Source organism: Altererythrobacter rubellus, from assembly GCF_030284385.1.
GTDB lineage: Bacteria > Pseudomonadota > Alphaproteobacteria > Sphingomonadales > Sphingomonadaceae > Erythrobacter > Erythrobacter rubellus.
Window position 1 is genome coordinate 1,638,149 of the sequence record NZ_CP127221.1, and the last position, 56,381, is coordinate 1,694,529.

The window sequence follows — 56,381 nt, forward strand, 5'->3', positions numbered from 1 at the left end:
CCAGCGCCTGTGCCAGCTTTAGCGGCGTCTGCCCGCCAAATTGCACGATCACACCTGCCAGAGTGCCCTTGGACATTTCGACGCGCATGATCTCCAGCACATCTTCTGCGGTCAGCGGCTCGAAATACAGGCGATCGGACGTGTCATAATCAGTCGACACCGTTTCCGGATTGCAATTGACCATGATGGTTTCATAACCCTGCTCGGCCAACGCAAAACAGGCGTGCACACAGCAATAATCGAACTCGATCCCCTGTCCGATCCGGTTCGGGCCTCCGCCCAGGATCACGACCTTCTTGCGCTCTGACGGATCAGCTTCACATTCCGGCTCGCCGAATGTCGGTACCTCATAGGTAGAATACATATACGGCGTGATGGCTTCGAATTCCGCTGCGCAGCTGTCGATCCGCTTGAAAACAGGCCGCACGCCCAGCTTTTCGCGCAGCGCGCGCACTTCGGCTTCGCTGGTCGCACCCGCCATCGCCTGCAAGGCATCGTGCAGCAGGCCGGAACGTCTCGCCTGTGTTTCGCCCAGACTGCCTGCAACGCCGACTGAACGCACAGCCAATGTTGCCAGGCGCTTGTCAGAAAAGCCCATCGACTTAAGCTTGCGCAGCCCCGCCGCATCGCGCGGCAAGCCATCTTCGGAAATCTGCTTTTCAGCAGCGATAATCTCTTCGATCTGGCGCAGGAACCACGGGTCATAGCTCGTGATTGTGTGGATCTCTTCGACGCACATGCCTTCGCGGAATGCTTGCCCGACATTTAGCAACCGGTCCGGCGTACGTTTGCTGAGCGCCGCGGTCAGCACTTCGCGCGATACACCTTCCAGCGCGAGTACGCGGTTGAACCCATCGAGATCGGTTTCCAGCCCGCGCAGCGCCTTCTGCATCGATTCCTGGAAGTTACGCCCAATCGCCATGACTTCGCCGACCGATTTCATCGCGGTCGCAAGCTCGTTCTCCGTGCCCTTGAATTTCTCGAACGCAAAGCGCGGGATCTTGGTCACAACATAGTCGATAGTCGGCTCGAACGATGCCGGGGTTGCGCCGGTAATCTCGTTGGTAATCTCGTCGAGCGTGTAACCAACCGCCAGCTTTGCCGCGACGCGCGCAATCGGAAAACCGGTTGCCTTGGAAGCAAGCGCAGACGAACGCGACACGCGCGGGTTCATCTCGATCACAATCAGGCGGCCATCTTTGGGATTGACCGCAAACTGGACGTTGGAGCCGCCGGTTTCGACGCCAATCTCGCGCAGCACGTTCAGAGACGCGGTGCGCATGATCTGGTATTCCTTGTCGGTCAGCGTCAGCGCGGGTGCGACAGTGATCGAATCCCCGGTGTGCACGCCCATCGGATCGACATTCTCGATACTGCAGATGATGATGCAGTTGTCATGCTTGTCGCGGACAACCTCCATCTCATATTCTTTCCACCCTAGCAGCGATTCCTCGATCAGAACTTCTGTGGTTGGCGATGCATCCAGCCCTTCGCGAACGATGCGTTCAAATTCGGTCTTGTTATAGGCAATGCCGCCGCCGGTGCCGCCCAGAGTAAAACTGGGGCGGATGATCGCGGGCAATTTGGTTCGCTCGAGAACTTTCAGAGCATCGTCCAATGAATGCGCGATCCCGCTGCGTGCGCTTTCCAAGCCGATCTTGTCCATCGCGTCTCGGAATTTCAGCCGGTCTTCGGCCTTGTCGATGGCTTCGGCATCGGCGCCGATCATCTGGACGCCGTATTTCTCCAGCACGCCCATCTTGTTGAGCGAGAGCGCGCAGTTCAGCGCGGTTTGCCCACCCATCGTTGGCAGCACAGCGTCTGGCCGCTCCTTGGCGATGATCTTCTCGACGATTTCGGGCGTGATCGGCTCGATATAGGTCGCGTCGGCAAATTCGGGATCGGTCATGATCGTCGCCGGGTTCGAGTTCACCAGAATGACGCGATAGCCCTCTTCCTTCAGCGCCTTGATCGCCTGCGTACCGGAGTAATCAAACTCGCACGCCTGGCCGATGATGATCGGGCCTGCGCCAATAACGAGGATCGAGGAGATGTCAGTGCGTTTGGGCATCAACTAGCCTTTATTTCGAGGGAAACTGGCTCAGGCGAGTTTCCGAAGTTCACTACGAGACAACACAAAGAGGGCTCGATTTCCTCCGTAATAGGAACGGCATAAGCCAGACCATGACGGTTCAATTCAATCTCGAATGCTTCCAGGCCACATTGGCTAATAACTTCGCCCACTTTCAAACTAAGGTTCTCGAGTTCATCGAAATCTGACTGAGCATAACGAATGTCAGGAGCGCCGATCACTATGTGAGGCATTGGCGCCTCTTCTTCAGCCTCAAATAAAGAGACCGAAATAGCCCAGCTTGCGAGAACCGAAGAAGCACCAAAAGCAAACCAGATAAGTTTGGTTCGCCTCACCCCAACATCCCCACGAATTTCTCGAACAGGTAGAAGCTGTCTTGCGGGCCGGGTGAGGCCTCGGGGTGGTATTGGACGCCGAAGGCTTGCTTGCCCTTGATCGAAATGCCGCAATTGCTGCCATCGAACAGGCTGACATGCGTCTGCTCGACATTGTCAGGCAGGCTGTCGGCATCCACCGCAAAGCCGTGATTCATGCTGGTGATTTCAACCAGCGTTTCGCTGTGCCCCCAGCTTTCGCCCACACGCTGAACCGGATGGTTCGCGCCGCGGTGCCCCTGATGCATCTTAACCGTCTTCGCGCCCGCTGCCAGCGCAAGCATCTGGTGCCCCAGGCAAATGCCGAACAGCGGAATGTCACGTTCCAGTAGAGCCTTGATCACCGGCACCGCATACTCGCCCGTCGCCGCCGGATCGCCCGGACCGTTCGACAGGAACACGCCCGCAGGCTCCAGCGCCAGCACATCCTCCAGCGAGGTCTTGGCAGGAACCACGGTTACATTCGCCCCGGCGCGCACAAGATTGCGGAAGATATTGTCTTTTGCGCCGTAATCTATCGCAACGACGTGCGGGCGATCTGCGCCCTCGCCTTCGCCATAGCCGTGGCCGAGCTGCCAGTACGAACCGCTCCAGTCTTCGCGGGCTTCGCGCGTGACAACCTTGGCGAGGTCCATCCCCTCTAGCCCCGCCCAGCCTTGTGCCTTCGCAACCAAAGCCGGGATGTCGAATCTCCCCTCAGGCGAATGCGCGATTACTGCATTGGGCGCGCCGCTCATCCGGATACGTCGGGTCAATGCGCGGGTATCGACGCACGATAGGCCGATCTTTCGATTCGCCGCCATCCACTCGCTGAAGCCTTCGATGCTGCGGAAATTGCTCGGCTGCGTCACATCTTCGCGCACCACGCAGCCCACTGCGCCTTCAACCTTGCTTTCAATGTCTTCAGGGTTCGCGCCGACATTGCCGATATGCGGGAATGTGAAGGTTACGATCTGCGCCGCGTAGCTCGGATCGGTCATCACTTCCTGATAGCCGGTCATCGCGGTGTTGAAGCACACCTCGCCCAATGCATCGCCGCTCGCGCCGAACCCCTTTCCCCAGATTACCGTGCCATCGGCCAATACCAATACGCCGGTAGCTCCAGTGGGTTGCGCAGGCGTAGAGGCAGAAGCCATTCGGGCTCTCCAAATTCAAGGGTTTTCCGGCGATGTCGCTAAGACCCATCCGCTAAGCTTGCGTAACGGGTCCGTCAACCTATCTGTGCAGGGTATTTTGCGCTATCGGCGCTTGCATACGAATCCATCCACAAGAAAGACAATCAAATGCCCGAAGCGAAACTGCGCGATGACATCAAGGCCGCCACGATCACTGCCATGAAGGCAGGTGAGAAGGATCGCACCGCCGCGCTTCGCCTGATCGCCGCCAAGATCAAGGATCGCGATATCGAAGCGCGTACCGGCAAGGCGCCGGATAATGACGACGATCTGGTCATCGAAGTGCTGCAGAAGATGGCCAAGCAGCGCAAGGAATCAATCCAGATGTACGACGATGGCGGGCGCAAGGAACTGGCGGATCAGGAACGCGCTGAACTGGCAGTGATCGAGGAATTTCTGCCCGCGATGATGGACGAGGCCGCTACCAAGGCCGCAATCGAAGCGGTGAAGGCCGACGTCGGCGCCGAATCGATCAAGGATATGGGCCGCGTCATGGGCGAGCTGAAGAAGCGCCACGGCGCCGAACTCGACATGGGGCTCGCCAGCGGAATGGTAAAAACCGCGCTTTCTTGAGATTGGCACAGGCTGGTCCACAGCCGACGCTTGAACATGGCGCGCATCCCGCGCATTGGTAACCTATGTCGATAACCCCGCAATGGAAGGATGAATTGCGCGCACGTGTGACGCTGTCTTCCGTCATCATGCGGACGACCAAGCTGCAACGTGCGGGGCGTGAGTGGAAGGCTTGCTGCCCGTTCCACAATGAGAAGACGCCCAGCTTCACGGTCAATGATCAGAAGGGTTTCTACCACTGCTTCGGCTGCGGCGCGCATGGCGATGTAATTTCATGGATGACCGACCAGCGTGGGCTGCCCTTTATTGACGCGATCAAGGAACTGGCTGCGCAGGCAGGTATGGAGGTTCCGGCCCCCGATCCTGTGGCCGCGAAACGCGCGGAGAAGCGGGCCGGCCTGGTCGATGTGACCGAAGCGGCACAGAAGTGGTTTGCCGCTAATCTGTATGGGCCGGACGGGGAGAGCGCTCGCGAATATCTGCGCTCAAGAGGTTTCAGCCGCCGCATCGTCGAAGAATTCGGCTTCGGCTATGCGCCAGACAGCAAAATCGCCCTGAAAAGCGCATTGTCCGACTTCGATGACGCAATGTTGGTCGAAAGCGGAATGCAGATCAGTGTTGAAGACAAAACACCCTATGACCGCTTTCGTGACCGGTTGATGCTGCCCATACAGGATCAACGCGGGCGCGTGATCGCATTCGGCGGGCGCATTCTTGAGTCGCGCGATGGCATGGCGAAGTACCTAAACTCGCCCGACACCCCGCTGTTCGACAAGGGCCGCACGCTTTACAATCTGCACCGCGCAGGGCCCGCTAGCCGCCAGACCAATCGTTTGGTCGTGGTTGAAGGCTATATGGATGTCATCGCGCTGGCCAATGCGGGCATTACCGATGCGGTGGCGCCGCTCGGCACCGCGCTCACGGAAAACCAGCTGACCTTGTTATGGCGCTTGGTCGATGCGCCAATTTTGTGTTTCGATGGCGACAATGCCGGGCGGCGTGCGGCGATGCGAGCGATCGGACGCGCTTTGCCCATGTTGCAACCTGGAAAGACATTGTCGATTGTGCGCCTGCCCGCCGGGCTCGATCCGGATGATCTGATCAAAAAACAAGGCGCGGGTGCGCTTGAAAAACTACTCGCGAGCCCGGCCAGCCTGCTCGACAACCTGTGGATTTTTGAGCGCGACGCGCAGGAACTCAGTACGCCAGAGGACAAGGCCGGCTTGAAAGCGCGTTTGCTGGAGCATGTCGATACGATCCAACATGCCGATATTCGCGCGCTTTACAAACGTGAATTGCTGGAGCGTTTTTCCGATTTCGCTTTTCCACCACGCCCTAAACGCGATTGGAAACCTGGCTCCCGCTCAACTTGGCAGCCCAGCCCCCGCCTTTCCAGTGATGCCGCCTCCAAGCTGCAACGCGCTCTGTCTGGCGGCGCGCGTGACGAGTTTACGCGCGCGGTTATCCATGGGCTTTTGCAGCATCCAAGCGAAATTGTCCGGCACACCGAAGCCTTGGGTAAACTCGCACAGAATGATGCAAAAATGACAGAAACTGTCGAAAGCTTGCTTGAACTGTCAGAAACGCTTGATTCGCACGGGCAAGTCGCCATATCAGGCGCAGAAGGCCTTCCTGCCCCACCGGATAACAAACGATACGCTTTCCTGCGAGAAAGCACCGACCCGGTAGATGCGCGCGAGGAATTGGCTGAAGCCGTTGCGTTACTGGTCGAGAGGCCGGCCCTCTTGTCTGCCCTCGAGGCTGCAAAGGCGCGGTTTGATGAAGACCCAGAAGGGGCGTTTGCAGAGCAGACGCGTTTGCGGGAACGGTTGGCTACACTGAATTTACGTCTGAAGGAATTTGGACGACGCAAGGCCGGGAAACCGGCCGGGACAGAAATTTCTCGCGAGGGCGCTGAATTCGAGCAGCTCTCCGACATGAACACGGACTGATTTGGACCTATGGCTTCACGGACAAAAAGCGCACCGAACAAAGATGACGACGCTCCGCTGATCGACCTCAACGAAGCTTCGATCAAGAAGCTGATGACCAAGGCAAAGAAGAAGGGCTACGTCACGCTGGACGAGCTGAACGAAGCTTTGCCAACGGATATGGATTCCGAAAAAATCGAGGACGTCCAGACCGCTTTGTCTGAAATGGGCGTGCAGATCGTCGAGAGTGACGAAGATGCTGAAGCTGAAGCCGAGCAGGAAGCCGAAGTGGCTGAAATGCAGGTCGATGAAGGCAAGAAAGACGCGAAGAAGCCTGCAGCGGCGGCGGCTGCCAAGAAGACGACAACCGGTGACCGAACCGACGATCCGGTGCGCATGTATCTGCGCGAAATGGGCGCAGTGGAATTGCTCAGCCGTGAAGGCGAAATCGCGATTGCGAAGCGCATTGAGGCTGGCCGTGACATGATGATCATGGGCCTTTGCCAAAGCCCGATCACGTTCCACGCGATCATTCAGTGGTCCGAAGCGCTCAACAATGAAGAAATGCAGCTGCGCGAGATCCTGGATCTCGACGCGATGCTATCCAAGGAACCGCCTGCAGAAAAGCTGCAAGACGGCGCCGAAGATGACGATGATGACGATATCTCGGAAGAGACCGCTGGCCCGACTATTCGCGACGATGATGATGTCGAAGACGAAGATGACGGCGAAGAAGGCGAAGACGGCGAAGGCAAGAAAAGCGACGACGATGAAGATGAAGACAACACCATGTCGCTCGCGCAGATGGAAGAAGCGCTAAAACCTGACGCAATCGAACGCTTCGCGCGCATCACGCAGACCTTCAAGAAGTTCGAAAAACTCCAGGCCGAGCGTGTCGAAACACTCGCTGCCGGCAATGAATTCCCGAAGGCCAAGGAAAACCGCTACGAGAAGCTTGGTGAAGAGCTGACCGGTGAAGTGGAAAGCATGCAGTTCCACGCCACCAAGATCGAATTCCTGGTGGATAATCTGTATGCATTCAACCGCCGCCTGACGGCGCTCGGCGGCCAAATGCTGCGGTTGGCCGAACGTCATAAAGTCAAACGCCTCGACTTCCTGAAAGCCTATGTCGGCAATGAGCTGGACGACGGCTGGCTCGAAGCCAACGCAAAGAAAGACAAGAAATGGGCGGCCTTCGCTGAAAAGGAAGCCGACGCAATTGATCGAATTCGCGCTGAAATCTCAGACATCGCCAGCCAGACCGGCATGTCGCTGACTGAACTCCGCCGAATCGTAAACATGGTACAGAAGGGCGAGCGTGAAGCGCGTATCGCCAAGAAGGAAATGGTTGAGGCCAACCTTCGCCTGGTGATCTCGATCGCCAAGAAATATACCAACCGCGGCCTGCAATTCCTTGACCTAATTCAGGAAGGGAACATCGGCCTGATGAAAGCGGTCGACAAGTTCGAATACCGCCGCGGCTACAAGTTCAGCACCTACGCGACTTGGTGGATCCGACAGGCGATCACGCGCTCGATTGCCGATCAGGCGCGCACTATCCGTATCCCGGTCCATATGATCGAGACGATCAACAAGCTTGTACGCACCTCGCGCCAATTCCTGCACGAGGAAGGCCGAGAGCCCACTCCTGAGGAAATGGCAGCACGCCTCTCCATGCCGCTGGAAAAGGTTCGCAAGGTGATGAAGATCGCCAAGGAACCGATTTCTCTTGAGACACCAATCGGTGACGAAGAAGATTCACATCTGGGCGATTTTATCGAAGACAAGAACGCAATTATCCCTGTGGATGCCGCGATTCAGGCGAACCTCAAGGAAACCGTCACTCGCGTGCTCGCATCGCTCACCCCGCGTGAGGAACGCGTGCTGCGCATGCGCTTCGGTATCGGCATGAACACCGATCACACGCTGGAAGAGGTAGGCCAGCAGTTCTCCGTGACTCGCGAACGTATCCGTCAGATCGAAGCGAAGGCGCTGCGCAAGCTAAAGCACCCAAGCCGCAGCCGGAAAATGCGTTCGTTCCTGGATCAGTAAGGTCGGTTTTCCCCATAAAGGCGCATTCCGCTCTCGCGTTCTAGCTTGAATTGCGATACCCATTGTGCGGTGCAGCATTTTGGGTTTCGAACCATGCCAACCATTGCCATCATCAGCCAAAAGGGCGGGTCGGGTAAGACCACCATCGCCCTGCACTTGGCCGCGAGCGATGCGCAGGCGAAGCAGCCAGCCTGCGTCATCGATACCGACCCGCAAGCCACCGCGGCAACGTGGGGCGACTGGCGCGGGGATTTCTACCCGTTTGTTGTCACCAGCCCCCCTGCCCGGCTCGCGAAGACCATCGAGCGTGCGCATAAGCAGGACGAAGTAGACGTGGTGGTCATCGACACGCCGCCACACGCCGAAGCTGCGATGCGCGAAGCAATCAAAGCCGCTGATCTGGTGCTGATCCCTTCGCGCCCACGTGCGTTTGACTTGCACGCCCTCGAAGCTGTGGCTGAAATGATCGAGTTCGCAGGCAAGCCCGCCTATGTCGTGCTTAACGCTGTGCCTGCAGGCGCGACCCGCCAGATCGCAAAAGCCAAAGAGACCGCAAAACAGTTTGGTCTCAAAACCTGCCCCGTGACCTTTGGCGAGCGCGCGGACTTCCTCCGATCCTCTGCCAAGGGCGAGGTCGCTTCAGAAATCGATGCGACCGGAAAAGCTGCTGCTGAAGCCAAAAAACTTTGGGCGTGGGCACGCAAGCAGGTAAGCTGATCACAGATCGCGGTAGAAAAGCCGGTATTCGGGGTAGAGAGAATCATCACCCTACCCTATGTGGTCAATATGCGTATCGCGATTGCATCTGACCACGCCGCCACCGAGCTCAAATCAGAGCTTGCAGAGTGGCTGATGGAAGCCGGGCACGAAGTTGCAGACCTTGGGCCCCATTCGACCGAAAGCGTCGACTACCCTGACTATGGCTACAAGCTGGCCGAAGTTGTGGCTGATGGCACAGCAGAGCGCGGAATTGCCTTGTGCGGCAGCGGGATCGGAATCTCAATTAGCGTCAATCGCAATCCTGCTGTGCGCTGCGCCCTGGTTTCAGAGCCCTTGTCGGCGGCCTTGTGCCGCGAGCATAATGACGCAAACTGCATTGCCATGGGCGCGCGGCTGATCGGGATCGAAATGGCCAAGGCCTGCGTTGCAACATTTCTAGACACCGAATTTGCCGGCGGGCGCCACCAGCGCCGTGTCGACAAATTGTCCAACCCGCCCTTTGACACCGACACGATTGAGCCTCTCCAATGAGCACAGCACCCTCTACCGATACCGATATCATGCGCCGTTTCTGGCATGACAACCTGGCTGAAGCCGACCCTGAAATCGCAGAGGCGGTTGGCAAGGAACTGAAACGCCAGCAAGACAAGATCGAGCTGATCGCGTCTGAAAATATTGCTTCAAAGGCCGTGCTCGAAGCAACCGGCAGCGTGTTCACCAACAAATATGCAGAAGGCTATCCCGGCAAGCGTTACTATGGCGGTTGCGACTATGCCGACGTGGTTGAAACACTCGCAATCGATCGCGCGAAAGAACTGTTCGGGTGCAACTTCGCCAATGTTCAACCCAATTCGGGCAGCCAGATGAATCAGGCCGTGTTCCTTGCGCTGCTGCAGCCTGGCGACACCTTCATGGGCCTAGACCTCAATTCGGGCGGTCACCTGACCCACGGCTCGCCCGTGAACATGAGCGGCAAGTGGTTCAATCCAGTCGCCTATGGCGTACGCAAGGAAGACGAGCGTATCGACATGGATGATGTCATGGCCATCGCGAAAGAGCATAAGCCTAAACTCATCATCGCAGGTGGCACGGCCTATTCGCGCGTTTGGGACTGGGAGGCTTTCCGCAAGGTGGCCGATGAAGTCGGTGCATATCTGATGGTTGATATGAGCCACATTTCGGGCCTGGTCGCTGGCGGTGCGCACCCCTCACCCTTCCCGCATGCTCACGTGGTCACCAGCACGACTCACAAGAGCCTGCGCGGTCCACGTTCAGGGATCATCCTGTGGAACGATGAAGAGCTGACAAAGCCGATCAATATGGCGGTTTTTCCCGGTATGCAGGGCGGCCCACTGATGCATGTTGTCGCAGCGAAAGCCGTTGCATTCCGCGAGGCATTGCGCCCCGACTTCAAGGCTTACGCCAGCGCCGTGGTAGAAAACGCTCGGGCTCTGGCGGCCAGCCTCGAGGAAAACGGTCTGCGCATCGTGTCGGGCGGGACGGACAACCATTCCATGCTGGTTGATCTGACTGCCAAGGATGTGACCGGCAAGGATGCCGAAAAGGGCCTCGACCGCGCGTGGCTCACCTGCAACAAGAACGGCATTCCCTACGATACGCGCAGCCCCTTTGTAACAAGTGGTATTCGCCTTGGCACGCCAGCGGGCACTACCCGCGGTTTTGGCCCCGCTGAATTCCGCAAGGTCGGCAAGCTGATCGCCGAAGTGGTCGACGGACTTGCCAAGAACGGTCCGGAAGGCGATGCTCAGGTCGAGGAAGCCGTGCGCGGTCGGGTATCGGAGCTGTGCGCAGCCTTTCCTGTCTACCCGGAGAGCTAAACCATGACTGACAAGAACCCTCAAGAAGGCAACATCTTCGAAGATGTGAAAGACGAAGTTGTCGGTATCGCCAAAGGGGGCGCGAAGCACCCTGGAACCAAGCCAGTTCTTACAGGCGCAACTGTCGGCGCAGTCGCAGGCGCGCTTCTGCCCGTCGTGACGTGGCCTGTTGGTTTGATCGCGGGTGTAGGCATCGCGATCTACAGCCGCGTCAAGAAATAGCGGGATAGCTTCGACAAATCATGCGCTGCCCATTTTGCGCCCACGATGACACGCAGGTTAAAGACAGCCGCCCGACCGAGGATAACACCTCGATCCGGCGGCGTCGGCAATGCTCAAGCTGCGGTGCGCGTTTCACGACATTCGAGCGCGTCCAGCTGCGCGAAGTCATCGTTGTCAAAAGCGGAGACCGGCGCGAGGCATTCGATCGCAGCAAGCTGGAGCAATCGGTTACACTCGCCTGCCGCAAACGTGGGGTAGAACAGGAACGTATCGATCAGCTTGTCTCTGGCATCCAGCGACAGGTTGAAACAGCGGGTGATCCCGAAGTTGCCTCCTCTCGCATCGGCGGCATGGTGATGGACGGACTACGCCAGATCGACAGCGTCGCCTATATCCGCTTTGCCAGTGTTTATCGCGACTTCTCAGAGGCCAAGGACTTCGAAGAATTTGCCAGCACTGTGCAGGAAGCCGCGATAGATGGGACAAAGTAACCAGCCCGTCTTTGTGCTGGTTCGCCCGCAACTGGGTGAGAATATCGGCAAGGCAGCGCGCGCCATGCTCAACTTCGGGCTGACCGAAATGCGTATTGTTGCGCCGCGCGATGGCTGGCCCAACCCCGATGCCGGCCCCTCAGCTGCTGGCGCGGATATCGTTCTTGAACGCGCAAGAGTCTACGAGACCACAGCCGAAGCTGTCGCGGATTGTGCCCACGTCTATGCCACGACTGTGCGCAAGCGCGGCGTTACCAAGCCGGTGGTCGGGCCGGACGAAGCAGGCAGCGCGATCCACGCCGAGATTGGAAAGAGCGCGATCCTGTTCGGGCCTGAACGTTCAGGTCTGGAAACAGAGGATGTGGCTCTTGCCAGAACGATCCTTACAGTTCCCATCAACCCGGAATTCGGCTCACTCAATCTCGCGCAAGCTGTGATCTTGTGTGCCTATGAATGGTCAAAGCAGGCCGATCTGGTTCAACCCACTGCGGAAGACGAAGCGCTTCCCCCCGCCCCTCAAGAGGAACTAGATGGCTTGATCGCACATCTGGAGCGCATGCTGGAACCAAAGGGCTATTTTCTGCCGGAAGCGCGGGCAGAAGCTACCCGACGGACCTTGCGGACAGTTCTGACCAAACCCGGTTGGGATTACTTGCAAGTGCGAACATTGCGCGGGGTGTTGTCATCGCTTGATCGTGGTGATCGCAAATAAAGCGGAACGCTCGAGGAAACAGAGCGTTCTTCTGTAGACATTCAGATGGGCGTGTAGTTAAAGTACGCGACCCCCCAACCCTCTCCATCCATAGGATTTTATTCATGTTTTCTACGATGCTAGCTCTTGCGCTGGTCGCACAAGCAGAACCTGCTCAGCCCGAAGTTCAAGAAGAAGAGCGCGCCGCCGAGCAAGCTCAAGAAGAAAAGGCCGAAGACAAACCGATTTGCCGCCGGATCAGCACCGGCATGGGTTCACGCAAGAAAGAGCGTGTATGCATGACGAGCAAGGAATGGCGCGAATTCAATCGCGGCAACTAAACGCAGTTCGTTTCTGGAACGCGACTTCGATCAATCACGCGTCGCGTCCCAGATTTCGAATTCATAGGCGATCGAGTTCTCGACCAGGAGATCCCAGATTGCCTCGATGCGATCACGAGGCATTCCTCTTGCTTCGGCTGCATCGCCTGCAGCGTTGATCACCGCAGCCTTGCGATCCTCGTCCCGTACGGTGTCACGCGATGGTTTTATCCGCGCGGCGGCACGCATGTAGTCAAACCTGCGCTCAAGCAACGCAATCAACTCTCTGTCAGTTGCATCTACGCCTGCCCGAACTTCGATCATGGAAGTACAGTCAGCAGCCATAACAATCGTATCAGTCATGGCCGCGCTCTTAGCCTCTGGCGCGCGTTTGTCGAGGGGGCATCTGATCTCCGATCCCCCTCTTGACGCGGTGCACAATCCTGCTATCTGCGCGCCTTCGCAAATTGGCTCCGCACCCCGGTGAAGCGGTAGCCGCGCTTGAAACTTTCTCAAACGCAGCGAGGCCGGGTTAAATGGTCGCCACAGGGGCGGCTCATGCAATTTGAAGGATAATCCATGACGAAGCGTACCAGCTCGAAGCATAAACTTGATCGCCGGATGGGCGAAAACATCTGGGGTCGTCCCAATTCCCCGGTGAACAAGCGTTCTTACGGCCCGGGCCAGCACGGTCAGCGCCGCAAGAGCAAGATGAGCGATTTCGGCTTGCAGCTGCGCGCCAAGCAGAAGCTTAAGGGCTATTACGGCGACGTAACCGAGAAGCAGTTCCGCTCTACTTACAAAGATGCAACCAAAATGAAGGGCGACACCGGTCAGAATCTGATCGGTTTACTTGAGCGCCGTCTCGACATGATCGTGTATCGCGCGAAGTTTGCACCAACCATCTTTGCCGCACGTCAGATCGTGTCGCATGGCCACATCTATGTGAACGGTGTGAAGTGCAACATTGCATCGCGTCGTTGTGATGTAGGCGATGTGATCAGCCTCGGCAGCAAGGCGAAGGAAATGGCGCTGGTTATCGAAGCCCAGAGCCTGCCAGAGCGTGACATTCCTGATTATGTTGCCCCTGACGGCAATGACAAGGTTCAGTTCACCCGCGTGCCGAAGCTGGACGAAGTGCCTTATCCGGTAACGATGGAACCGAACCTCGTGGTCGAGTTCTACTCGCGCTAATCCAAGAGATCAGCACGATATACAAACAGGGCGGCCTTTGCGGGCCGCCCTGTTTGTATTTGCCTAAATCCCTTTGCAGGGCCTATCCTCCGCGAAATGCGTATCCTGATCCTTGACGGGCACCCTGATGCCAACCGGCTTACGAGTCATCTTCTCGACTTGTATCAGGCAGGTTTAGCACACGGTGATGAAGTCGATCGGATTGCGGTGCGTGACCTGCAATTCGATCCGGTTTTGCATCATGGTTATGCCAAGCGAACCGGATGAGAGCCGGGCTTCCATCGTGTCGCTGCCTTGCTGGATGCTTGCGATCATTTGGTGGTCGCCTTCCCAATGTGGTGGGGGAGCGAACCAGCCCACCTTAAAGGCTTGCTTGATCGCGTCCTCTTACCCGGCCTAACCTTCGCCTATCATGATGACGACAACTGGTGGGACAAACTGATGGAAGGGCGCTCCGCCGATGTTATCGCAACTATGGACACCCCACCGCTGTTCTTGCGGTTGATGTATGGCAATGCGCTGATCAAGAGGTGGAAACTTCAGGTTCTGGGTTTCTGTGGATTCAAGCCAGTGCGTTTTCTCGCCCTCAGACCCGTAAAGCATGGCGAAGCGGACAAGCCTTTGCCGAAATGGCGCAAACGAATTGAGAATATGACGCGAACCGAAAGTCCCTCAGAGGCAGCCAAAAAGCGCGCAAGGCTGAAGAGCTTCTTGAACCGCTAAGCGGACAGGTAATCACGGCGGAAATCAGCAGCAAACGTTGCAAAGCGCTCTTCGGCAATCGCATCGCGCATGGCCTGCATCAACTGCTGATAGAAACTGAGATTGTGCTCAGTCACCAGCATAGCCCCCAGGATCTCACCCGATTTCTGCAGGTGATGCAGATAGGCGCGCGAGTACGTATTGCAGACATCGCAGGCGCATCTTTCATCAAGCGGGCCGGTGTCTTCTGCGTGTTTGGCGTTGCGTAGATTAAGCGGCCCGTGCCAGGTAAAGGCCTGACCATTGCGCCCTGATCGCGTAGGCAACACGCAATCGAACATATCTATCCCGCGTTCCACCGCGCCAACCAGATCATCGGGCTTGCCAACCCCCATTAGATAACGCGGTTTGTCTTGAGGTAGCTGGTCTGGGGCAAAGTCGAGCGTTGCGAACATTGCCTCTTGCCCCTCGCCCACTGCAAGCCCGCCGACTGCATAGCCATCAAAGCCGATCTCGGTTAGCTTGTCGGCGCTGATTTGGCGCAAATCTTCATCAAGCGCGCCCTGTTGGATACCGAACAAGGCTGATTTTGCGGCGTGTTCTCCGCCGCTATCAAAGCCATCCCGGCTGCGCTTTGCCCAACGCATCGACAGCTCCATGCTTTCTGCGATCACATCACGGGGCTGATCTGCACGCGGACATTCGTCAAACGCCATGACGATGTCGGACCCAAGCAAGCGCTGTATCTCCATCGATCTTTCTGGCGTGAGCATATGCTTGGAGCCATCGATATGGCTGCGGAACTCGACGCCTTGCTCGGTTAGCTTGCGCAGATCGGATAAGCTCATAACCTGATAGCCGCCACTATCTGTCAGGATCGGCCGCTGCCAGTTCATGAAGCTATGCAACCCGCCCAAGCGCGCAACACGCTCTGCACCGGGGCGCAGCATCAGGTGATAGGTATTGCCAAGGATAATGTCCGCGCCAATCTCTCGCACCATCTCCGGCTTCATCGCCTTCACCGTCGCGGCGGTCCCAACGGGCATGAAGGCAGGCGTGCGAATGTCGCCCCGCTGCATCTTGATACACCCGGTGCGGGCCTTGCCGTCCGTGGCGCTTATAGTGAATTTGAACCGTTCGCTCATGGCGCTACCCGCTAGCCGCCAGAGACAATCATGTCACTCAAAAGAAAAAGGCCGACGATGCAACTCACCGCCGGCCTGTTCCTGTTTCTCGATGATTAGAAAGAGAAAACGAATCCAGTGGTGCCACGGACCGTGTCGAACGAAACTGTGTCGACATTGAAACGCAGCTTTCCGCCAGCGAGCGGAATATCGATGCCAGCACCGACGATCAGATCACCATCGCTGGTGTCAACACCGTCCAGGTCGCCATCGTCGAGCTCAACATTCAGAATTTCTTCAACGTCGAGTTCGATTTCCTGGTAGCCACCACGCAGGTAGTATTTGGTGCCGCTTGAATCGACGATACCGAAGCGAGCCAGCGCGCCATATTCATAGTCGACTGCATCTGTGCCGAAGTGGAAGTTGCCTTCAACACCGGCGAACAGATCACCACCAATGGGGAAATCGACGCCCGCAACCACACCGAAAATCGGGCTTGCATCGTCAATATCGAAACCCTCGGCTTCGTCGGAACCGATACCAAGATCATGGTAGCCAGCTGATACGCCGATGAATGTTTCGGTTTCGTTGGAATCCTGAGCCAGCGCAGCGGCTGGCGTCATCATAGCCGCTGCGAACAGCCCTGCTACAAACTGCTTTTTCATTCTTTTGTACTTTCATTCTTCACCGCTCAGGGGGCGAGCGGCGCAGCCCATATCGTTCCCAAGCCCGAGGCCAACAAGGCAACTTAAAGTCGCATTTTACTGTTTATATTCGATAATCTGAGGGTGTTGTAATACGGTAACACACAGCGCGTTCTGGTTAGGCTCTCAGGCGCCATCCGGTCTTGAAGATGAAAGCAATTATCGCTGTACAGGCTGCCAAAAATCCCAGCGTGATACCCAGAGACAGGCCAAAGCCTACGTCTCCACTGCCATAGAATGTCCAACGCAGCCCGCTGACCAGATAAACGATCGGATTGGCGAGCGCTATCTTGCCCCACGGCTCTGGCAACATGTCGATCGAATAAAACGTGCCACCGAGGAAGGTCAGAGGGGTTAAGAACAACATCGGAATAATGCCAAGCTTCTCGAAATTGTCCGCCCATACGCCAAGGATGAAGCCGAAGAGTGAAAAGCTTGCAGCGACCAGCATGATATAAATCACCGCCAGGATCGGGTGCGCGATGGTGTAATCGACAAACAGGTTTGCGGTAATCAGGATAATGCTGGCCAGGATCAGGCTTTTCGCGGCTGCCGCGCCGACAAAACCAATTAGTGTCTCCGCGACGCCAACGGGCGCAGAAAGCAATTCGTAGATGGTTCCCGTAAACCGCGGCATGTAAATGCCGAAACTAGCGTTCGAAGTCGTCTCACCCAGCAAGGTAAGCATCAACAGTCCAGGGATAATGAACGCGCCATATTGCACACCATCAATCGGTTCCATCCGGCTGCCGATCGCCGATCCAAACACAATGAAATACAGCGATGTCGTCAGGACTGGCGCAAGGATCGACTGGAACGCAGTGCGAAAAGCGCGGGTGACCTCACGTTTGAAGATCGACCATGCGCCGCGAAAATTGAACCCCATCATGCCAGTTCCTCTTCGCCAAGCAGTGATACGAAGATATCTTCAAGCGAACTCTCGTGCACATCGATGCCGGTGTAGTCGATGCCAGCTGCGGTCAGTGCCTTTGTCAGTTCAGCAACCTCGGACTTGCCCTTGCCTGTGCCATCGCCGCCGCGATAACACAGCGAACGTCCACCTTGCTCGATCTCGACAGGAAAGTGAGCGAGTGCTTTCGGCAACTCGGCAAGAGGTGAAGCCAGCTCGATATGTGCTTCAGTCCGGCCCAAACGCTGCATCATGGCAGCCTTGTCGTCGACCATCAGCAAGCGTCCCTGATTGATAATCCCGACACGGTCCGCCATTTCTTCGGCCTCTTCGATGTAATGGGTGGTCAGGATGATTGTAACACCGCGTTCGCGCATGGTGCCGATCAGCTCCCACATGCCTTTGCGCAACTCGACGTCTACCCCAGCGGTGGGTTCGTCGAGGAAAAGCAAGTCAGGTTCATGGGCCAGCGCCTTCGCGATCAGCACACGTCGTTTCATGCCGCCTGAGAGCGCCATGATCCTTTCGCCGCGCTTGTCCCAAAGGCTAAGCGCGCGCAGTATCTCTTCAATCCTGCCAGGATCGGGTGGATAGCCGAAAAGGCCGCGTGAATAGCTGACCGCGTCAATCACCGGTTCGAACATGTCTGTAGAGAGTTCTTGCGGCACCAAGCCTATCCGCGCTCTGGCATGCCGCCAGTTCCTGGCAAGATCATGCCCGAACGCGCGTATCGTGCCAGAAGTTGGTCGGACCAGACCGCAAACCGCACCGATCAATGTAGTCTTGCCGGCTCCGTTAGGCCCAAGCAGCGCGAATATCTCACCCTGCCGGATCTCCAGATCAACACTGTCCAGCGCTTTGAGACCACTGGGATAGACTTTGCTGAGGCCATGCAGCTCAAGGATCGGTTCGTTCATTGCAACCGATTAGGGCAGCAATAATGATGAGTCACCATACGAATAGAACCTGTAGCCATGCAAAATTGCATGCTCATAAGCTTCCATCATGCGTTCGCGACCGATGAGCGCGCTGACAAGCATCATCAGTGTGGATTTGGGCAGATGGAAGTTTGTCATCAACCCGTCGACACCCTTGAAGCGGTATCCCGGCGTGATGAAAATATCGGTGTCACCTTCAAACGGGGCAATGGTTCGATCTTCGCGGGCCGCGCTTTCCAGCAGCCTCAGTGAGGTTGTCCCAACTGCAATAATCCGCCCTCCTGCAGCGCGCGTTGCGTTGAGGCGCTCAGCAACTTGAGGCGTAATCCGCCCCCATTCCGAATGCATCTGATGGTCGTCGGTGTCATCGGCCTTAACCGGCAGGAATGTGCCCGCACCGACATGCAGGGTCAGCGTTTCGTGCTGGATACCGGCTGCGTCCAATTCTGAAACCAGGCGTTCTGTGAAATGCAAGGAAGCCGTTGGTGCAGCAACTGCGCCATCCTCTTGCGCAAACATCGACTGGTAATCTTCATAATCCTGCGCGTCGATCTGGCGCTTGCCCGCGATATAGGGCGGCAATGGCATTGTGCCTGCACGGTCAAGCAACACTTCGACGGGTTCATCACCCTCGAAAAACAGTGTGAAGCTGCCGTCCGAATTTCGCTTCTCTGCAGTGGCGGTCACGCCGCCGCCGAAAACAATCTGATCGCCTTCCTTCAGACGCTTCGCATTACGAATGAACGCGATCCATCGGCGCAGATCCTCACGCTTGTGCAAAGTCGCTCCGATCCTGGCCACTCCGCCTGCACGACGGCCTTCTAACTGCGCGGGAATGACACGGGTGTCGTTGAACACCAGTACATCGCCCCGTTTGAGAAGCCTCGGCAGGTCCCGCACACCCAAGTCTTCAAATGCGCCCTCGCCCGGAACATAGAGCATGCGCGCCGCATCACGTGGGCGCACGGGACGCAGCGCGATCAGTTCTTGCGGGAGCTCGAAGTCAAATAGATCAACACGCATGATTGGCGCGCCTTAAGGTGCACCAATCGCAATGGAAAGAGAGATTAGCTTAGCGGCGCGCTGAGAAGATCAGCAGTGATCTCTTCTTCAACCGGCGCCTCGGGCTGCGGGAACAGCTGCGGCTTATTGTCCGAAGCAATGCTGGCCTGAAGAATGCGCGTAGGATTGGCAGGCGGTTCGCCGCGAGTGATCGTATCCACCCCGTCCATATTCGAAATCACGCGGCCAAAGTTGGTGTAACGTTTGTCTAGGCTGAAACGAGGATAGAATACAATGAAGAACTGGCTGTTCGCGCTGTTCTCATCTGTCGCGCGGGCCATCGAAACAGTTCCGCGAATGTGCGGGCGCGGATTAAATTCTTCCTCAAGGTCAGGCATCGCAGAGCCGCCTTGCCCAGTGCCGGTGGGATCGCCGCCCTGCGCCATAAAGCCGTCGATGACACGGTGAAAGATCACACCATCGTAGAACCCGGTACGGGTCAGTGTCTTTACACGCTCGACATGGTTGGGCGCCCAACCCGGCATCAGGCGGATTGCAACACGCTCACCATTGGATAGATCGAGCAGCCAAACATTGTCAGGGTCCGCTGTCACATCGTAATTGATCGAATATTGAACCGCGGAAGCCGGCGCCTGTTCAACGGCCTCAGTCTCAGCGTCTTGTGCAGGCGCCGCGGCCGGAAGGCCAAGCAAGGCCGCTGAAATAGAGGCTGCGAGTATTTTCTTCATCATGTTCAAGGTCACGCGATCTTAATGTCCTGATTTTCTGACATGCGATCTAGCGGCAAGCATCTGTCGCCGCAATGAATGATCGCCCCACTCTACACAGAGCGCTGTTTTGGAACCCGCGCTATCACGTCTTCGCGCACGGAAGCGGTCACGAACTTGGATATTTCTCCGCCGTAGATCGCAACCTCTTTGACCAGCCTGCTCGCAATATGCTGCAAAGAGATATCTGCCATCAGGAACACTGTCTCGACGTCATGATTAAGTTGGCGGTTCATGCCGGTGAGTTGATATTCGTATTCGAAGTCTGTGACACCCCGAATGCCGCGAATGACCGTGCCCGCGCCCATTTCATCGGCAAAATCGACCAACAGAGAGTCAAACCCGACTACCCGGATGCTGCCATCACCGATCCCCGCAACCTCGCGCTTTACCATCGCGATTCGTTCATCATCGGAAAACATGGGTGATTTGGCGGCGTTTGTCGTCACACCGATGATCAGCTCATCAACCAGCTTCGCGCCACGTTCAATGATGTCCATATGGCCCAGGGTGATCGGGTCAAATGTGCCCGGATAGATACCTATGCGTTTCTTCACCTGTCCCTCTCCACAATGTAACGCGCGACTGCAGCCAGCATCTTGGCATCATCGCCGTGCACTGACAAATGACCGATCGCCTGATCGACCAGCGCGCGCGCCTGTTCCCGAGCCTTGTCCACGCCCATCAGTGTCACGAAAGTCTGCTTGCCTTGGCGCTCATCCTTGCGCAGAGCCTTTCCGGCTATCTCGGCATCGCCTTCCACATCGAGCAGATCATCTGCAATTTGGAAAGCGAGCCCGATGTCGCGCGCATAGGCGCGCAGGTGCCCCCTTCCCTCAGGCTGAACATGGCCCAGGATCGCTCCCATTTCGACAGAAGCGGCCAGCAATGCGCCAGTTTTCAGTTGCTGCAAGCGCGTGATTGTGTGGAGATCATAGTCTTCACCCTCGGCCATCATATCCATCATCTGGCCGCCAGCCATACCGTCCTTGCCGCTAGCGGTACCGAGTGTCAGGATCAGTTCGGATCGGGTGAACGGATCTTCACTGGTGTCCGTGTCCGCAAGAATTTCAAACGCGAGCGCATGCAATGAATCACCTGCCAGAACCGCAGTTGCCTCATCGAACTCCACATGAACCGTAGGCTTCCCGTGGCGCAGCGAGTCATCATCCATACACGGCAAGTCATCGTGGATCAGGGAGTAGACATGGATCGCTTCCACTGCACAGGCAGCGCGCAATGCAGCATCCCGGTTCACACCGAACATTTCGGCTGTGCTAACCAACAGCAGCGGGCGAACACGCTTGCCGCCGCCAATCGCTGCGTAGCGCATAGCCTCTACCAGACGCGCCCGGCTGTCCTGCGGCACCGGCAAAATCGCGTCAAAAACGCTGTCCACTTCGCGTTGAACCCGCGCGAGACCTTCTTTCAACAGACTGTGTTCCATCCCCAAAGACACCGACCTATCCGTCGGTATCGAATTGGACAGTCGAACTGGCCGCACCGTTGGCGTCTGTCACGATCTTCTCAATGCGTGCCTGCGCATCATCAAGCCGGGCTTGGCACAGCTTTCGCAACTTCTCACCGCGTTCATAAAGCGTAATTGATTGATCGAGCGGAACGCTGCCGCTTTCCAGCTGCTGGACCACTTCTTCCAGTGCAATCAATGCCTGCTCGAAACTCAATTGGCTAAAGTCTTTCTCTGACACGTCTTTTCTGATCCCCTGACTGGCAAGAAGCATTGACCGCCCTCATGCCGACGGTCAAGCTGCGATGCAATAGAATGGGAGTCGTGAATGACAAAGTGGGTAATAGCCTACATCTCCGCCGCCATCGTGTTCGGCGTTATGGATGCAATATGGCTTCGATGGGCGGGCCCGAATTTGTATGAGCCCGTGATTGGCGAGATCATGGCGGAAAACTTCCGTATTGCGCCTGCGGCTGCATTCTATCTCGTTTACCTCGCCGGAATGTGCTGGTTCGCGATCAAGCCCGGGCTTGAAAGCGGGCAAGTGTCTACTGCGCTGCTCAATGGCGCGATACTCGGCGCGGTTTGCTACGCCACTTTTGACCTGACAAGCCAGGCTGTGTTCAAGGTTTGGGCGACACACATCAGCGTCGCGGATATCTTGTGGGGGACATTTGTAACCGGAACCTCGGCGGCGATTGCCACCTGGGTCACTCTCAAGTTCTCTGGTTAAGCGAATGTTTATAGGCCACTTTGCTCCTGCCTTTGCCGCTGCAGCGGTCAGCCCCCGTTCGCCGAAACTGGGCACGCTCTTCATCGCCGCCCAGCTGGTCGATTGGGCATTCTTTTGCTTCGCGATAATCGGCATCGAAGCGATGCGAATTGATCCAACGGCCACGGCAATGGTCCCGTATGATCTATATCATATGCCCTACACGCACAGTCTGCTGGGGACTGGTGTATGGGCCGTCATATTCGGACTGCTTGTCTTTGCCATAATGCGCGAAGCTGTAGCAGGCATCCTGGCCGGTCTGGTCGTTCTGTCACATTGGGTGCTCGATTTTCTGACACACAGACCCGACCTGACGCTGGCAGGTGGCGATTCACTTTATGGGCTGGGCCTGTGGAATCTGCCTTTTGTCGCTATTCCACTCGAACTCGCCATCACGCTGGGTGCCTTTTATTGGTTTGTGAAGCGCACAAGGGGACCAGTTGGTCCACCATTGGTCTTGCTTGCTTTGCTGCTGGTTATGCAGGCTGTGAACTGGTTCGGCCCACATCCAGAGGAGGCCGGCCTTGGCCTGTATATTCAGGCGTTGGTGGCCTTTGCCGTGCTGACATTGCTCGCGCGTTGGGTCGGGGACAATCGCAAGCACAAGCGCGCACGGGGCTAGCGCAAATATTACCTCAACGCTAAGGGCGCTGGCATGGCTACTACTGCATCTGAAATCACCCCAGACGTCGTCGAACAGCACGGCCTTTCTCCGGAAGAATACGAGCGTGTTCTCCATGCGCTTGGGCGCGAACCCAATCTGGTTGAGCTAGGCATATTTTCTGTCATGTGGTCAGAGCATTGCTCTTACAAAAGCTCGCGCTTGCACCTGAAGAAACTGCCGACCGAGGCGCCTTGGGTAATCTGTGGTCCGGGCGAGAACGCTGGCGTTATTGATATTGGCGATGGTCAGGCGGCGATCTTCAAGATGGAAAGTCACAACCACCCCAGTTACATCGAGCCATATCAGGGTGCAGCGACAGGCGTCGGCGGCATCCTGCGCGATGTATTCACCATGGGCGCGCGCCCGGTTGCAAACGCCAACGCGCTGCGATTTGGCCGCCCGGATCATCCCAAGATGCAGCATCTGGTCAAAGGCGTGGTCGCGGGCATCGGCGGCTATGGCAATTGCGTGGGCGTGCCTACGGTTTGCGGCGAGACCAATTTCCACCCCGCTTACGATGGCAATATCCTGGTCAACGCGATGACCGTTGGCGTCGCGGACGCAGACAAGATTTTCTATTCGGCTGCGACCGGGGTTGGCAATCCGATCGTCTATGTCGGCTCAAAGACCGGCCGCGATGGCATTCACGGTGCAACCATGGCGAGCGCGGATTTCGAAGAAGACGCAGATGCCAAGCGCCCTACTGTGCAAGTGGGTGACCCGTTCACGGAGAAGCTGCTGATCGAGGCCTGCCTCGAACTGATGGCGACAGATGCGATCGTCGCGATTCAGGACATGGGCGCAGCGGGCCTCACCTCTTCCAGCGTCGAAATGGCGACCAATGGCAAGGCGGGCATCCGGCTCGACATGGACAAGGTGCCATGCCGCGAGGAAGGCATGACGCCATATGAAATGATGCTGAGCGAGAGCCAGGAGCGGATGCTCATGGTGCTGAAGCCTGGCAAGGAAGCCATGGCAGAAGCGATCTTCAAGAAGTGGGAACTTGATTTCGCGGTGATCGGCGAAGTCACCGATACGCGCCACATGGTGCTAGAATTTGGCGGTGAAGTCGTTTGCGACATCCCGCTTGGGCCGCTGGCTGCCGATGCCCCCGAGTATGACCGTCCTTACCTCTCTAAAGAGAAATACACCGCGTGGGCGTCAATCACGCCCATGCACGACGCGCCCGATAGCGCCGATCCGGGTGCAGACTTGCTCAAAATGATGGCCAGCCCGCAACTGGCCTCTCGCGCCTGGATTGCCGAGCAATATGACAGCCAGGTGATGGGTGACACCATTCAGACTGGCGGTGATGCGGGTGTGGTGCGGGTGCACGGCACGAAGAAGGCGCTTGCGATCAGCACCGATTGCACGCCGCGCTATGTTTATGCCGATCCTTATGAGGGCGGAAAACAAGCGATAGCAGAGGCCTATCGCAATTTGTGTGCGGTCGGTGCGCGTCCGCTCGCGGTGACCAACTGCCTCAATTTTGGCAACCCGCAGCGGCCCGAAATCATGGCACAATTCGTTCACGCACTCGAAGGCATGGGCGATGCCTGCCGCATGCTCGATTTCCCGATCGTTTCCGGCAATGTCAGCCTCTATAATGAGAGCAAGGCGACAGGCGGCGGCTCAGCGATCCTGCCCACCCCTGCCATCGGCGGCGTCGGCATTATCGATGATTACGATCACATGATGACAATGGGCTTCAAGAATGAGGGTGACACGCTCTATCTGGTCGGCCCTGAATTCTGGGCCAAGCCAGACCCGACACGTTCGCACCTTGGCAAATCACTCTGGCTGCAAATCGTCCATGGCCGTGATGAAGGGCGCACTCCGCCGACAGATCTTGTGGTTGAACGCAATGCGGGCAAGATCATTCACGAGCTGATCGAGGATGGCCTGGTCAACGCAGTGCATGATCTGTCTGATGGCGGATTGGCCGTAGGCTTGGCTGAAATGGCACTGGCGAGCGGACTGGGCGCAGATGTCGAAGCGCATCCGGATTATAGCGCCGCGCAGTGGTGGTTTGGCGAAGATCAGGGGCGCTATATTATCTCGGTTCCTAACACCGAAGCGCTCAATCATGCGCTTGCCAAAGGCACGGAGAATGCAGAAACCGCGCAGATCGGTTTCCGTCGCATCGGCACCGTTGGCGGTGACAACCTGCTTGGAATCTCTCTTGCCGATCTTCGTGAGGCGCATCAAAGCTTCTTCCGCGACTGGATGGAGGCATAGAGCTCTTCCAGGCAATTCTGCACTATGGCGGTCATTGGCTAGCGCCGTTTGTGATCTCGGCAGTTATCTGGCGCAGGAAATGGATCCGCGCAGGGTTTGTGATTGCCGCTGGAAATCTGATCGACCTGGATCATCTCATGGCCGATCCGATTTTCGATCCCAACCGATGCAGTATCGGGTTTCATTTGCTGCATGGCTGGGAAGCCGCAGTCATCTACCTGCTCATGCTGGGGGTGCCCAAATGGTGGGTTCGCGCTTTTGCTTTGGGCACTTTGTGGCATTTGACGGTCGACTATGGCGACTGCGTGATGATGCAGGCCTCTTAAGCCGCCAATACCTCTGGCATGATCATGTCTTCGTCTTGCAACCCTTCTTCGAACAGCTGCGCGATACATTGGCGATAGATCAGCGGCTCACCGATATTCAGGCGTTTGCGCGCTTCATCGATGTCCTCTCGCATAAGGGCCTCGATGTCCTGATGCGCGATCTTGGCCGCAGCCCTGCCTAGCTTGCGACCTTCGCGCAGAGCGTCAAAGATTGGCGCCTTGGTCGGCACTTCCTTCAATCGGTTGCGCGTTCCCGCATAGGCAATGAAAAGAATGCCCAGATTGTGGTTCTGCTCGTAACTAAAGCCCAGCAGGCACGCCTCACCTAGCCCGTCGCGATTGTATGTAGTCAGCACGTGAAAGAGATCATGCGTGTCACGCAGCCGTTCGAAATACCATTCGGTCTGATCCTGATGGCGTTTCTCGGCGGGTTGCCACTTGTGACTTTCAGCCACAAGCCCGGCTGCTGACAGACCTTCGCGCTTCATGAAGCGGATATAGTGCTGCGCCACGGTGTTGGGCCCGCAATCTGCCCAGCGTTCGTGATCGTCGAGCATGGCCGGAATGTTCACTTCCTCGCGCATCATGCGTTGGCCTTCGGGTGAGCGAATAAAGTCCCAACCCTGCTTGTGACCTTTGCGCCCCTTGAGCGCCTCTATGATATGAAAAACCTGCTCGGTGTCTTCCTTGTCCGCAACAAGTTTGCGGAAGTGCTTCCACACCTTGAAAGGCCTGAAACCGGTGGTCTTGCGACCTGGTGCAACCAAAGGACGATCAATAACAGCCATTGCAAGCTCCCGAGTAGCTGGTCGCAACTTACATCATTGTAAATTCGCTGTCCACGCCCTCGGCGGTGTAACGACTTTCGTTCCGAGCTCGAATGCGCAAGAGGAGGAAACATGCAAGACACCGATACCCTGCCCTATTCGCTGCCGGCTTTGTCCGATGAGGAAAGCATAGCTCGCGCGCGATCGCTGCGTGACCGATTGAAAGAGCGCCGCACATGCCGGTACTTTTCAGACGAGCCAGTACCACGCGAAGTCATCGAGGCTGCCATCGAAGCTGCGGGCAGTGCTCCCAATGGCGCGAACCATCAGCCCTGGCATTTTGCGGTGGTGTCCTCCGCAGACAAGAAACGCGCCATCCGCGAAGCCGCAGAAGAAGAGGAACGTCGCTTCTATGGAGCAGACGGGGACAAACCCAAGGCAAGCGAGGAATGGCTAGAGGCACTCGCCCCCATCGGGACGGACGAAAGCAAGCCCTTTTTGGAGACTGCACCTTGGCTGATCGTGGTCTTCGCCCAGCGCAAGGGCGGGATCGAGGAAGATGGCAAAACGCAGAATTACTACGTTAACGAAAGCGTGGGCATCGCTTGCGGAATGCTGATTGCGACATTGCACGAAGCCGGCTGCGCAACATTGACGCATACCCCGTCACCCATGGGTTTCCTGCGCGAAATCTGTCAGCGGCCAGAGCACGAAAAGCCTCTGATGATCGTTGTTGTGGGCCATCCCAGCGACGACGCGACTGTGCCGGCGCATGCCGTGAAGAAGAAACCGCTTAGCCAGATTGCAAGTTGGCTTTAGGCTAATCGAACGGGAGGTTAGCTCGATGGAAAAGACGTGGCCGGTCTGGATTGGGGGCATGCTAGGCCTTGCAGCCATTGCATTCGCGTTTGCGACACAGGCAGGCGTGGTCAATCAATGGCATGAGGCCGCCCATTACACAGCCCGCGTTGGCTTCCCCCTCCTCATTCACGCCTACGTTGCAAGGCCGCTGGTCGAACTAACCCGCAGCGAGTTGGCGAAGTACATTCTGGCACGGCGGAAATACTTCGGTCTTGGCTTCGCCGTCGCGCATACAATCCACTTGGCGGCGCTGATCACAGCGATTGAAGTGTCGGGCGAAGGCAAAGGCATTGTGACCTATGTCTTTGGCGGCGCTGCCTATGCGATCCTGTATGTCATGGCTTTCACATCCAACACCGCTGCAATGAAGGCCATGGGCGCTTGGTGGAAACGCGTTCACCGCGTGGGCATCCATTATCTCTGGTTCATATTCTTCCAGAGCTATGCCGGTCGTATGGCCGACCCCGAACAAGCAATGGTCGCGATACCGTTCACCATCATTGCTCTGGCCGCAGCAGCTGTCCGGTTTACAGCATGGTGGAAGTCGCGGCAGCGCAAGCGCGCTCAAGCGGATAGCTAACCGCGAACCCAATCCTCTTCCGGGATGCCGAGCAGGCGTAGCACCGACGTCAGGTCGCCACTGTCGATCCACGCATTTGCGGCCTGTTTCGCTTTGGGCTTGGCCTTGTAGGCAAAGCCGTAGTGCGCAGCCTCCAGCATCGGAATGTCGTTGGCTCCGTCACCCGTAGCAAGCGAAACTGCGCCCTCACCCAATCTCGCCAGCTCGCTCTTCAACGTAGCGCGCTTGACTGAACTGTCGACAATCGGGCCCACCAATCCACCGGACAGCTTGCCTCCAGCAACATCTAACCGGTTGCCTACGACATGTTCAAAGCCAAGCAGCCGAGCCACCGGATCTGCAAAATGGTGAAAACCACCGGTGACGAGGACGGTCTGGCAATCGTGCTCTTTGAGAGTCTGCACCAGCTCGCGTGCGCCCGGCATCGGAAAAATCCGTTCATTCAAGCACAGCTGGATCGCGCCTTCATCCAATCCAGCCAGCAGTTTTACACGTTCACGCAAAGCCTCTTCAAAATCTAGCTCACCCTGCATCGCGCGTTCGGTAATCGCGGCAATCTGCGGCTTAATCCCGGCATAATCCGCCAGCTCGTCGATACATTCCTGCCCGATCATGGTGGAATCCATGTCCGAGATGAACAGGTCTGGCAGATCAACGCCGTGATCGCTGATTAACGCTGCCTCTGCGCCCAAAGCTTCACTCAACACACGCGATAGAAGCGAAGGATCATACTCACCGCTCCACTCAAACTCGTGCACGCCTTCGTCGATCTCGACCGGCTCGAACGCTGCGCCAAGTTCAATCAGCCATGCCGGCGGATTGCTCAAACGAGTTTCAAGCTGAGCTGCGTCTGCTATCAGACGGGCGATGGGCACGGGAGAATCTCCGAATAGAAAACCGGTTGCGCTCATCGCAGGGCCAACCGCCAGCGGCAAGAGCGCAATTGCTTTGCGGCTGGCAAGCGCACGTTTGGCCAAGGGCCTGCGAACCGCCATCATCAATGCGGACAGCATGCAGGTTTATCGCGATATACCCGTGCTCGCCGCTTCTCCGGACGCAGATGAGCAGAGCCAGTGCCCGCATAAGCTTTATGGCGCATGGGATGGATCGGAGGCTTGCTCCGCTGCGGACTGGGCTGCGCGTGCGAAGCAAGAGATTTCGGCAGCGCATACGGCAGGCGCTCTGCCCGTCCTCGTTGGCGGCACAGGTATGTATATGAAGGTACTGCTGGAAGGGATCGCGCCCATCCCCGAAATCGATCCGGAGATACGCTCGCAAGTTCGCGCGATGGATACGGGTCTAGCATATGCCGCGCTCCAAACCGAAGACGCAGAGCGAGCTGCCCTGTTGGAGCCAACTGATAGCCAGCGAATTGCACGCGCGCTGGAAGTGGTGCGGTCTACAGGTCAGACACTCGCACACTGGCAATCACGCAAGGAGGGCGGGATTCAAGACGACATCGATTTGCATCCGCTCATCCTGCTGCCAGATCGTGATTGGCTTTATGAGCGATGTGATCGACGCTTCGTGCAAATGTTGGAAAGTGGGGCGATTAAGGAGGTTGAGGCGTTGCTATCACGAAACCTGAATCCCGATTTGCCGGTCATGCGCGCTATCGGCGTTCCGGAGATCGCGGCGTTGGTGAAAGGAGAACTTTCCCGAACCGAAGCAATCACCGCTGGTCAGCAATCGACGCGCAATTATGCCAAGCGGCAATACACATGGTTTCGGCGACAACCACCGGAAGATTGGCCAAGGATCGAGTCATCAAATGTCGATTTTGAGCCTTATTTCGCATCATTATTACAGCGATAACGGTTGACACGATAGATTCGAACGCATAGCGAGACTTGCAGAGGCCCGGTGTTGCAGTCCCTGCACCGGGCCTGCTTATTTAGGGGCCAACTGAGCCAGAGATGCGGGAAAGTTCCTGCGCAGATGGAAGGAAGCAAAAGTGTCGAGCGAACGCAGCGGCGCCAAAATCCTGGTAGATTGCCTGATCGATCAGGGGGTCGAATTTGTATTCGGCTATCCCGGTGGCGCCGTCCTCCCCATTTACGACGAACTGTTTGGAGACGAACGCATTCGCCACATCCTGGTGCGCCATGAAGCCGGCGCGGCACATGCGGCAGAAGGTTATGCTCGTTCAACCGGTAAACCCGGCGTGGTTCTGGTTACATCAGGGCCGGGTGCGACCAATGCCGTTACCGGAATTGCGGATGCATTTCTCGATTCGATCCCGCTGGTAGTTATCACCGGCCAGGTCCCTACCCCGCTGATCGGGACCGATGCATTTCAGGAAGCCGACACCGTGGGCATCACGCGCCACTGCACCAAGCATAACTACCTGGTGAAAGATCCGGCGGATCTGAAGCCGACTTTGGAAGAAGCTTTCCGGATCGCCACTACTGGTCGGCCTGGCCCAGTTGTTGTCGATATTCCCAAAGACGTGCAAATCGCCGTTCCTTCGATCCAGCGCGCCTCCAAATCGGCGGCGCATCGCTATGAACCGCAAATGGTTGGCAGCGCGGAAGCGATTGCAGAAGCAGTTGAATTGCTTGCCAATGCAGAGCGCCCGATCCTCTACACCGGTGGCGGTGTTATCAACTCCGGCCCTGAAGCGAGCAAACTTCTGCGCGAATTGCAGGACCTGACTGGAGCTCCGCTGACAAGCACGCTGATGGGGCTTGGCGCGTTTCCGGCAAATCATCCCGATTGGCTTGGCATGTTGGGCATGCATGGCACTTACGAAGCCAATCTGGCGATGAACAAATGCGATGTGATGTTGTGCGTCGGCGCACGATTTGATGACCGCGTTACAGGTAGGCTCGACGCGTTCTCGCCTGAATCGACTAAGATCCACATCGATATCGACCGCAGTTCAATCAACAAGACGGTACCGGTTGATTTGCCCATACTGGGTGACTGCGCCGCTGTCCTGAGCCAGCTGATTGCCGCTTGGGGTGATCGCAAGCCGCAAGATCTGGGCGAGTGGAAAGCCCGCATTGCGGGTTGGCGCGCGCGCGAATGCCTGGCCTATCCGGAAAAGTCAGAGATGATCATGCCGCAAAAAGCGGTCGAGAGGTTGTTCGCGCTAACCAAGGATCGCAATCCGATCATCACAACCGAAGTTGGCCAGCACCAGATGTGGGCGGCACAATACTTCGGCTTCAACGATCCGAACAAATGGCTGACCTCTGGCGGGCTTGGTACCATGGGTTATGGCCTGCCCGCGGCAATCGGCGCGCAGCTCGGCAATCCGGACGATCTGGTGATCGATATTGCTGGCGAAGCATCGATCCAGATGAACATTCAGGAGCTTGGCACAGCCAGCCAGTATCGCTTGCCGGTCAAGGTGTTCATCTTGAACAATGAATATATGGGCATGGTTCGCCAGTGGCAGGAACTGACCTATGAAAGCCGCTATTCCAACAGCTATTCGGACAGCTTGCCCGATTTCGTGAAACTGGCCGAAAGCTATGGCTGGACCGGAATCCGCATCCACGACGAAAGCGAATTGGATGCGGGGATCGAAGCCATGTTGGCAGCCGATGGACCGGTGATGGTGGATTGTCTTGTGTCCAAGGATGCAAACTGTTTCCCCATGATCCCGTCAGGGGCTGCGCATACCGAGATGCTCCTTTATGGAGACCAAGTCCAAGGCACGATGGACGACGAAGCAAAAGCGCTGGTTTAGGAATATCCGACAATGAAAATCAGAGACGCAGCGTCCGAGCGGCACGTCCTTAACGTTACCGTCGACAATGAACCGGGTATTCTGGCCAAGATCACCGGCCTGTTTACCGCGCGCGGATATAACATCGACAGCCTGACCGTGGCGGACATATCCGAAGACCATGCTGTCAGCCGAATTACCATCGTCACCAATGGCCCGCCCGAAGTGATCGACCAGATCGAAGCGCAGCTGGAACGGCTCGTGCCTGTCCACCGCGTGGTGGACCTCACCACCGCCGGCGAACATGTCGAGCGCGAGCTGGCCTTGGTGAAAGTTGCCGGCACTGGTGACAAACGGGTGGAGGCTCTTCGGATCGCGGAATTGTTCCGCGCCAATGTGGTCGATACCACCATCGAAAGCTTCGTCTTTGAAATCACCGGAGCGCCGGACAAGATTGACAGTTTCATTGCGTTGATGCGCGAACTCGGCCTTGTAGAGGTTGGGCGCAGCGGCGTGGTGGGTATGATGCGCGGCGCTGAAGGCGCCTGAAAAAAGGGAATACGATGAAAGTTTATTATGACGCCGATGCAGATCTGGGTCTGATCAAGGGCAAGAAGATCGCTGTCTTGGGTTATGGTTCGCAAGGCCATGCGCACGCGCAGAACCTGCGTGACAGCGGTGTGGCCGAAGTCGCAATCGCACTGCGCGAAGGATCCGCGACGGCCAAGAAGGCCGAAGGCGCAGGCTTCAAGGTGCTTTCGAACAGCGAAGCCGCCGAGTGGGCTGATATCCTTATGATCCTTGCCCCGGATGAGCATCAGGCCGCCATCTACGCTGACGACGTCCACGGCAAGATGAAGCCCGGCAGCGCGCTGGCTTTCGCGCATGGTCTCAACATCCACTTTGGCTTGATCGAAGCTCAAGATGACATCGATGTGATCATGATCGCACCAAAGGGCCCCGGGCACACTGTACGCAGCGAGTATCAGCGCGGCGGCGGCGTACCCTGCCTGATCGCGGTGCATCAGGATGCCAGCGGCGCTGCGCATGACGTGGCGCTTGCCTATGCTTCCGGCGTTGGTGGTGGCCGCAGCGGCATTATCGAAACCAATTTCAAGGAAGAGTGCGAAACCGACCTTTTCGGTGAGCAGGCCGTGCTGTGCGGCGGGATCACCCACCTGATCCAGGCCGGCTTCGAAACGCTGGTTGAAGCCGGCTATGCGCCGGAAATGGCCTATTTCGAATGCCTGCACGAGACCAAGCTGATCGTTGACCTTCTATATGAAGGCGGCATCGCGAACATGCGCTATTCGATCTCCAACACTGCGGAGTATGGCGACATCAAAACCGGCCCACGCATCATCACCGATGAGACCAAGGCTGAGATGAAGCGCGTGCTGGCGGACATCACCTCTGGCCGCTTCGTGAAGGATTTCGTCCTCGACAACCGCGCGGGTCAGCCAGAACTGAAAGCAAGCCGTAAAGCAGCCGAAGCGCACCCGATCGAAAAGACCGGAGCAGAGCTGCGCGCCATGATGCCGTGGATCAGCGCCAATAAGCTGGTCGACAAGGAAAAGAACTAAGCCCAAAAAGGCGCATCATGCGTCTTTCCGACTGTCATAATATCGATGATTTCCGGAAACTGGCCAAGGCGCGCTTGCCTTGGCCGGTTTTCGATTACATCGACGGCGCGGCAGATGACGAGCTGACCAAGGCGCGTAACACCGCTGCATTTGATGGCGTTGATCTGGTGCCTGATGTGCTGGCGGGTGTGGCGGAAATCGACACCAGTTGCACAATCATGGGCCGCACAAGCGCCCTGCCCCTGATGCTGAGCCCCACAGCCGTGCAACGCGCATTCCACCATCAGGGTGAGAGCGCGGTGGCAAAGGCAGCAGAAAAGTTCGGCCTGTGGTTCGGCATTTCCAGCCTGGCGACCCGCAGCATCGAAGAGATCGCGGCGCTCACCAACGGCCCGAAACTGTTCCAGCTCTATGTTCACAAGGACAAGGGGCTGAACCAGTCGATGATCGAGCGCTGCCAGAGTGCCGGTTTCGATGCCATGGCGCTGACTGTCGACACCATTGTGTCCGGCAAGCGCGAACGGTGTTTGCGCAGTGGCTTCACCACCCCACCCCGCTTCACACCATCAGCCGTCTGGAGCTACGCCACGCGCCCGCGCTGGACGCTCGACTATCTTCTCCGCGAGAAATTCCGACTGCCTAACCTCGACACGCATGTGTCCGAGGGTACCGGTAAAGCAGTGAGTATTGCTGAATATTTCAACACCATGCTCGACACCTCGATGGATTGGGACACCGCCGCGCGCATCAGGCAGGATTGGGGCGGCACATTCTGCCTTAAAGGCGTGATGAGCGCCAATGACGCACGCCGTGCGGTCGAAATTGGCGCCGATGCGATCATGATTTCCAACCACGGCGGGCGGCAACTGGACGGCAGCCGTGCACCCTTCGATCAACTGCGGGAAATTGTCGACACGGTCGCGGGAGAGATTGAGATCATCTGCGATGGCGGCGTACGGCGCGGTACTCATGCGCTTAAATCGGTGTGCGCCGGGGCAACCGCCGCATCGGGTGGGCGGTTGTATCTCTATGCTTTGGCTGCGGCAGGTCAGCCAGGTGTGGAGCGCGCGATTGGTATCCTGAAAGACGAGATCGAGCGCGGGATGCGTTTGATGGGCGTAACTTCAGTCGACCAGATGACACCGGAACGGCTGCGCTGGCGGTAGCCGCCTAGCTGCGAGCCTTCTTGGAGGCATCCTCGACCCGCGCCCGATCAGCCAACAGAATAGTGCTGGTTGCCTTTGCCAGAACAGTGCCGTCGGGCGATTTCAGATGCCCTTCATAAAAGCTCGTGCGCTTGCCATGCCGTTCAACCCAGCCTTCAGCAATCACCAGCCCCGGCCGTGCGGGAGCGAAAAAGCTCACCTTAAGCTCAAGCGACATCGGTGTGATGTCAGGCCCGTTTCTAGCGATCGCCGCATGCGCCATGGCGGCATCGATCCAGCCTGAGATAAACCCGCCCTGCACCACGCCTCCCGAATGACACATCTCCTCTCTCGCATGATACTCGAGAGTGGCGCGCCCTTCGGGATTCATTTCGACGATGCGGGCTAACCCCATCATCTTGTACAGCGGATCTTGCAAATCGAATGCCTGTGTCATCTGCGCTGCTTAGCCGATTGATCACCACATACAAGAAAAGGGCGAGCAAATGCCCCCCTTTCCTTGCAAGAGATCTCGAAGGATCAGTTGGTTGTGTAGTGCTCATCCGGTGCGTGGGTAGGATAGTTCACTTCAGCTTTCTCGATGAAGCCCGGGATATCCTTGTTCCAACGCTCGGCCACAGCCTCGTTGAAATTCAGGTAAAGCTTGCCGTCAACGATCTTGTAAACATTGGGATCGCCTGATGCCAGCGCGTCATTGGCGCCGATCGCCCATGCACAGTAACCGCCATATTGGGGCGCATACTTGGCTGGATCTTCCTGGAAAGTCGCCGCGTTTTCTGCTGACGCGAATTGATAGTCATAGCCTTCGTACTTCACAGTGAATTCGGCCGATCCAACAACTGGCGCGTCACCTGTGAAATAGCTCACCGCGTCATAGCCTGACAGTGCCAGCGTTTGTCCGGCGACTTCGGTGTAGACCGGACCGCTGTTTTCGCCGCCAAGGTCAGCAATCACATTTGCCGCCTGAACCGCCTCTACCGCGCTATCGGTGCTCGATGCGTCAGTTGCATCGTTTTGCGCAGAGCAGGCCGCGAGTGCAGTGGACAGTGCAAGTGCAACAATAATCTTCTTCATGGGTTGTATCCTATCATCATTGTTCTGACGGGAAGTTCGCGGCCTGGATCAGAAAGGTGACACTGGCGGCCGCGAGAAATGAAATTCGCCAGAAAATGTCACTTTCGGTTGCGTCCGTTGAAATTTTCCGCAATGCGTCAGGTCATGACACGCAACGGACTGCTTCTACTACGACTTACACGCCCTTGGGCGTGACGTCTCGCGTGCCTTTAGAGCGCGCGGATGCGCTCAAGGGAACAATCAAGCAGTAAACCCCAAATCCGTTCGAGTTTTTCCAACCATGACCATGCTTTCTGATCCAAGCCGCAAATACCGGCCATTCCCGCAGGTGGCGCTGCAAGACCGGCAATGGCCTTCACGAACCATCACCGCCCCGCCCCGCTGGCTTTCGACCGATCTGCGCGACGGCAATCAGTCGATCATTGACCCGATGGATGCGGTAAAGAAAAACCGCTTTTTCGATGAACTGGTCCGAATCGGGATCAAGGAAATCGAAGTCGGTTTCCCGAGCGCCGGTGCGACCGAGTTCGACTTCATTCAAGGATTGGTTCGCTCCGGCCGTATTCCTGACGATGTCAAAGTACAGGTGCTGACCCAGAGCCGTGAAGACCTGATACGAACAAGTTTCGAAAGCCTTGAAAGCGCGAAGCAGGCCATCGTGCATCTCTACAACGCAGTTTCACCGGCGTGGCGAGACATTGTCTTCCGTATGTCGAAAGACGAAGTGCGCGAAATCGCTCTAGCGGGCGCAAAAGTGATGCGAGACGAAGCGAGCAAACGACCAGATACAGACTGGCACTTCCAATACTCACCGGAAACATTCTCGACCGCCGAGCTAGATTTCAGCATCGAGGTTTGTGAAGCGGTTATGCAAGTTCTGGCCCCAACACCAGAGCATCCGATCATTCTCAATCTGCCTGCCACTGTCGAAGCGGCGACGCCCAATATCTACGCGGACCAGATCGAGTATTTCTGCCGCAATCTGCCCAATCGTGATGCAGCGGTGATCAGCCTGCACACACACAACGATCGCGGTACTGGTGTTGCCGCGGCCGAGCTTGGCCTAATGGCAGGTGCAGATCGTGTTGAAGGTTGCCTGTTCGGAAATGGAGAGCGAACCGGCAACTGTTGCCTCGTGACGGTTGCACTCAACATGTATACACAAGGGATCAATCCCGGCCTCGATTTTTCAGATATCGACCGAACCATCGAAACGGTTGAGTATTGTAACGAGCTGCCCGTGCACCAACGCCACCCCTATGGCGGTGAGCTGGTGTTCACCGCCTTCTCCGGCTCACATCAGGACGCGATCAAGAAAGGCTTTGAAGCCAATGATCAGCAAAATGACGAGCATTGGCGCGTGCCCTATTTGCCCATTGATCCTGCGGACTTGGGCCGTGACTATGAAGCTGTCATCCGCGTCAATTCGCAGTCAGGCAAAGGCGGCTTTGCCTGGGTTTTGGAGCAAGACCAAGGCCTGAAGCTGCCCAAGAAGATGCAGGCAGACTTCTCCAAACATGTCCAGCACATGGCGGACGAGCTTGGCCGTGAGCTGAACGCAGCCGACATCTGGGAAGCGTTCAAATCCGCCTATTACGTCCAAACAGACAGCAAGCACTTCCAACTGGTTTATTACGATGAGAGCCGCGCGCCCGACGGAACGCGCGTATTTGCTGGAAAGATCGCGGTTAAGGGCCAGGAGCAAAGCGTTTCCGGCCGGGGCAATGGCCTGATCTCGTCTGTGGTCACGACCCTGGAAGAAAGCTTCGGGCTAGATTTGAAGGTGCTCGATTATTCCGAGCACGCCATGGGTTCAGGCCGCGATGCGCGCGCGGCGGCTTATTTGATGTGCCAATCGGGCGACCGGATCATCTGGGGCTGCGGAATCGATGAAGACGTTGCCACGGCCAGCGTACGCGCCGTGCTCAGCGCGGCGAATGGTATTGTTGGCTAGCGTCCGCAATTGGGTCGGAAAGCGACATATATTCCTTTAAGCCGCCAGAACAGACTGACCAGTAATGCCGTTCAAATACTTGCATTGAGATAATCCAACAGGCGTTCCATTACCTTCATCCCTTCTAGATGTGTGTACAAATCTCAATCACGCCCAAATTTTGATGTGTTCTTGCAAAATGAGTGTGGTTCACTCTCTCATGCTTGAGATATAGTCTCTTGCTGTCGCACTTTTCTCAAAGAAAACTTCATTCGATCGATCAGCTTACTCACATTTTCCTACACTGACTTGCACATATCGAACCTTGCCGATGACCGAAGCCCACCCTTTTCGCTATCAAAATGTGGTTCGACACAGCGAGTTTTCCGGTCCACCTTTTCTGGCAAAGGACAGTGTTCCAAGTGTTCCACCGTGTTGGAATTGGCGAACTGTGCACGAGGGGGATAAGCCGCGATGACTGAAGCTATAATCGAGCCTGATCTGCCGATCATAGATCCGCACCATCACCTGTGGGATCTTCGGCCCATTATACCCGTGTTCCCGGCGCCCCGGCATCGATTCATCGAAACGCTGGTGCCGGCCGCGTACTACACGTTCGACCAGTTCAACGAAGAGGTTGCAGGCAGCGGTCATAACGTCGTCGGCACGGTCTTTATGGAATGCGGTGCCTTCTACAACGCTGTCTATGGCGATGCGAAAAAGGTAGTTGGCGAAGTCGAATTTGTAAACGGTGTCGCAGCGCAATCGGCGAGCGGTCTTTACGGCACCAGGCGGCTTTGCGCCGGGATCGTTGGCCATGCGGACTTGATGCTGGGCGCGGCAGTGGGCGAAGTGCTCGATGCGCTTGCGGCGGCTTCGCCCCGTTTCAAGGGCATCCGCCATGCAGGCGCATGGGATGCGGACCCCGACGTGCTTGGCCCTCCATTTGCCCACCCGCCTGAGCGTTATCTCGATGCGGGCTTTCGCGAAGGGTTCTCTGAACTCGGCAAACGGGGAATGAGCTTCGATGCGTGGATCCTTGAACCACAACTTCCCGACGTGATTGACCTTGCGCGGGCGTTTCCCGACACGCCGATTTGCCTGGATCACTGCGGCACGCCGCTGGGCAGCGCGAGCTATGAGGGCAAACTTGCAGAACGGTTCGACATCTGGCGCGCCAACATTCTTGAACTGGGCAAATGCGAGAATGTGATGATCAAGCTTGGCGGGCTGGCCATGCACAATTGTGCGATGCCGGAACAAGGACAGGCGGCGGGCATAGGGTCGGAAGAGCTCGCGAGGCTATGGCAGCCCTATATCGAAACCTGCATCGAAGCCTTTGGCACCAAGCGTGGAATGTTCGAAAGCAACTATCCGGTGGATCGCTGGGGCGCGACCTATCCTGTGCTCTGGAACGCATTCAAACGCATCACATCAGGTGCAAGTGCGGAGGAAAAGGCAGACCTTTATGCGGGCAACGCAGCGCGATTCTATAGAGTCGAGCATTTGCTGCCATCCGCATGACGTTACGGCATCGGTGTGTTGCGTGCGCTAGTAAAATCACCCCCTTCACAGAGCTGGAACCCGCGCTAAATAGCCTCGTAAATCAGAATATCCCTTTGGAGTATCCGTATGGCCCTTCCCGCACCGTTTGACCGTCTTCGCCTGCCACTGATCGGCTCTCCTTTGTTCATCGTTTCCGGCCCTGAACTCGTCATTGCGCAGTGCAAGGCTGGTATTATCGGAAGCTTCCCCGCATTGAACGCTCGCCCACAGACATTGCTTGACGAGTGGCTCCATCAAATCACCGAAGAATTGGCAAAGCACAATCGCGAGAACCCCGATCGCCCGGCGGCGCCGTTTGCGGTCAACCAGATCGTCCACAAATCCAATGATCGCGTGATGGCTGACATGGCGACTTGCGAAAAGTGGCAAGTTCCCATGGTCATAACATCACTGGGTGCGCGCGAGGAGATTTTCCAGGCTGTGCGCAACTGGGGCGGGATCACGATGCACGATGTCATCAACAACCGTTTTGCCAACAAAGCGATCGAGAAAGGTGCGGACGGGTTGATCCCCGTTGCTGCGGGTGCTGGCGGCCATGCAGGGGCGCTTTCACCATTCGCCTTGATGCAGGAAATTCGCGAATGGTTCGACGGCCTTGTCGCCCTTTCTGGCTCAATCGCCAACGGATACTCGATCCTTGCAGCACAGGCGATGCGTGCAGACTTCGCCTATGCGGGCAGCGCATTCATCGCCACCAAAGAAGCTAATGCTGACCAAGGTTACAAGGAAGGCATCGTCGGCGGCGACGCTAGCGGGATCGTGTACACCAATCTCTTCACCGGCGTTCACGGCAATTACCTTCGCAGCTCAATCGAAAAGGCCGGGTTGGATCCCGACAATCTTCCCGAAAGCGATCCTTCCAAAATGAATTTTGGTAGCGGTGGCAACACCAAAGCCAAGGCCTGGAAAGACATTTGGGGCTCGGGCCAGGGCGTTGGCGCAGTTAAGTCTGTCGGGTCGGTGGAAGACATGGTTGCCCGTTTTGAGCGTGAGTACCATGCTGCGAAGGAAGGGCTTGCAGGTAAGACTGGCTACAAAGCCTGGAACAGCTAAGTCGCTGCCCAAAGCAGTTCGGCCATCGCATCGAGTTCGGTAAAATCAAACCCGGTTCCCAGCGGATCCTCGCGGTTGAGGACAATGCCGCGGCGATCGGCAAGTAACCTCTTGCGCAAAGCGCTCTGTAGGAGCGACAACCGGTAGAGCGAATCCACCATGGCTTTCGCCGGGTCGCTCAATCGTTGCCTCGACCATGTCTCCTCAACGCATCCGACCCGTTCAATAACCATCTCGTTGTAATCGCGATGCGGCCCACGATGCAGCGGCATTGACTTCTGAACGGCCGCTTCTTCGTTAGCTGGCAGTAAAAGACCGTTGGCTCTGAAATCCTGAAAGCCCACGCGCCGCAAGCCAATCTGGGAGAACATCCTTCCGAAGCAATGTTTTGTGAGCAATTGACAAGGCAAGAGATGATGGCGTTGAAGTCCGGGATCATATCCAGGCTAATCGAGATGCCACGGTTCTGGCTAATGAATCGATAGATGTCTTCAGAGCTTGGACGATACCCATCTCTGAACAAAAAATAGATACCGTGCACATCACTTCGCGCTTGGTGATCCAAACCCTTTGACACAATTACAGCCAGCTCTCCACTCCTGCATCCGGCCCTGATCCCCTTTTGGCCAAAATTATTCAGCACCTCGAGTCTTGGAAAATGATTATACAATTTAAGTGGTAAACGCTGCCACCGCCTTCATCAATAAATACCGAGCTTTATCGCCTCTACTAAAGTAATACCCAAATCCTTTGCAGCATTGAGATCAGTATCCGGTAATACTTTTAAAGCTTCGATTTCTTGACGAGTCTGAGAGTGGGTTCTCACAATCCAAGGGTCGCTAACTCTTCGCAAGCGCCAGCCAGTGGCGATCCGATCCACTTGACGCTGCGCGCCCTCCCCATCCGAACCCGCTGCGATGATCGTTGCATATGCGCGACCTTCGATATGGCCCAGAACAGGGTAATAACACCGATCAAACATTTCCTTCATTTCGCCGCTCATCGTCGCAAGGTTCTCAGGGCACACAAAAACGTATGCAGATGCCGACAAGATATCTTCGGGGAATACGGCGGATGCCCGGGCCAAGCGGCCCAGTTCAGCTGCACCGGCCGCGACATTGCGAGCCAGGGCCTCGCTGGCACCAGTCCGGCTATGCCAGATGACAAGGAGATGAGGAGCAACCATGGTGCAGATTGTCAGACGTTCAGATGCGGAAAGTCAATTGCCAGCACTGTTCGTAGTCCACTTCCTCGGGTAATCTCCCCCGATGGCATCGCGATCCCTCAACCATGTTCTTGGCGTTCAACGTTCCCTTTCCGGCAAAGCCTGGCTTTGGCGCGGCGGAAACATGGAAATCGATCCTGCTAGTTCGGGCATAGGCGATAACATTACGACCCAGCTGCTCAAAGCCCGCGGCGTTTCGGACAGTGACATTCCACGCAATCTCAATCCCACGATGCGCGAATTCTTGCCTGATCCCAGCATCTTCAAAGATATGGACAGCGCAGCCGAGCGGATCGTCCAGGCGATCCTGAGCAATGAAAAGATTACTGTTTATGGCGATTACGATGTGGACGGCGCAACTAGCGCGGCCTTGCTTATCAACCTGCTGAACGATCTTGGCGCAGAAGCAGAATATTACATTCCGGACCGTCTGCTTGAAGGATACGGCCCCAGCGGTGAAGCTCTGATCAAACTGGGAGAAGCAGGTTCCAGCCTGATCGTCACCGTCGATTGCGGTGCGATGGCGTTCGATGCCTTGAAACAGGCGCACGATGCCGGGGTCGATGTGATCGTAGTCGATCACCACAAATGCGCAGCAGAACTACCTTTGGCTGCTGCGCTGGTTAATCCCAACCGTCTCGATGAAGATGATGAGGCCGCTGCACATGGTCATATGGCGGCGGTAGGTGTTGCCTTCCTGCTCGCCATTGCGCTTATCCGGACTTTGCGAGAGCAGGCGTTCTTTGAAGATCGTGCAGAACCCAATCTGATGGCACTCCTCGACCTTGTCGCCCTGGGCACGGTTGCCGATGTTGCCGCCCTTTACGGAATCAATCGTGCGTTTGTAGCACAAGGCCTGAAAGTAATGGGCAAGCGCGAGCGGGTCGGGATGTCTGCCCTGATCGACGCAAGCCGGTTGAAGCGCGCACCGCAATGCAGCGATCTGGGGTTCGCGCTGGGCCCGAGAATCAATGCCGGCGGCCGGGTGGGCGAGTCGACCCTCGGTGTAAGGCTCCTCACTACCAACAACCGATACGAAGCAGCAGAAATTGCAGAGCAATTATCCCGGCTCAATGAAGATCGCCGTGCGATCGAAGCAGAGGTTCAGGCCGCAGCAGAAGATCAGATCGCATCCCAACACAATCGTTCGGTCTTGCTACTATCGGGATCAGGCTGGCACCCTGGCGTGATCGGGATCGTTGCAGGGCGAGTTAAGGAGAAAACAGGCAAACCAAGCCTGGTCATTGCGATCGATGATGACGGGACCGGCAAGGGTTCGGGCCGGTCAATCTCTGGTGTTGACCTGGGTGCGGCAATTATCGCGGCGAAGGAAGCAGAACTTCTGGTGGCCGGAGGCGGTCATGCAATGGCGGCAGGACTCACGATAGAAACTGCGAAGATCAATGCCTTGGCAGACTATCTTGATGAAAGGCTGTCGCGCGATGTCGAGAAAGCGCGTTTGAACCAGGCCATGCAGCTTGACCTCGCACTCGCTCCGGGCGGTCTGGTCCCGGATCTCGTCACTACGCTAGATCAGGCTGGGCCCTATGGCGTGGGCTGGCCTGCACCACGTGTCGCTGTCGGGCCCGTAAGAATCGTAAAAGCCGATATTGTGGGGACGGATCATTTGCGGATCATTGCCGCCGGCGAAGACGGTCGATCGTTCAAGGGAATCGCGTTTCGCGCTGCGGATACAGAGATGGCGCAAACCATGATCCATCGCTCACACGGACGGCGTTTTCACTTGGCTGGACGGGTTAAGATCGACGATTGGGGCCCGCGCCCTCAAGCCGAATTGCATCTGGAAGACGCCGCTTTCGCAGATTGATTGAAAACTGGGCTTGACCGGAATCGCGCGCCCATCTAGAGGCGCGCTCTCGCAAACGAGCGTGGCCCGTTCGTCTAGCGGTTAGGACGCGGCCCTTTCACGGCTGAAACACGGGTTCGATTCCCGTACGGGTCACCACCTTTTCTCCCGCTCTCGTTAAATCGACGCAGTTCTCACCAAACTGCGCGTAGTTGCCCTTTCCTTGTCCGCTTGATCTGATATGGGCAAGGTAATGGATAGCGGATCAGAACAACCGATCGGTGCGATACTGATTGCGGCCCTTGCCTGTATTGCGCTGGCTATGTTTGGCGTGGGCTTGGCTACAGTTGCTGGTGTATTCATCCTTTGGATTGGCTCGATATTCCTCGCGAACGCCCGGCCGCCGCAGATCGAGAGTCAGCCAGACACGGATATCATTTCCAGCAAGTCTATGGCCAAGCTGATCAAGCATTCGGCAACGCCGCTGTTGGTAATCGAAGGTAGCAAGGTGACCCTGGCAAGCCGATCCGCTCAGCGGCTGCTTGGCAAGCATATCATCGGGCAAGATGTTCGGATGGCCTTTCGGCAGCCGCAAGCGATCAAATTGCTCAACAAACAAAAGAGCGGCCTGGCGATTATCAAGGGTCTCGCCAGGCGCCGCGATATTTGGCGCCTGAAGTTACAGAAGATCGATACATCGATGTCTGTGATTGAACTGACTAGCCTGACGGCAGAGGCCGACATCAGCCGTGCGCATACCGATTTTGTCGCCAACGCGAGCCATGAGCTGCGTACGCCGCTCGCTTCCATCATCGGATATGTCGAAACACTCCGCGAGGATGGGACTGATCTAGACAACAAGACTTCGAAGAAATTCCTCGAGACTATCCATCGTGAAGCGCAACGCCTTGAGTCGCTTGTCTCTGATTTGATGTCCTTGTCCCGCATCGAGGCCGAGAAACATGATGAGCCCAGCGGTATCATCGAATTCGGAAAATTGATTACGCAAGCCGCACGCGATGCCGCCGGCGCAGAGCGTTTGGATCGAGTCAATTTTGATATCGATGACACCTTGCGGATCAAGGGAGACGCGCAGCAGATTGAACAGCTGGTACGAAACCTTACCGATAACGCGCTGAAGTATGGCGACCCGGAACAACCAGTGAGCCTGCAGCTAACGGAAGGCAAAGATGGCCAGGCACGCTTCACTGTCTGTGATCGAGGCGCCGGGATCGATCCTCAGCATCTGCCTCACCTTACCAGACGCTTCTATCGCACTGATCCAGGGCGCAGCCGCGCCGCTGGCGGCACTGGATTGGGATTGGCCATCGTGAAGCATATTGTGGAGCGACACCGCGGACGCCTCGACATCGAGAGCCAGTTGGGCAAAGGCACCAGTGTGATCGTCAGGGTTCCGGCGGTCACAGGTGAAGTGGACTGACTGTCATGAATTTGTCTTATTTCTTTCACAATGTGGAGAAGGGCTGAGCGGCATGGACGCCAGATTCGCGCTTACGCAATAATGACACAGTCTCGCATTAGCCTTGCAACACTAGACGATCGCGCACCGGCAAGCGTTGGTGCATTAGGGCAAAACGTTCAATCATGACGCAGATATCCTTGCTCTTGATAGCTCTTGGCCTCGCATTGGCTGGCTGGCTCGCTGCGCGAGCCCGTGCGTGGAGCTTTCAGGCAGCCGCAGGCGCACCACGTCTCGCTGCGCGTCCAAACTATCACGCATGGTATGTGGCGCTTTGGATCATCGGGCCCGTTCTGGCCTTCATTCTGCTTTGGTCCTTTATTGAACCCCAATTGGTGATGCAGGCCGTACTGGCCTCTCCGGCGGCATCCGAATTGCCGGAATTCGGCTTTGAACGCGATTCCATCCTGGCTGAGGCGCGCGCTGTTGCAGCCGGGCAATCCAGTTCCGTGTTCAACCCAGCAGCTCAGGCCATGGTCGGCCCCTTCGGTGAAGCGATCGAGAAAAATCAGTTGATCGCCATCGCAATCACAGTTGCAATCGCTTTGGTGGCAGGTTCGCTCGCATTTCTGCGCGTCAAGCCGGATTTCACGGCGCGTACCCGCGTAGAAAAGGCTGTCATGGCTATCCTGCTGGTGGCATCGCTCGTCGCCATCCTGACAACCTTCGGGATCTTTGCCAGCCTGGTTTTCGAGACGATCCGTTTCTTCGGCATGGTCTCACCGATTGATTTTTTGTTCGGCACGTTCTGGGCACCGGATCCGATGAGCAATCCGACAAATCCGGACGGTTCGCGTTTCGGCGCAATTCCGCTGTTTTGGGGTACCATCTACATTGGCGCGATCATCGCGATGATTGTAGCGATTCCGCTCGGCCTGATGAGCGCGATCTACCTCACGCAATATGCAGACCCGCGGCTGCGCGCCTGGCTTAAACCTGCTCTGGAAATCCTGGCTGGTGTTCCAACCGTGGTCTACGGATATTTCGCTGCGCTGACGGTTGCACCGGCAATCCGCGATGCGGCTGTATCGATCGGTATCAGTAATGCGTCCAGCGAAAGCGCCTTGGCCGCAGGTCTGGTTATGGGCGTCATGATCATTCCGTTCGTATCTTCCATGGCAGACGATTCGATTGCGGCTGTCCCCAGTGCAATGCGCGACGGCAGTCTGGCGTTGGGCGCTACCAAGTCTGAAACGATCAAACGCGTGCTCGTTCCAGCAGCCCTACCTGGCATTGTGGGCGGCGTCATGCTCGCAATCAGCCGCGCAATCGGTGAGACGATGATTGTCGTGATGGCCGCAGGTGCGGCAGCCAACCTCAGCGCAAATCCGTTAGAGGCGATGACCACTGTTACGTTCCAGATCGTCGCCATGCTGACAGGCGAAGGCAGTTTCGATCACCCGGCAACGCTCAGCGCTTTTGCGCTCGGCCTTGTGCTTTTCCTAGTCACCTTGGCGCTCAACTTCGTTGCCTTGCGCGTCGTAAAACGGTTCCGTGAAGCTTATGAGTGAGGCAATCATCTCGGAGGGTATTCGTCCCACCCGGACTGACGAATTCCGTCAGCGCTTGGAAAAGCGCTACAAGGCTGAACGCCGCTTCAATCTCGCCGGTCTGAGCGCGATTCTGATATCAGTTGCCGTGCTCATCTTCCTGCTTGGCAACATGACATTTAATGGAATGGGTGGCTTCCAGCGCGCTGAAATCGATGTATCGATCGATCTCAGCCAATCCGGAATTGCCGGCGATTCCAGTACTCTTAGCGGCGACGACGCGCTTCAAGTTCTACAGCGTCAGGGCTTGCCCGATGTGGTGCAATTTTACGCGGAGCAATCTCTCGGCGAAGAGGCTGCGCAAGGTATCAGCAGCGAAGCATGGCGCGACGTGGCTAATGATATCATTGCAGACACCAGCATTCTTCGTGAGGAGGTAACTTTCAGCCTCGCGGCAACCGATGGTCTCGCCTCGGGTCTTAAGGATGAAGGCAGTGCAGAAATGCAGGCTTTGGCCGACCGGCTCGAGGCTGACGGAGTGTTGGCTAGCAATTTCGATCCGGGTTTCCTTGCACGTTCGGACGCAACGAGCCCGCAAAAAGTGGGTATCTGGGGCGCGCTTAAAGGCTCTATCCTGACAATGATTGTGACTTTGCTGCTCGCATTTCCGATCGGCGTTCTTGCTGCGCTTTACCTCGAGGAATACGCCCCCAAGAACCGCTGGACTGATGTGATTGAAGTCTCGATCAACAATCTGGCTGCGGTACCGTCGATCATATTTGGCCTGCTTGGCTTGGCCGTGTTTCTCTGGATGTTCCCTAATCTACGTTCAGCGCCGCTGATTGGCGGTATGACCCTGGCGTTGATGACAATGCCAGTGATCGTAATTTCCGGGCGTAACGCGATAAAGGCGGTCCCGCCTTCGATCCGCGACGGCGCGCTCGCAATTGGTGCGTCTCCGGTTCAAGTGGTGTTCCATCACGTGCTCCCGCTGGCGTTGCCCGGCATCCTAACCGGCACCATCATCGGGATGGCGCGCGCACTTGGCGAAACCGCACCGTTGTTGATGATCGGTATGCGCGCCTTTGTGGCAACCGCGCCCGATGGGTTCACTTCGCCGGCCACTGTGCTGCCGGTGCAAATCTTCCTTTGGTCAGATGAAATTGACCGAGGCTTTGTCGAGCGGACCAGTGCCGCTATCATCATCCTGTTGCTGTTCCTTCTGCTGATGAACGGCCTTGCAATCTACCTTCGTAACAAATTTGAGAAGACCTGGTGACTGTAATCCATCCAAACCTAGAGCAGCTCGACGCCAAGATGAGCGCGAAAGACGTTTCGGTCTTCTACAGTGAGAAGCAAGCGATCGATAACGTCTCGATCGACGTGCCGACCGGCCACGTAACCGCCTTCATCGGGCCGTCTGGTTGCGGCAAGTCGACCTTTCTGCGCGTTCTCAACCGTATGAACGATACAATCCCGACAGCTCGCGTTGAAGGGACGATCGAACTGGACGGAGAAGACATTTACCGGTCTGGAATGGATGTGGTTCAGCTGCGCGCCCGCGTTGGCATGGTTTTCCAGAAACCAAACCCATTTCCCAAGTCGATCTATGACAACATCGCTTACGGCCCGAAGATTCACGGTCTGGCGGAAAGCAGAGAGGAACTGGACGAGGTCGTCGAGCGCTCGCTTACCCGCGCCGGTCTTTGGGAAGAGGTGAAGGATCGCTTGCTGGACAGCGGCACCGCGTTATCCGGTGGTCAGCAGCAGCGGCTTTGTATTGCGCGTGCAATCGCGGTCGATCCGGAAGTCATTCTGATGGATGAGCCATGCTCTGCGCTGGACCCGATTGCGACGGCAAAGATCGAAGAACTTATCGCGGAACTTACTGATCGCTATGCGATCGTGATCGTCACCCACTCTATGCAACAAGCCGCACGTGTTTCGCAGCGAACGGCATTCTTTCACCTTGGCAAGATCGTGGAATATGGTCAGACAAAGGACATATTCACGAACCCCATCGAAGAACGAACCAAGGATTACATCACAGGACGGTACGGATAATGGCTGAACACACAGTCAAAGCATTCGATGAAGACATCACGCGTTTGCGTGGTCTGATCGCAGAAATGGGCGGCCTGGCAGAGACTGCCTTGCAAGATGCGCTGGAGGCCATGGCACGCGGTGACGAGACGCTGGCTGAGAAGGTTATCGCAGGCGACAAGAAGATCGACGCGCTCGAGTCCGAAGTCGACAAGCTGGCGGTGCGGATTATCGCCTTGCGCGCACCAATGGCGGACGATCTGCGCGAAGTTATCGCAGCACTCAAGATCGCCGGCGTGGTCGAGCGGATCGGCGACTATTCGAAAAACATTGCACGCCGGATCGGCCAGATCGAAGATCGCAAGCGGTTCGAGCCGCTGACCTTGCTTCCCGCCATGGGTGAATTGGCGGGTGAGATGGTGCATGACGTACTGACCGCCTATGCCGCGCGTGACCCAGACCTTGCGCTGGAAGTGATCGAAGCGGACAACAAGGTTGATGCGTTCTTTGACAGCATTTTCCGCAATCTTGTGAGTCACATGATGGAAAATCCCGCCACGATTTCCAGCGCGGCGCAGCTGTTGTTCGTGGCGCGCAACATCGAGCGAATTGGTGACCATGCTACCAATGTTGCAGAGATGGTGCATTTCGCGGCAACCGGGGTTTATCCCCCAGACCACGATGACTGACATCAAACTGTCGTAAAAGTGCAATAGTGCGGTTGTCGTCGCTTTCGGTTGAAGGAGCCTAACGAGAATGTCCGCGGCCAAATTGCTTCTTGTTGAGGACGATCCGGCTCTGTCGGAGTTGCTCGAGTATCGCTTCTCGAATGAAGGGTATCACGTCCGCTGCACAGCCGACGGTGACGAAGCCCTAATGCTGGCGGCTGAAGATCTTCCCGATTTGATCATTCTCGATTGGATGATTGAAGGTACGAGCGGGATTGAAGTTTGCCGACGTTTGCGCCGCGACAAAAAAACAGCTCACGTACCCATCATTATGCTCACCGCCCGCGAAGCAGAGGATGATCGTGTACGCGGTTTGGAAACTGGTGCGGATGACTATTTGACAAAGCCATTCAGCCCGCGTGAATTGTTCGCCCGCGTTGTGGCAGTCATGCGCCGTATCCGCCCCGCACTGGCCGGTGAATCAATATCGGTAGGCGATATTACGCTGGATTCAGTGGGACATAAGGTTCAGCGTCGCGGGCGTTACCTGAAGCTTGGCCCGACCGAGTATCGCTTGCTTAAATTCTTCATGGAAAGCCCCGGCCGTGTATTCAGCCGCGGGCAATTGCTGGACGGTGTCTGGGGAACCGAAAGCGATATCGAACTGCGCACTGTCGATGTGCATATTCGCCGCCTTCGCAAGGCTATCGAAGTTGACGGCTTCGAAGATCCGATACGCACCGTCCGGTCAGCTGGCTACGCTATGGAGGCGGTTTAACTTTCAGTGAAAATCGCGTGACTTGGGCAGGATGCGCAAGTTACGCGGGTGCCCCCTGACAGGGGACGGTCGCTCGCCATGCAGGTCACGCGGTTTAACGGCGAGCGATTTTCGGGTATTGAGCGGACTGCTTACATGATCTGCGCGTGCCACAGGTGACGTCAGCAAGTCATCCGCCAGACCGTACAGGCTATCGGTCGCATCAGTCATATGATGTGCGATGACATGAATAACCTCATCGTCATATTCGACCCGCCCGCGCACTTCCATCAGCCGCGCGCGCATGATGACACGGCGCTGTTTCTCCATGACGTCAGGCCAGATTACAAGGTTGGCTACACCGGTTTCATCTTCGAGTGTAATGAAGCACACGCCTTTGGCAGAGCCCGGGCGCTGGCGGATCAGCACAAGGCCCGCGATCTGGACCATGGAACGGAACTCACGTGTCCGAAGCTCGCCGGCGCGGACGAAGCCACGCTCCGCTAGCGATGCACGCAGGAATGACAGCGGGTGTGCCTTCAAGCTGAGGCGGGTGGTCTGGTAATCCGCCACCACTTCCTCGCTCAGCGGCATTTGAGGCAGCTGAGTACGGGCTCTCTCCGCCCCTTCATCTCGCTCCGCTGCAGCCTGGAACAGCGGCAAGTCAGGCGCAGCAATCAGGCTGCGTGCATCCCACAGCGCCTGTCTTCGCGATAGCCCTAGCGAGGTAAAGCAATCCGCGCTCGCAAGCCGTTCGATATGCGCAGGCGAAAGCCCTGCCCGTTCGCGCAGCTCGGCCACATCCTTGAACACGCCGCCTTCTGCACGTACTGCAACGATCTTCGCGGCAATATGCTCCGGCAGGCCATCGACCTGCCTTAGGCCCATACGCATGGCGATGTCTTTTCGCTCGCGCCGGGAAATGGCATCACTTTCAAGCGTATTGTCCCACATGGAATGGTTCACATCCGCCAGCAGCACCTCCACCCCATGCTCGCGCGCATCGCGCACGATCTGCGCCGGAGCGTAAAATCCCATCGGCTGCGAGTTGAGCAGAGCGCAAGCGAAAGCAGCGGGAAAATGGCATTTGAGCCAGCTAGAGACATAGACCAGATGCGCAAAACTGGCCGCATGGCTTTCGGGGAAACCATATTCGCCAAAGCCCTTGATCTGGTTGAAGCAGCGCTCGGCAAAATCCGGGTCATAGCCGCGCGCAACCATTCGCCCGACCATCATATCCTCCAGCTCGTGCACCATGCCGCGCGACCGGAAAGTCGCCATTGCTTTCCTCAACCGATTGGCCTCCGCGCTGGAGAACTTCGCTGCATCAAGCGCGATTTTCATCGCTTGCTCCTGAAAGATCGGCACACCCAGCGTGCGGGCAAGAATGCTGGAAAGTTCATCCGGTGGGCCATGCTCTGGCGCTGGAGCAGGAATTTGTACCGGTTCCGCCCCCCTGCGGCGCTTCAGATACGGATGCACCATATCACCCTGGATCGGACCGGGGCGGACAATGGCGACCTGAATCACAAGGTCATAGAACTCCCGCGGGCGCAGGCGGGGAAGCATATTCATTTGCGCGCGACTTTCGACCTGAAACACGCCGAGCGAATCCCCGCGCCTCAGCATCGTGTAAGTTTCCGGGTCTTCACGCGGAACAGTGGCCAGTGTCAGCGTTCGGTCATGATGCACCTCTAGCAAATCAAAGCACTTCTTGATGCAGGTCAGCATCCCCAAAGCCAGCACATCGACCTTGAGAATGCCAAGCGCTTCGATGTCATCCTTGTCCCATTCGATGAAACTGCGATCAGGCATGGCGCCATTACCGATCGGCACGGTTTCGGTCAGCGCTTCTTCCGTCAGGATGAAGCCGCCGACATGCTGGCTGAGATGACGCGGCATACCGATCATCTGTTCCGCCAGCTTGATAACCCGCTTCAAATGCGGATCGCGTACATCCATGCCGGTTTCACGCACATGCCTTTCCGCAATCTCGCTGCCGTAACTGCCCCAGACGGTGCGCGCCAGCGTGCTAGTGACATCCTCTGAAAGCCCCATCACCTTACCGACTTCGCGGATCGCCATGCGCGGACGGTAATGGATCACTGTCGCCGCCAGACCGGCGCGATGGCGACCGTATTTCCTATAGAGATACTGGATCACTTCCTCACGCCGCTCATGCTCGAAATCGACATCGATATCAGGCGGTTCTTTGCGTTCCTCAGAGATGAAGCGATCAAACAGCAGCTGATGTTTCGCCGGGTCGACACTGGTGATTTCCAGACAATAGCAGACCGCGCTGTTCGCAGCAGAGCCCCTGCCCTGACACAGGATCGGCGGATCAACGCTACGCGCGAAATCGACGATATCCTTGATAGTGAGGAAATAGCGCGCAAGATCGAGCTTACCGATCAACTCCAACTCGCGCTTTAATGTTTGCCGCACACTATCCGGAATGCCCCCCGAATATTCACTGGCAGGATAACGCCGAGCCGCTCCCGCCCATGTCTCGCTTTCGAGATATTGCTGAGGGGGCATTCCATCGGGATAGATATCTTCGGGATATTCATAGCGCAGCTCTTCAAGGTTGAATTCGCATGCATCAGCCACATCGCGCGCCGCTGAGAACGCGTGTGGCCAGCGTTCAAACATCCTCTGTATCTCTTGTGGGCTTTTCAGGTGCCGTTCTGCATTCGCTGCAAGCAGATGTCCCGCTTCGGCAACCTTGGTCTTGTGCCGGATCGCGGTCATCACATCTTGCAAGGGCCGTTTGTCAGCGCTTGCATAGTGCACGTTGTTAGTGGCGAGCAGGCTGAGGCTGTTCGCTTTGGCCAGCGTATCAAGCCGCTCGATCCGTGCCACATCATCGCCGCGATAGAGATAACTCGCTGCGATATGGTGCAGTGTCGGAATCCCCGCCGTTAAATGCGGGAGAAGTTCCGCAAAACTGCCTGACACGCTATCGGAAAGCTCACTATTGATATCGAGCGCGATTACATTGTTGGCCCAGGCAGGAATGGTGAAGCGTGCGCTCAAATCATCCGGCGGAATCAGGATCAGCTGCACATCTTCGGCATGTTCGGCGAGCATGGCGAGCGAAATTTCGCACACTCCCTTGTCCTGCCATTCCCCGCTTAGCGTCTGCATTCGACCTGCGCTGATCAGCTTGCATAATCGGCCGTAAGCAGCCCGATTTCTAGGGTATGCAAGAAATGCAAGGCCCTCGACCGTCTCTATCCGAGTGCCGATAACCGGCCGCATTTTCAACGTTGTCGCCTCGCTGTGAATACGCACAACGCCTGCAAAGGAATTCACATCTGCAATGCCAATGGCGTCATAACCAAGGGCGTATGCCGTACTCACCAAATCCATGGCATCGGATGCACCGCGCAAGAAACTGAAGCAGCTAACCAGGCCCAGCTCTACAAATGCTGCGCGCGCAGGCAGCACAATGGCATCGGGATCAATGTGGATCCGGCGCTTGGCAGGTGTCAGCGGTGTATCGGGCATAGTTCACATAGATTGACCTTCTGGATCAAACTTATGTTCACTAAATGTTCTAGATCAACTTTTCAAGCAGAGTGGGGCAAAAGACGAGCAAAGGATCAGGCGGCGTTGCCCGTGCTTTTAGATTCCTTGCTCTTCAAGCGTACATTGTAGAGGAAATCCACAATCGCCGGATGCATCTTGCCCTCGAACTTCAGCCCGGCATACTCATCTTCCACCCAGACAATCTTGCCCAGCGGCGTGCTTACACCATCGATTTTGAGAACGACGGCCTCTCCCGCTTCGGCAAAGCCATGACGGCCTTTGATCTTGCAGCCACCCTCGGACACGTCGATCACTTCGACATAGACCGAACGCGAACGCATCCGCCCTTGCACGAGCAGATCCAACGGCTTGCGCACCGATGTACGAATTGATTCAGTACCTTCCATGGCCACATTTATGCCGGAAAAGAGTAAAGAAACGGCTACTTATCAAATTCCATGTGATTTTAGTTAGTTGGTCATTAGCCATATAGTCCGTGTAAGTACCAAAGCGGCAAATCGCCCCGCCCATCACCGCTGATTCCATGGCGGTAGATCCAGTATCTCCGCCCTTCTCCATCTTCGATCCGGTAATAGTCACGCAGTCGTGCGGTGGACCTTTCACGCCACCATTCGGGCGCAATCCGTTCAGGCCCCTCCACACGTGTGACTTCGCGCACGCTCCCGCGCCAACGAAACGAGCATGGGTGACCGTCTGGCGACGCATAAAGCACCGAAATCCTTTCGGGCCGGTCGAGCAGCTTCAGCGGCCGCTGATGGAAGGCGAGTTCGCCTTGAATCACTGGCTGCGGTTCTAACGGAGCCCGCCAGCGCTGCGCACGCTCGGGCATATGGCTCGCATGCGGCACAGGGCGTTGCACAGCCTGCTTGCCGAGCCGCACCGTTAGCCGGTCAACACAAGCATTAAGCGAAGTGCCCTGCTTTTCTACTGCGCTTTCAATATCTCGCTGATCGAGCGCTAATGGTTCAGCCCAACTTGCGCGTAGACGCAGAAATTCGATCCCGAAGCCGGCATCAACATCGTCCAGTTTGGCAGCAAACAACCGGCATATATGTACGGGGTCACGGGTAGATGCAGACAGCTCTAGCGCGCGGATCACAACCTCGCCATCCACTCGCCACAATCCGAGCTCCAGACGCCGCGCGCCTTCGCCCTTGCCTTCCAGTTCGCGCGCCATGTCATCCGCCAGATCGCGCATCACCTGATCTAGCAGGTCGCGATGGCGAATCGGTTCCATCAAGCGGCGCTCGACCAGCGGTACATTCTGCGGAATGACCGGCAGCAGCGGCTCTGGCACCCGCCCCAGCAGCTGATCCATTCGCACCAGCGGATTTGAAGCCGGAGATTTGCGATTGCGGAACCGCCGCTGGAGCGCATCGCGCCCTACCCCGTTCAGATCCTCCAAGCGTTTGAGCCCCAGACGGCGCAGCACTGTCAGTATATCGGGATCCAGCCTTAAGGCTGCGACCGGCAATTGCCCCAGTCGCATCACCGCATCATCCTGAGGACCGAGGATCGCCTCAATCGGCCCATAATGCGCCAATGCCCATGCTGCACCTGCTGTGGACGCAATCGCGAGCCTTGCGGAGATATCGCGCGCTACAAACGCCGCCTGTGCGTCAGCTATCAAGCGCTGCTCCCCTCCGAACAGATGTGCCACGGCTGTGACATCAACGATCAATCCGTCCGGTGCATCTAGCGCACTCCATGGCCCCCAGCGCCGCGCCCACAGCGCGAGCTTCTCCAGGAAAGCAAGATCACCTGCCGGATCTGCTGGAGCTGTCTGTATCTCAGGACACAAAGTGCGGGCATCGGCCAGCATTGTTCCAACACGCGCCCCGGCCAAGCGCGCTGCTTCATTGATTGCAGCAATCCGCGGCCCATGCGCGCTCTCGCGGATCAGGACAGTAGGAGCGGCGTCCGCACCCTCCCCGCGTTTAATGCCGTTAGAGAGCCGCCAGCGATCGACCGCCAGCTGTGCGAACCAGATCGACATGATCCGCCGCGGTTGCGACTGACGCGTCTCCGGGTGATAGCTTTTGCGATCGAGCGGCGATGAGACCACTGCCGTCATCGCTCATACTCCATTCTCCAGGTGGGTGCGCACGCGCGCGAAACAGCTCTGCCTGCCAGCTCGACCAGCCAGGTGCAGCGCGGTTCCAGCGCGGCAGTGCAGATGGAGCGGACACAACCTTCCAACGCATCCGCGCAGAAGACAGGTCTGGTGATGCATCAAGCCGCACCAGCCAGAGCGGAACGCCGTGTTTTTCAGCGGCCAGGCTTAATCGCCGTGACGCAGTAAAATTAAGCCCGCGCGGATTGCCTGCAATCTCTCCCAGAACGAAAGCCAAGTCACGGCAGCGCAACCCCTCTTCCAGCGCGAACAGCGCATCTTCGGGGGACTTGGCTTCAACATGGATCACCCGGTGGCGCAGTTCCTCTGGCAGTCCATGCACATAAGGGCGCCCGCCCAGCCGCACAGCAGATGTATCCTGCACCCACAGAACCTGCCGCCGATCCTCTTGCGCTGGCGCGTTTCCCCTTGCCGCGACTTGCATCGCGTCACGCGCTAGCGACAGCGCCAGCCCTGCCCCTGCAGCCTCATCCCCGCGCGCAAACACTTCGCTATGCTGAGGTGCGGGGAGGCCCGGCCTCCAGCGAGGTAGACGCGTACGGATTAGCGCTGATGCACTGTCGGTACATGCATTCGCAGCAAGAATTTTTGCAGCAGGATAGGCAGTATGGGACACAGCAAAACGACTCATTTGTTCTTATTATGTTCCATCACCTTCCATTTGGCAATGACTGGCAATGCTTCACCCACGAAAAAGGCCGGAGGATCGCTCCCCCGGCCCTAATCTCAATCTTGCGGTCAAATCAGGCAAACAGGCCCGCCAGCAAAATAACCGTCAATGCAATCGGGCACACAAACCTGACCAGCGCGCGCCAAGTCTGGTGCAGAACCCCGTCCAGACCATTCTCATCATCGATCAGCTTGGCATCAGCGATCCAGCCAACAAAGATACAAGTCAGGATCGCACCAATCGGCATGAACAGTTTCGCGGTTACACCATCAAGCGTATCGAAGAAATTGGTCTCAGCGAATAATGGGATGAAGTTAAGCGGATAGAACTCAGCCATTTCGTTGAACGAAAGCGAAGCAAACACGCCAAGCACCGCGGCGCCCAAACCTACGATCAGTGTCGCAATCGGGCGCGTGATGTTGAACTTCTCGAACACATAAGCCGTGGGTGCTTCGAGCAAGCCAACGGAACTGGTGAGCGCCGCAAAAAAGACCATGATGAAAAACGCGAGACCAATCAGCGAACCGAACGGCATGGCCTGGAACGCAATCGGCAGAGACTGGAACATCAAACCGGGCCCGGCGCTCGCTGAAAGTCCAGCAGCAAAAACGATCGGAAAGATTGCCAGACCCGCAAGCATCGCAACGGCGGTGTCGGCGCCAGCAATAATACCGGACGTTTCGCCCAAGTTGGTGTCGCGATTAGCATAGGATCCGTAAGTTATCATACCTGCCACACCGAGAGAGAGCGAGAAGAACGCCTGCCCGACGGCAGCGAGCATGACTTCACCAGTCAACTTGGAGAAGTCAAACGTGAACAGATAGGCGACCGCTTCGCCGAAGTTGCCAGTAAAAGCACCATAGACCGTGATGCCGAGGAAGAGCGCGAAAAAGATGGGCATCAGGTAGACAGCAACCCACTCGATCCCGCTCGAAATCCCGCGTGCTACAAAAAACATTGTCACGGCAAGGAAGCCGAGATTGAGCC

At 56.8% G+C, this 56,381-nt stretch carries 57 protein-coding genes, 1 tRNA gene and 1 pseudogene (2 of these 59 running past the window's edge); 34 read left to right on the top strand and 25 right to left on the bottom strand.

Annotated elements, in window-relative coordinates; translation table 11 throughout:
* The 3 genes in view from carB to carA are tightly spaced (each overlapping or abutting the next) and all read right to left on the bottom strand, a layout consistent with a single transcriptional unit that may run on beyond the window.
* On the bottom strand, nt 1-2,071 hold the 5' portion of the coding sequence (gene carB, locus QQX03_RS08185; RefSeq protein ID WP_285975265.1) for a carbamoyl-phosphate synthase large subunit. It extends 1,253 nt beyond the left edge of the window; 2,071 of the gene's 3,324 nt are visible here — the first part of the coding sequence; the start codon lies at nt 2,069-2,071; the stop codon falls past the left edge of the window.
* Nucleotides 2,071-2,427 (bottom strand): hypothetical protein, encoded by a 357-nt coding sequence (locus tag QQX03_RS08190; RefSeq protein WP_285975266.1) that lies wholly within the window; start codon nt 2,425-2,427, stop codon nt 2,071-2,073. The genes carB and QQX03_RS08190 overlap by 1 nt, the downstream gene beginning before the upstream one ends.
* Nucleotides 2,424-3,602 carry a glutamine-hydrolyzing carbamoyl-phosphate synthase small subunit gene (gene carA, locus QQX03_RS08195; protein ID WP_285975267.1) on the bottom strand — a complete coding sequence of 393 codons (1,179 nt, stop codon included), beginning with the start codon at nt 3,600-3,602 and terminating at the stop codon, nt 2,424-2,426. Before carA ends, QQX03_RS08190 begins: the two co-directional genes overlap by 4 nt.
* Nucleotides 3,603-3,749: 147 nt before the next feature.
* On the opposite strand from carA, the gene QQX03_RS08200 reads away from it, so the two are divergent.
* From QQX03_RS08200 to QQX03_RS08245, 10 genes are all read left to right on the top strand, one after another.
* Entirely contained in the window at nt 3,750-4,214 is a 465-nt protein-coding gene (locus tag QQX03_RS08200; RefSeq protein WP_285975268.1) for a GatB/YqeY domain-containing protein, read from the top strand.
* A 65-nt stretch (nt 4,215-4,279) separates the two neighbouring features.
* Entirely contained in the window at nt 4,280-6,166 is a 1,887-nt protein-coding gene (dnaG, locus tag QQX03_RS08205) for a DNA primase (RefSeq protein ID WP_285975269.1), read from the top strand.
* Between the two features lie 9 nt (nt 6,167-6,175).
* Entirely contained in the window at nt 6,176-8,197 is a 2,022-nt protein-coding gene (gene rpoD / locus QQX03_RS08210; protein WP_285975270.1) for an RNA polymerase sigma factor RpoD, read from the top strand.
* Nucleotides 8,198-8,290: 93 nt separating this feature from the next.
* A complete protein-coding gene (locus QQX03_RS08215; RefSeq protein ID WP_285975271.1) occupies nt 8,291-8,914 on the top strand; it encodes a ParA family protein in 624 nt (207 codons plus the stop codon).
* A 69-nt stretch (nt 8,915-8,983) separates the two neighbouring features.
* Complete coding sequence (rpiB, locus tag QQX03_RS08220) at nt 8,984-9,448, top strand: ribose 5-phosphate isomerase B (protein ID WP_285975272.1); 465 nt, start codon at nt 8,984-8,986, stop codon at nt 9,446-9,448.
* Complete coding sequence (gene glyA / locus QQX03_RS08225; RefSeq protein ID WP_285975273.1) at nt 9,445-10,755, top strand: serine hydroxymethyltransferase; 1,311 nt, start codon at nt 9,445-9,447, stop codon at nt 10,753-10,755. The genes rpiB and glyA overlap by 4 nt, the downstream gene beginning before the upstream one ends.
* Nucleotides 10,756-10,758: 3 nt before the next feature.
* Nucleotides 10,759-10,977, top strand: a complete 219-nt coding sequence (locus tag QQX03_RS08230) for a hypothetical protein (protein ID WP_285975274.1) — start codon at nt 10,759-10,761, stop codon at nt 10,975-10,977.
* A gap of 20 nt (nt 10,978-10,997) precedes the next feature.
* A complete protein-coding gene (nrdR, locus tag QQX03_RS08235) occupies nt 10,998-11,468 on the top strand; it encodes a transcriptional regulator NrdR (protein ID WP_285975275.1) in 471 nt (156 codons plus the stop codon).
* The gene (locus tag QQX03_RS08240; protein ID WP_285975276.1) at nt 11,455-12,180 is read left to right on the top strand and encodes an RNA methyltransferase; all 726 of its coding nucleotides are present in this window, start codon (nt 11,455-11,457) and stop codon (nt 12,178-12,180) included. Before nrdR ends, QQX03_RS08240 begins: the two co-directional genes overlap by 14 nt.
* 104 nt (nt 12,181-12,284) lie before the next feature.
* The gene (locus QQX03_RS08245; protein ID WP_285975277.1) at nt 12,285-12,500 is read left to right on the top strand and encodes a hypothetical protein; all 216 of its coding nucleotides are present in this window, start codon (nt 12,285-12,287) and stop codon (nt 12,498-12,500) included.
* Nucleotides 12,501-12,530: 30 nt separating this feature from the next.
* Here the strand turns inward: QQX03_RS08245 and QQX03_RS08250 are convergent, their stop codons facing one another.
* Nucleotides 12,531-12,842: a chorismate mutase gene (locus tag QQX03_RS08250; protein ID WP_285975278.1), complete on the bottom strand. Its 312-nt coding sequence runs from the start codon at nt 12,840-12,842 to the stop codon at nt 12,531-12,533.
* A 216-nt stretch (nt 12,843-13,058) separates the two neighbouring features.
* Here QQX03_RS08250 and rpsD point away from each other — a divergent pair, with 216 nt between their 5' ends.
* The gene (rpsD, locus tag QQX03_RS08255; protein ID WP_285975279.1) at nt 13,059-13,673 is read left to right on the top strand and encodes a 30S ribosomal protein S4; all 615 of its coding nucleotides are present in this window, start codon (nt 13,059-13,061) and stop codon (nt 13,671-13,673) included.
* A 174-nt stretch (nt 13,674-13,847) separates the two neighbouring features.
* Here the strand turns inward: rpsD and QQX03_RS11520 are convergent, their stop codons facing one another.
* Nucleotides 13,848-13,988, bottom strand: coding sequence for a hypothetical protein (locus QQX03_RS11520; RefSeq protein WP_349665834.1), 141 nt, complete (start codon nt 13,986-13,988; stop codon nt 13,848-13,850).
* A gap of 18 nt (nt 13,989-14,006) precedes the next feature.
* On the opposite strand from QQX03_RS11520, the gene QQX03_RS11525 reads away from it, so the two are divergent.
* Nucleotides 14,007-14,396 carry an NAD(P)H-dependent oxidoreductase gene (locus QQX03_RS11525; RefSeq protein ID WP_349665835.1) on the top strand — a complete coding sequence of 130 codons (390 nt, stop codon included), beginning with the start codon at nt 14,007-14,009 and terminating at the stop codon, nt 14,394-14,396.
* Here QQX03_RS11525 and tgt read toward each other — a convergent pair.
* The 9 genes from tgt to QQX03_RS08305 form a co-directional block, all read right to left on the bottom strand.
* Nucleotides 14,393-15,520 carry a tRNA guanosine(34) transglycosylase Tgt gene (tgt, locus tag QQX03_RS08265; RefSeq protein WP_285975280.1) on the bottom strand — a complete coding sequence of 376 codons (1,128 nt, stop codon included), beginning with the start codon at nt 15,518-15,520 and terminating at the stop codon, nt 14,393-14,395. The genes QQX03_RS11525 and tgt overlap by 4 nt on opposite strands.
* Nucleotides 15,521-15,615: 95 nt before the next feature.
* On the bottom strand, nt 15,616-16,164 hold the full coding sequence (locus QQX03_RS08270) for a hypothetical protein (protein ID WP_285975281.1): 549 nt from the start codon (nt 16,162-16,164) through the stop codon (nt 15,616-15,618).
* Between the two features lie 157 nt (nt 16,165-16,321).
* Nucleotides 16,322-17,089: an ABC transporter permease gene (locus tag QQX03_RS08275; protein ID WP_432762851.1), complete on the bottom strand. Its 768-nt coding sequence runs from the start codon at nt 17,087-17,089 to the stop codon at nt 16,322-16,324.
* Complete coding sequence (locus QQX03_RS08280) at nt 17,089-18,030, bottom strand: ABC transporter ATP-binding protein (RefSeq protein ID WP_285975283.1); 942 nt, start codon at nt 18,028-18,030, stop codon at nt 17,089-17,091. Before QQX03_RS08280 ends, QQX03_RS08275 begins: the two co-directional genes overlap by 1 nt.
* A 9-nt stretch (nt 18,031-18,039) precedes the next feature.
* Nucleotides 18,040-19,074: a tRNA preQ1(34) S-adenosylmethionine ribosyltransferase-isomerase QueA gene (queA, locus tag QQX03_RS08285; RefSeq protein WP_285975284.1), complete on the bottom strand. Its 1,035-nt coding sequence runs from the start codon at nt 19,072-19,074 to the stop codon at nt 18,040-18,042.
* A 44-nt stretch (nt 19,075-19,118) separates the two neighbouring features.
* Nucleotides 19,119-19,805 carry a peptidylprolyl isomerase gene (locus tag QQX03_RS08290; protein ID WP_285976987.1) on the bottom strand — a complete coding sequence of 229 codons (687 nt, stop codon included), beginning with the start codon at nt 19,803-19,805 and terminating at the stop codon, nt 19,119-19,121.
* Between the two features lie 89 nt (nt 19,806-19,894).
* Nucleotides 19,895-20,398 (bottom strand): pantetheine-phosphate adenylyltransferase, encoded by a 504-nt coding sequence (gene coaD / locus QQX03_RS08295; RefSeq protein WP_285975285.1) that lies wholly within the window; start codon nt 20,396-20,398, stop codon nt 19,895-19,897.
* Nucleotides 20,395-21,288 carry a polyprenyl synthetase family protein gene (locus tag QQX03_RS08300; protein ID WP_285976988.1) on the bottom strand — a complete coding sequence of 298 codons (894 nt, stop codon included), beginning with the start codon at nt 21,286-21,288 and terminating at the stop codon, nt 20,395-20,397. Before QQX03_RS08300 ends, coaD begins: the two co-directional genes overlap by 4 nt.
* Nucleotides 21,289-21,304: 16 nt before the next feature.
* Entirely contained in the window at nt 21,305-21,550 is a 246-nt protein-coding gene (locus QQX03_RS08305) for an exodeoxyribonuclease VII small subunit (RefSeq protein WP_285975286.1), read from the bottom strand.
* An 87-nt stretch (nt 21,551-21,637) separates the two neighbouring features.
* Here QQX03_RS08305 and QQX03_RS08310 point away from each other — a divergent pair, with 87 nt between their 5' ends.
* The 4 genes from QQX03_RS08310 to QQX03_RS08325 are packed head-to-tail and all read left to right on the top strand — an operon-like array spanning nt 21,638 to nt 25,309.
* Nucleotides 21,638-22,042: a DUF2177 family protein gene (locus QQX03_RS08310; protein ID WP_285975287.1), complete on the top strand. Its 405-nt coding sequence runs from the start codon at nt 21,638-21,640 to the stop codon at nt 22,040-22,042.
* A gap of 4 nt (nt 22,043-22,046) precedes the next feature.
* Nucleotides 22,047-22,703, top strand: a complete 657-nt coding sequence (locus tag QQX03_RS08315; RefSeq protein ID WP_285975288.1) for a metal-dependent hydrolase — start codon at nt 22,047-22,049, stop codon at nt 22,701-22,703.
* Nucleotides 22,704-22,736: 33 nt separating this feature from the next.
* Nucleotides 22,737-24,983 carry a phosphoribosylformylglycinamidine synthase subunit PurL gene (gene purL / locus QQX03_RS08320; protein ID WP_285975289.1) on the top strand — a complete coding sequence of 749 codons (2,247 nt, stop codon included), beginning with the start codon at nt 22,737-22,739 and terminating at the stop codon, nt 24,981-24,983.
* Nucleotides 24,984-25,000: 17 nt separating this feature from the next.
* Nucleotides 25,001-25,309 (top strand): DUF6122 family protein, encoded by a 309-nt coding sequence (locus tag QQX03_RS08325; RefSeq protein WP_285976989.1) that lies wholly within the window; start codon nt 25,001-25,003, stop codon nt 25,307-25,309.
* Here the strand turns inward: QQX03_RS08325 and QQX03_RS08330 are convergent.
* Complete coding sequence (locus tag QQX03_RS08330) at nt 25,306-26,097, bottom strand: Coq4 family protein (protein WP_285975290.1); 792 nt, start codon at nt 26,095-26,097, stop codon at nt 25,306-25,308. The genes QQX03_RS08325 and QQX03_RS08330 overlap by 4 nt on opposite strands.
* Before the next feature lie 111 nt (nt 26,098-26,208).
* Between QQX03_RS08330 and QQX03_RS08335 the strand changes: the two genes are divergently transcribed.
* Together QQX03_RS08335 and QQX03_RS08340 are read left to right on the top strand one after the other, a co-directional pair.
* Nucleotides 26,209-26,895 (top strand): nitroreductase family protein, encoded by a 687-nt coding sequence (locus QQX03_RS08335; RefSeq protein ID WP_285975291.1) that lies wholly within the window; start codon nt 26,209-26,211, stop codon nt 26,893-26,895.
* Between the two features lie 25 nt (nt 26,896-26,920).
* The gene (locus tag QQX03_RS08340; protein WP_285975292.1) at nt 26,921-27,517 is read left to right on the top strand and encodes a hypothetical protein; all 597 of its coding nucleotides are present in this window, start codon (nt 26,921-26,923) and stop codon (nt 27,515-27,517) included.
* Here QQX03_RS08340 and serB read toward each other — a convergent pair.
* On the bottom strand, nt 27,514-28,392 hold the full coding sequence (serB, locus tag QQX03_RS08345) for a phosphoserine phosphatase SerB (protein WP_285975293.1): 879 nt from the start codon (nt 28,390-28,392) through the stop codon (nt 27,514-27,516). The genes QQX03_RS08340 and serB overlap by 4 nt on opposite strands.
* On the opposite strand from serB, the gene miaA reads away from it, so the two are divergent.
* From miaA to QQX03_RS08370, 5 genes are all read left to right on the top strand, one after another.
* Nucleotides 28,385-29,332, top strand: coding sequence for a tRNA (adenosine(37)-N6)-dimethylallyltransferase MiaA (miaA, locus tag QQX03_RS08350; RefSeq protein ID WP_285975294.1), 948 nt, complete (start codon nt 28,385-28,387; stop codon nt 29,330-29,332). The genes serB and miaA overlap by 8 nt on opposite strands.
* 139 nt (nt 29,333-29,471) lie before the next feature.
* A complete protein-coding gene (locus tag QQX03_RS08355) occupies nt 29,472-31,214 on the top strand; it encodes an acetolactate synthase 3 large subunit (RefSeq protein ID WP_285975295.1) in 1,743 nt (580 codons plus the stop codon).
* Between the two features lie 12 nt (nt 31,215-31,226).
* Nucleotides 31,227-31,742 carry an acetolactate synthase small subunit gene (ilvN, locus tag QQX03_RS08360; RefSeq protein WP_285975296.1) on the top strand — a complete coding sequence of 172 codons (516 nt, stop codon included), beginning with the start codon at nt 31,227-31,229 and terminating at the stop codon, nt 31,740-31,742.
* A 14-nt stretch (nt 31,743-31,756) separates the two neighbouring features.
* Complete coding sequence (ilvC, locus tag QQX03_RS08365; RefSeq protein WP_285975297.1) at nt 31,757-32,776, top strand: ketol-acid reductoisomerase; 1,020 nt, start codon at nt 31,757-31,759, stop codon at nt 32,774-32,776.
* Nucleotides 32,777-32,793: 17 nt separating this feature from the next.
* Nucleotides 32,794-33,942, top strand: a complete 1,149-nt coding sequence (locus QQX03_RS08370) for an alpha-hydroxy acid oxidase (RefSeq protein WP_285975298.1) — start codon at nt 32,794-32,796, stop codon at nt 33,940-33,942.
* A 4-nt stretch (nt 33,943-33,946) separates the two neighbouring features.
* Here the strand turns inward: QQX03_RS08370 and QQX03_RS08375 are convergent, their stop codons facing one another.
* The gene (locus tag QQX03_RS08375) at nt 33,947-34,378 is read right to left on the bottom strand and encodes a PaaI family thioesterase (RefSeq protein ID WP_285975299.1); all 432 of its coding nucleotides are present in this window, start codon (nt 34,376-34,378) and stop codon (nt 33,947-33,949) included.
* 83 nt (nt 34,379-34,461) lie between these two features.
* Nucleotides 34,462-35,016, bottom strand: coding sequence for a YHS domain-containing (seleno)protein (locus tag QQX03_RS08380; protein ID WP_285975300.1), 555 nt, complete (start codon nt 35,014-35,016; stop codon nt 34,462-34,464).
* Between the two features lie 280 nt (nt 35,017-35,296).
* On the opposite strand from QQX03_RS08380, the gene leuA reads away from it, so the two are divergent.
* The 3 genes from leuA to QQX03_RS08395 all read left to right on the top strand — a co-directional run bounded on the left by leuA (nt 35,297) and on the right by QQX03_RS08395 (nt 39,568).
* Nucleotides 35,297-36,970, top strand: a complete 1,674-nt coding sequence (gene leuA / locus QQX03_RS08385; protein ID WP_285975301.1) for a 2-isopropylmalate synthase — start codon at nt 35,297-35,299, stop codon at nt 36,968-36,970.
* Between the two features lie 453 nt (nt 36,971-37,423).
* A complete protein-coding gene (locus QQX03_RS08390) occupies nt 37,424-38,473 on the top strand; it encodes an amidohydrolase family protein (protein ID WP_285975302.1) in 1,050 nt (349 codons plus the stop codon).
* Between the two features lie 108 nt (nt 38,474-38,581).
* The gene (locus QQX03_RS08395; protein ID WP_285975303.1) at nt 38,582-39,568 is read left to right on the top strand and encodes an NAD(P)H-dependent flavin oxidoreductase; all 987 of its coding nucleotides are present in this window, start codon (nt 38,582-38,584) and stop codon (nt 39,566-39,568) included.
* On the opposite strand, the pseudogene QQX03_RS08400 reads toward QQX03_RS08395, so the two are convergent.
* Nucleotides 39,565-39,999 (bottom strand): annotated as a pseudogene (locus QQX03_RS08400) (AHH domain-containing protein); the annotation flags it as partial. The gene QQX03_RS08395 and the pseudogene QQX03_RS08400 overlap by 4 nt on opposite strands.
* 269 nt (nt 40,000-40,268) lie before the next feature.
* A complete protein-coding gene (locus tag QQX03_RS08405; RefSeq protein ID WP_285975304.1) occupies nt 40,269-40,754 on the bottom strand; it encodes a flavodoxin family protein in 486 nt (161 codons plus the stop codon).
* Nucleotides 40,755-40,836: 82 nt separating this feature from the next.
* Between QQX03_RS08405 and recJ the strand changes: the two genes are divergently transcribed.
* The 8 genes from recJ (at nt 40,837) to phoB (ending at nt 49,059) form a co-directional block, all read left to right on the top strand.
* On the top strand, nt 40,837-42,621 hold the full coding sequence (recJ, locus tag QQX03_RS08410; RefSeq protein WP_285975305.1) for a single-stranded-DNA-specific exonuclease RecJ: 1,785 nt from the start codon (nt 40,837-40,839) through the stop codon (nt 42,619-42,621).
* Nucleotides 42,622-42,684: 63 nt separating this feature from the next.
* A tRNA-Glu gene (locus QQX03_RS08415) sits at nt 42,685-42,759 on the top strand.
* A 94-nt stretch (nt 42,760-42,853) separates the two neighbouring features.
* Nucleotides 42,854-44,041, top strand: coding sequence for a sensor histidine kinase (locus QQX03_RS08420; protein WP_285975306.1), 1,188 nt, complete (start codon nt 42,854-42,856; stop codon nt 44,039-44,041).
* 164 nt (nt 44,042-44,205) lie between these two features.
* A complete protein-coding gene (gene pstC, locus QQX03_RS08425; RefSeq protein ID WP_285975307.1) occupies nt 44,206-45,591 on the top strand; it encodes a phosphate ABC transporter permease subunit PstC in 1,386 nt (461 codons plus the stop codon).
* The gene (pstA, locus tag QQX03_RS08430) at nt 45,584-46,849 is read left to right on the top strand and encodes a phosphate ABC transporter permease PstA (RefSeq protein WP_285975308.1); all 1,266 of its coding nucleotides are present in this window, start codon (nt 45,584-45,586) and stop codon (nt 46,847-46,849) included. The genes pstC and pstA overlap by 8 nt, the downstream gene beginning before the upstream one ends.
* 38 nt (nt 46,850-46,887) lie before the next feature.
* Nucleotides 46,888-47,634, top strand: a complete 747-nt coding sequence (gene pstB, locus QQX03_RS08435; RefSeq protein WP_285976990.1) for a phosphate ABC transporter ATP-binding protein PstB — start codon at nt 46,888-46,890, stop codon at nt 47,632-47,634.
* Nucleotides 47,634-48,302: a phosphate signaling complex protein PhoU gene (gene phoU / locus QQX03_RS08440; RefSeq protein ID WP_285975309.1), complete on the top strand. Its 669-nt coding sequence runs from the start codon at nt 47,634-47,636 to the stop codon at nt 48,300-48,302. The genes pstB and phoU overlap by 1 nt, the downstream gene beginning before the upstream one ends.
* 67 nt (nt 48,303-48,369) lie before the next feature.
* The gene (gene phoB / locus QQX03_RS08445) at nt 48,370-49,059 is read left to right on the top strand and encodes a phosphate regulon transcriptional regulator PhoB (protein WP_285975310.1); all 690 of its coding nucleotides are present in this window, start codon (nt 48,370-48,372) and stop codon (nt 49,057-49,059) included.
* Between the two features lie 3 nt (nt 49,060-49,062).
* On the opposite strand, the gene QQX03_RS08450 is transcribed toward phoB, so the two are convergent.
* The 5 genes from QQX03_RS08450 to QQX03_RS08470 all read right to left on the bottom strand — a co-directional run.
* Nucleotides 49,063-52,548, bottom strand: coding sequence for an error-prone DNA polymerase (locus tag QQX03_RS08450; RefSeq protein WP_285975311.1), 3,486 nt, complete (start codon nt 52,546-52,548; stop codon nt 49,063-49,065).
* 95 nt (nt 52,549-52,643) lie between these two features.
* Nucleotides 52,644-52,976: a PilZ domain-containing protein gene (locus QQX03_RS08455; protein WP_285975312.1), complete on the bottom strand. Its 333-nt coding sequence runs from the start codon at nt 52,974-52,976 to the stop codon at nt 52,644-52,646.
* A 74-nt stretch (nt 52,977-53,050) separates the two neighbouring features.
* Nucleotides 53,051-54,586 (bottom strand): Y-family DNA polymerase, encoded by a 1,536-nt coding sequence (locus QQX03_RS08460; RefSeq protein ID WP_285975313.1) that lies wholly within the window; start codon nt 54,584-54,586, stop codon nt 53,051-53,053.
* Nucleotides 54,537-55,355 (bottom strand): recA-like protein, encoded by an 819-nt coding sequence (locus tag QQX03_RS08465; RefSeq protein WP_285975314.1) that lies wholly within the window; start codon nt 55,353-55,355, stop codon nt 54,537-54,539. The genes QQX03_RS08460 and QQX03_RS08465 overlap by 50 nt, the downstream gene beginning before the upstream one ends.
* A 112-nt stretch (nt 55,356-55,467) precedes the next feature.
* Nucleotides 55,468-56,381: the 3' portion of a sodium-dependent transporter gene (locus QQX03_RS08470; protein ID WP_285975315.1), read on the bottom strand. Its footprint extends 487 nt past the window's final position; 914 of the gene's 1,401 nt are visible here — the last part of the coding sequence; its start codon lies beyond the right edge, outside the window — the gene reads right to left on this strand; it ends in the stop codon at nt 55,468-55,470.

Excerpts from the sequence above, each read along its gene's own strand:
- carA (WP_285975267.1), bottom strand. The coding sequence starts at position 3,602 with ATGGCTTCTGCCTCTACGCCTGCGCAACCCACTGGAGCTACCGGCGTA.
- QQX03_RS08200 (WP_285975268.1), top strand. The coding sequence starts at position 3,750 with ATGCCCGAAGCGAAACTGCGCGATGACATCAAGGCCGCCACGATCACT.
- dnaG (WP_285975269.1), top strand. The coding sequence starts at position 4,280 with ATGTCGATAACCCCGCAATGGAAGGATGAATTGCGCGCACGTGTGACG.
- rpoD (WP_285975270.1), top strand. The coding sequence starts at position 6,176 with ATGGCTTCACGGACAAAAAGCGCACCGAACAAAGATGACGACGCTCCG.
- QQX03_RS08215 (WP_285975271.1), top strand. The coding sequence starts at position 8,291 with ATGCCAACCATTGCCATCATCAGCCAAAAGGGCGGGTCGGGTAAGACC.
- rpiB (WP_285975272.1), top strand. The coding sequence starts at position 8,984 with ATGCGTATCGCGATTGCATCTGACCACGCCGCCACCGAGCTCAAATCA.
- glyA (WP_285975273.1), top strand. The coding sequence starts at position 9,445 with ATGAGCACAGCACCCTCTACCGATACCGATATCATGCGCCGTTTCTGG.
- QQX03_RS08230 (WP_285975274.1), top strand. The coding sequence starts at position 10,759 with ATGACTGACAAGAACCCTCAAGAAGGCAACATCTTCGAAGATGTGAAA.
- nrdR (WP_285975275.1), top strand. The coding sequence starts at position 10,998 with ATGCGCTGCCCATTTTGCGCCCACGATGACACGCAGGTTAAAGACAGC.
- QQX03_RS08240 (WP_285975276.1), top strand. The coding sequence starts at position 11,455 with ATGGGACAAAGTAACCAGCCCGTCTTTGTGCTGGTTCGCCCGCAACTG.
- QQX03_RS08245 (WP_285975277.1), top strand. The coding sequence starts at position 12,285 with ATGTTTTCTACGATGCTAGCTCTTGCGCTGGTCGCACAAGCAGAACCT.
- QQX03_RS08250 (WP_285975278.1), bottom strand. The coding sequence starts at position 12,842 with ATGACTGATACGATTGTTATGGCTGCTGACTGTACTTCCATGATCGAA.
- rpsD (WP_285975279.1), top strand. The coding sequence starts at position 13,059 with ATGACGAAGCGTACCAGCTCGAAGCATAAACTTGATCGCCGGATGGGC.
- QQX03_RS11520 (WP_349665834.1), bottom strand. The coding sequence starts at position 13,988 with ATGATCGCAAGCATCCAGCAAGGCAGCGACACGATGGAAGCCCGGCTC.
- QQX03_RS11525 (WP_349665835.1), top strand. The coding sequence starts at position 14,007 with ATGTGGTGGGGGAGCGAACCAGCCCACCTTAAAGGCTTGCTTGATCGC.
- tgt (WP_285975280.1), bottom strand. The coding sequence starts at position 15,520 with ATGAGCGAACGGTTCAAATTCACTATAAGCGCCACGGACGGCAAGGCC.
- QQX03_RS08270 (WP_285975281.1), bottom strand. The coding sequence starts at position 16,164 with ATGAAAAAGCAGTTTGTAGCAGGGCTGTTCGCAGCGGCTATGATGACG.
- QQX03_RS08275 (WP_432762851.1), bottom strand. The coding sequence starts at position 17,089 with ATGGGGTTCAATTTTCGCGGCGCATGGTCGATCTTCAAACGTGAGGTC.
- QQX03_RS08280 (WP_285975283.1), bottom strand. The coding sequence starts at position 18,030 with ATGAACGAACCGATCCTTGAGCTGCATGGCCTCAGCAAAGTCTATCCC.
- queA (WP_285975284.1), bottom strand. The coding sequence starts at position 19,074 with ATGCGTGTTGATCTATTTGACTTCGAGCTCCCGCAAGAACTGATCGCG.
- QQX03_RS08290 (WP_285976987.1), bottom strand. The coding sequence starts at position 19,805 with ATGATGAAGAAAATACTCGCAGCCTCTATTTCAGCGGCCTTGCTTGGC.
- QQX03_RS08300 (WP_285976988.1), bottom strand. The coding sequence starts at position 21,288 with ATGGAACACAGTCTGTTGAAAGAAGGTCTCGCGCGGGTTCAACGCGAA.
- QQX03_RS08310 (WP_285975287.1), top strand. The coding sequence starts at position 21,638 with ATGACAAAGTGGGTAATAGCCTACATCTCCGCCGCCATCGTGTTCGGC.
- QQX03_RS08315 (WP_285975288.1), top strand. The coding sequence starts at position 22,047 with ATGTTTATAGGCCACTTTGCTCCTGCCTTTGCCGCTGCAGCGGTCAGC.
- purL (WP_285975289.1), top strand. The coding sequence starts at position 22,737 with ATGGCTACTACTGCATCTGAAATCACCCCAGACGTCGTCGAACAGCAC.
- QQX03_RS08330 (WP_285975290.1), bottom strand. The coding sequence starts at position 26,097 with ATGGCTGTTATTGATCGTCCTTTGGTTGCACCAGGTCGCAAGACCACC.
- QQX03_RS08335 (WP_285975291.1), top strand. The coding sequence starts at position 26,209 with ATGCAAGACACCGATACCCTGCCCTATTCGCTGCCGGCTTTGTCCGAT.
- QQX03_RS08340 (WP_285975292.1), top strand. The coding sequence starts at position 26,921 with ATGGAAAAGACGTGGCCGGTCTGGATTGGGGGCATGCTAGGCCTTGCA.
- miaA (WP_285975294.1), top strand. The coding sequence starts at position 28,385 with ATGGGCACGGGAGAATCTCCGAATAGAAAACCGGTTGCGCTCATCGCA.
- ilvN (WP_285975296.1), top strand. The coding sequence starts at position 31,227 with ATGAAAATCAGAGACGCAGCGTCCGAGCGGCACGTCCTTAACGTTACC.
- ilvC (WP_285975297.1), top strand. The coding sequence starts at position 31,757 with ATGAAAGTTTATTATGACGCCGATGCAGATCTGGGTCTGATCAAGGGC.
- QQX03_RS08370 (WP_285975298.1), top strand. The coding sequence starts at position 32,794 with ATGCGTCTTTCCGACTGTCATAATATCGATGATTTCCGGAAACTGGCC.
- QQX03_RS08375 (WP_285975299.1), bottom strand. The coding sequence starts at position 34,378 with ATGACACAGGCATTCGATTTGCAAGATCCGCTGTACAAGATGATGGGG.
- QQX03_RS08380 (WP_285975300.1), bottom strand. The coding sequence starts at position 35,016 with ATGAAGAAGATTATTGTTGCACTTGCACTGTCCACTGCACTCGCGGCC.
- leuA (WP_285975301.1), top strand. The coding sequence starts at position 35,297 with ATGACCATGCTTTCTGATCCAAGCCGCAAATACCGGCCATTCCCGCAG.
- QQX03_RS08390 (WP_285975302.1), top strand. The coding sequence starts at position 37,424 with ATGACTGAAGCTATAATCGAGCCTGATCTGCCGATCATAGATCCGCAC.
- QQX03_RS08395 (WP_285975303.1), top strand. The coding sequence starts at position 38,582 with ATGGCCCTTCCCGCACCGTTTGACCGTCTTCGCCTGCCACTGATCGGC.
- QQX03_RS08405 (WP_285975304.1), bottom strand. The coding sequence starts at position 40,754 with ATGGTTGCTCCTCATCTCCTTGTCATCTGGCATAGCCGGACTGGTGCC.
- recJ (WP_285975305.1), top strand. The coding sequence starts at position 40,837 with ATGGCATCGCGATCCCTCAACCATGTTCTTGGCGTTCAACGTTCCCTT.
- QQX03_RS08420 (WP_285975306.1), top strand. The coding sequence starts at position 42,854 with ATGGATAGCGGATCAGAACAACCGATCGGTGCGATACTGATTGCGGCC.
- pstC (WP_285975307.1), top strand. The coding sequence starts at position 44,206 with ATGACGCAGATATCCTTGCTCTTGATAGCTCTTGGCCTCGCATTGGCT.
- pstA (WP_285975308.1), top strand. The coding sequence starts at position 45,584 with ATGAGTGAGGCAATCATCTCGGAGGGTATTCGTCCCACCCGGACTGAC.
- pstB (WP_285976990.1), top strand. The coding sequence starts at position 46,888 with ATGAGCGCGAAAGACGTTTCGGTCTTCTACAGTGAGAAGCAAGCGATC.
- phoU (WP_285975309.1), top strand. The coding sequence starts at position 47,634 with ATGGCTGAACACACAGTCAAAGCATTCGATGAAGACATCACGCGTTTG.
- phoB (WP_285975310.1), top strand. The coding sequence starts at position 48,370 with ATGTCCGCGGCCAAATTGCTTCTTGTTGAGGACGATCCGGCTCTGTCG.
- QQX03_RS08450 (WP_285975311.1), bottom strand. The coding sequence starts at position 52,548 with ATGCCCGATACACCGCTGACACCTGCCAAGCGCCGGATCCACATTGAT.
- QQX03_RS08455 (WP_285975312.1), bottom strand. The coding sequence starts at position 52,976 with ATGGAAGGTACTGAATCAATTCGTACATCGGTGCGCAAGCCGTTGGAT.
- QQX03_RS08460 (WP_285975313.1), bottom strand. The coding sequence starts at position 54,586 with ATGTCGATCTGGTTCGCACAGCTGGCGGTCGATCGCTGGCGGCTCTCT.
- QQX03_RS08465 (WP_285975314.1), bottom strand. The coding sequence starts at position 55,355 with ATGAGTCGTTTTGCTGTGTCCCATACTGCCTATCCTGCTGCAAAAATT.